Here is a 57,671-nt window from a genome sequence, read left to right on the forward strand (position 1 = left end):
GCCGAGTAGAGATCGATATTGCTGGAATCGACCAATCACAGATTCGTTTCCGTTCAGAAACGCGCCTAATCGAGAGCGTTGCCACTCAACGCGAAGCTTTCCCGGCTCGGCTGACAGTCGTCAGCCGGGCCGGATCGTCGCCAGTTCACCCGCGTTTTGCAGGTTCGGATCGACACTTCCGTGAGCCACTCGCTCCGTAAGCGCGTGGCGAGCCACGTTCGGATCGATTGCTCCTTCGATGATCACGATCCCGACGCCGTCCCACCCATACCCGAGCTGTTCAGCCAATATCCGCAGCAAATCACCGCTGAACAGCTGGATTCGCTTCGAAAAACGGATCGGCTCGATTCGGTCTTCTTCCTCGACTGATCGCTGTGAGGCGGGTCCGAGCCGTGCTCGTACCCGCCGCAGCAAGTACCGACTCACCAGCACCATCAACAGCGCCGCCATCATGAAACACTTCACCGCTGCCTCCCGCCGTACCGACATCTCGTCCAACTCGAACACCGACTTCAGTTCATCAATGACTGTTTCGACGCTCCAGCGGTTGCTGTACAGCGCCGCGAGTTCTCGCGGCGCGAACGCATCTGCCGGGAGATTCGTCGCATACAGGTGGTAATCGTGATCGGCTTCGACTTCCTCCGTTCGGTGATCATCCTCGTCGTCCTCATGGCGGACGCCGACGACTCGGACATCGTAAGGAAGGCGCGGATCGTTCTGATCCGCACCGACCGTCCCCGTCACATCGATGATCTGCCGATAAAGGTCGGGCAGCACCTCTTGGAGGTGCCTGCCCTCCAGATCGATCGTATCACCACACCAGGTTCGGAGTTCGTCGATGATCTCAGGGTTTGCGTCGACGTTAAGTCGGCTCACGAACCAGCCGCCATTGCGGTCGATCCGTGCTAACCTCGCGTAGTCGAGGTAGCCAAGATCGAACAGGACCAAGGAATCTTCGACCCAGTCACCGATCTGGAGCTGCGTGGTTTCTTGGGTACGAGCGTCGGTGATCGATGAGTAGATCGGAGCCCGCGAAGCAAGTGATTCGATCACGTGGAGCTTTGCTCCAGCGTGATCGTCGCTTAATCCGGGGAACTCATCGAATGATTCCGCCGAGAGCGTACAGATGGTCCCATCTGAGACGAAGACATCTCGGAAGCGCTCGAAGCGGCCTTCGAGCGCTGATTCTGTCCGTCCAAGCTCAACGCTGATGTAGCCGCAGATGTCGGTAAGTAGTTCGGTGAGATCAGGAGTGACCCACTGTTGGACGGATGAATACGCAACGGAATCGCTGGTGAACGCCTTGTAGAGGTCTTGAGCAGCAGCAAGAGACCCGTTGGATTGGGTAGTGCCAATCGTGAACGACCAGAAGAACGCGAACGCATCGATGTGCCGGTTGCGTTCAACGAGGTCGGTAGCGCGAGCGTGCTCGCGCACCGACCGTGGCGGGAGCAGATATCGAAGCTCTTGACCGAGAATATTGAGCCATCGATCCATGAGTCCCGACTGACGCGGGAGACAGTAGCGCCTGCTGATTCAGACAAATCCTAAAGCGATAACGAGTGCTCGGCGATACAATAGAACGCATGAGACCGAACACGAGCATCGGGACGATCTGCTCCGGGCGCTTCTCGGTTCGGCAGGCGACGAACTTCACGTCGAACCGCCCGTTCGGTGCGACTACGGCTCCAACATCCACGTCGGCGAGAACTTCTACGCGAATTTCGACTGTGTCATCCTCGACCCTTGTCACGTCGATATCGGCCACGATTGCCTGCTCGGCCCCGGCGTTCACATCTACACCGCGACACATCCGCTCGACCCGCCTCGACGACGCTCCGGGATCGAATACGGCAAACCGGTGTCGATCGGCGACGGGGTTTGGCTCGGCGGTCGGGCGGTCGTCAATCCGGGCGTCACGATCGGCGACGATGCGGTCGTGGCTTCGGGCGCGGTCGTCACCGAGGACGTTCCTGCCGGCGTCGTGGTACAGGGCAACCCGGCAACGGTCGTGCGAGAACTGGAGTGGTCGTGAACCGGTCGAACGGCGCTATTCGACGTAGCGGTAGGTCCGTTCGTCCATCGGGCCGGAGCCGTCGCGGACGAACTCCTCGCTCGGGGTGGTGAACGCGTCGATGTCGATCTCCTTGTCGTGGTTGTGGACGTCGTGGATCTCCTCGTACTCCTCGAAGGAGATGTCGCGGCGTGCGGCGAGCTGCTCGTCGATGTCGAGCGCGTCGATCTCCTCGGTCCAGTTCTCTTGGACGGTTTCGGCGTGGATCTCGGCCTGTGCGCCGCTGCCGTAGGAGCCAAGCAGCAGCGATTTACCGGTCATGTCGATACCCGCCTCGCGGGCACTGCGGAGCGCGCTCGCGCGGGCGATGTGGACCGAGCCGGTGTACCAGTTGCCGACGTGGCGGGCGATGTCGAGCGTCGGCTCGATCGTATCGTCGTACCACGCCGCGTACGCGTCGGTTTCCTTCAGCGCGTCCATGTAGTCACGGACGGCATCGTGGTACTGTGCTTCGTCGTCGAACCCGTCGGGCCGGGGCTGCTCGCCGATCGCCGACGCGAGATCCGCCTCGATCTCGGTGTCGCGGATCATGTGGCGGTAGCCGAGCAGTGCGGCCTTCCTGACCATGCCGGGGAACGGCGTGTGGAACGGGATATACTCGAACTGGTCGGGATGGGTCTCCTCGGCGACGCTCTCGTAGTCCTCCAGAGCTTCGCGCATCCGTGCGAGGTAGACCTGGACCGAGCGCTTACCGTCGACGCTCGGGAACTGCTGGTTCGGTTTGAGGAAGTCGGTTTCATCGGCGCTGCCGAACCCCTGTTCGACGCTCATTGTGACGAGATCCGGATCTTCGGCGATGAGCATCGCCACCGCGCCCGCGCCCTGGGTGGCCTCGCCGGCGTCGCCGCGCGCGTAGAGGGCGGTGTCGGTGGCGATCACGAGCGCTGCGCGGCCGCGATTGCGCCCGGCGCGGATCCAGTTGTAGGCGTCGTCGAGGCTCTGGGTGCCCGCGATGCAGGCGAACTTGCGCTCGCCCTTGTTCGCGTGGTGGAAGTCCTCGTCGTAGACCTGTTCGAGACAGCCCGCGACGTACGTCGAGACGGGTTTGGCGTTGTCGAAGGCGCTCTCGGTGGCGACGTCGATCCGACCGATGTCGTCGGGGGTGAGCCCCTTGCGCTCCATCAGTTTGTGCGCGGCGTTCGCGCCCATCGTCACGATGTCCTCCTCGACATCGGGGAACGAACTCGCGTGGAGGCCGAGGCCCTTCGTGAACTTCTCGGGCTCCTCGTCCAGCGCGGGCGCGAGCGTCTCCGCGAGGTCGAGCCTGAGCTTTCCGGCGTGGATGGCGACCGCGTCGATGCCGACGTTCATGCGTTCAGTAAGTGGCCACGAGATATATGATTCCGTCGACTCTGTTTTCGTCGATCGTCGATCATCAATCGTCGATTTCCCGCAATGACCTCCTGCCGATCGCTACGACGGATCAGGCGTTCTCGTGGCTGACCTCGTAGCCGCGATCGCGGATCGATCGGATGACGGTGCGCGCGTGGCCGGTGCCGCTGGTCTCGATCTCGAAGACGAGGTAGGCCTCGCCGACGTCGAGTTCGGGCACCGAGCGATCGTGGCGCACGTGCCGGATGTTCGCGCCGTGGTCAGCGATGATGCTCGACACCGTGCCCATCTCGCCGGGACGGTCGGTGATGCGCACGCGCAGGCGGAGGATCTGCTCGCGGTCGGTGAGCGCGTGGATCAACACCGTGCGCAGCATCGTCATGTCGAGGTTCCCCCCGCAAAGCAGCGCGAACACCGTCTCGCCCTCGACGTCGAGATCGTCGCTCAGGAGGGCGGCGACCGACGCCGCGCCGGCCCCCTCGACGACCTGTTTCGCACGCTCCATGAGCAGGAGAAGCGCGCGGGCGATCTCGCCGTCGGTTACCGTAATAATTTCGTCGACGTGTTCCTCGATGAGCGAGAGCGTGAGCTCCGAGATCCCGCCGGTGGCGATCCCGTCGGCGATGGTGTTGACCGAATCGAGCGTCACGGGGATCCCCTTGTCCAGGCTGTCGGGCACCGTCGCGGCCCCTTCGGCCTGGACGCCGACGACGCGCGTCCCCGGCGAGAGCTCGTTCATCGCGGTCGCGATGCCCGAGATCAATCCGCCGCCGCCGATCGGGACGATGACCGTATCGACGTTGCAGTCCTCGTACATCTCGATCCCCAGCGTCCCCTGTCCGGCGACGATTGCGGGGTCGTCGTAGGCATGGACGAACGCGGTCGCCTCGTCGTCGACGAGTCCCTGGGCGTGGTCCATTGCCGCCTGGAAGTCCTGGCCGACGAGTTCGACCCGCGCGCCGTAGCCACGCGTCGCGTCGACTTTCGCCTGCGGGGCGGCCTTCGGCATCACGATCGTGGCGTCGATGCCCAGCGTCGTCGCCGCGAGCGCGACCCCCTGGGCGTGGTTGCCGGCGCTCGCGGCGACCACGCGCTCGGTGCCCCCATCCTCGACGAGCTGTGCGATCTTGTTGTACGCACCCCGCGTCTTGAACGAGCCGGTCCACTGGAGATGTTCCATCTTGAGGTGGACCTCGCTGTCGGTCAGCTCGCCGAGTGACGTGCTCCGCTCGACGGGGGTTCGTTTGACGACCGACTCGTCGTCGAGACGCTCGCGGGCCGCCTCGATATCGGCGAAGGTGACTAACTCGTTCATCGAACTACCCGCGCATCCGTTCCATCTCGGGGTCGAACAGCGGTTCGTCGCGCACCGTCGCCGCGTAGCGCTCGCCCTCGTAGCGCACGTCGAGCGACGTGCCAGCGTCGGTGTACTCGGTCGGCAGATACGAGTAGACGATGCCCGCGTCGATGCTGTAGCCGTAGCCGGCGCGACAGCCGTAGCCGATCACGTCCTCGCCGTCGAGGATCGGATGACCCGAATCAACGACCATTCCCGATGCATCGAGCGTGAGCGGAGTAAGCTTTCGGTCGACGCCCGCCTCGCGCGCCGCGAGCAGCGCGTCCTTCCCGATGAACTCGGTATCGGTATCGACCGCGAAGCCGATACCCGCCTCGTCGGGCGTGTATTCGGGCGTGACGTCCGTACCCCAGAGCCGATAGCCCTTCTCCAGACTCGCCGAGGCGAGTGCTTCCCAGCCCATCGGCACGATCCCGTGCTCCTGGCCCGCCTCCCAGACGGTGTCCCAGAGCCGCGCACCGTACTCGGTCGGTGTGTAGATCTCCCAGCCAAGTTCGCCGGCGTACGAGAGTCTGAGCATCGTCACCGGCAGGCTCTCCAGGTAGGTTTCGCGCACCGCGTAGAACGGGAAGGCGTCGTTCGAGAGGTCCGCCTCGACGAGCGGCCCGAGCAGTTCCCGTGCTTCCGGTCCCCAGACCCCCACTCCGGAGCGGCTCGAATCGTGGACGGTGATCGAGAGCGATTCGGGCGCGTGCTCGCGGATCCACCGCGAGTGAAGCGTCGCGGAGTTGCCGCCGCCCGTGGTCAGCAGATACCGATCCCGATCGAGCCGCGCGACGGTCAGATCCGCGAGGATTCCGCCGTCCTCGTTCAACATCGCCGCGTACCGCATCCGCCCGATCGAACAGTCCATGTCGTTGGTCAAGAGCTCCTGGAGGAACTCCATCGTGCCCTCGCCGGCGATCTCGATGCCGGTGAAGGTGGTCATGTCGAACATCGCCACCCGATCGCGGACGGCCTGGTGTTCGACACCCTGTGCTTTCGACCAGTTTCGCGCGAGCCAGTCGGGTCTGTCGGGCACCTCGTACTCGCTCAGGAGGGACTCGTTCGTCTCGTACCACTGGGGCACCTCCCAGCCGTTGGTGTCGTAGAACTCCGCGCCGAGGTCGTCCTGCCGGTCGTAGAACGGGCTTCGGCGGAGCGCGCGCTGGTCTTCGGGCTGTTCGCGCGGATGGATCAGCTGATAGACCTCCTGATACTGCTGGGCACCCCGCCCGTAGGTAAACTCTCTACTGCCGGCATGGGGCTGGAACCGACTGATGTGAGCGGGGTCGGCGTTGACGCGCTCGCCGTCGAGCCGGGGCACGCCCTCGTCCATCCACTCGGCGATGACGCTGCCGACGCCGCCCGATTGGGTGACCCAGATGGCGAGCGACCACCAGAGTCCCTCGGTGTCTTCGTCCGGGCCGAGAATCGGCATTCCGTCGGGGGTGAAACAGAACATCCCGTTCATCTCGGTCTCCCACTCGACCCCGTCGAACGCCGGTACGAGTTCGCGTGCGGCGTCGTATGCCGATTTATCGTGGTCGGGATGAGTGTTCTCGTAGAAGTGTTCGGCAGCAAATTCCCGGAGCGAGGGATACTCCAGTCCGAGATCGTCGAGCTTCTCGGGCCCGTAGATGTCCTCGGGATCGACGAGCAACGGTTCGTGGTTGTACGACCCTACGCCATAGGAGTCGCCGTGCTGGCGGAAATACTCCGAGTAATCCTGATGGCGGAGGAGCGGCTGTTCGATCTCGCGCTCTGCTCCCACCAGCTCGTCGAGCGGTTCGCTCACGAGGTACTGATGTGAACACGGGACCAGCGGGATGTCCGTATCGACCATATCTCCAAAGAGTGGGCCCCAGATGTTCGTCGCCACCAGCAGCTCGTCGCATTCGATCCGACCGTTCTCGGTGACGACCGCCTGGACCGCCCCGTCACTCGTCTCGACGTCCGTGACGAGCGTGTTGCCGTAGAACTCGTGGCCTACCTCCTGAGCGCGTTCAGCCATTTTCCGCGAGGCATCGACCGCGTGGGCTTTGCCGTCCGTGGGGAGGTAGTAGCCACCGTGGATCACGGTCGAATCGATCTGTGGGACGCGCTCTTCGATCTCGGCCGGCGAGAGCAGTTCGCCGCCGTCGAGTCCGTAGGACTGGCCCCACTCGCGCTTTCGCTTGAGGAACTTCCAGCGATCCTCGGTATAGGCGACCTCGATGCCGCCCGACATCCGGTAGCTGTCGAGATCAGTGTAGAGCTCGCGCGTGTACGCGGCCAACTGCGTCATCAGTTTGCCGCCGTTGGTCTGATAGACGAGTCCGGGCGCGTGTGAGGTCGAGCCACCGGTCTCGAACAGTGGTCCCCGATCCAGGACGACGACGTCCTCGCGGCCCTGCTCGGCGAGATGGTAGGCCGCCGAACAGCCGACGCAGCCCGCCCCGACGACGACGGTCCCCGCGCTCTCCGGTGGTGTGGTCCCTGTGCTCATGCCGTGTGGCTTCCACCGTCGCGGGTTTAAAAGACGGGGTGGACTACCACAGCCGTTTAGTAGTCCGCTGTGTGGCGACGAATCGTTGGGGAATCGATAAACGCGGCTACAACAGTGGCTCGTCGCGCACCGTTGCGGCGTAGCGCTCGCCTTCATAGAGCACCTCGATATCGGTTCCAGGCTCGGCGAATGCGGGCGGGAGGTAGGTGTAGACGACGCAAGCTCCGACGGTGTAGCCGTACTCGGCTGCGTGGACGTAGCCGAGAACTTCGTCGCCATCGGATGTGAGAACGGGCCGGTCGGCGAGCACGACCTGTTCGGGATCGTCGAGCGTGAGACAGGCCACCTTCCGATCGACGTCGCCCTCGGCGGCCGCCGCGACCGCTTCCTTGCCGATGAACTCCGTGTCGAGATCGACGGCCCAGCCGAGGCCGGCCTCGTAGGGATCGTGCTCGGTGTGAAGGTCCTCGCCCCAAAGTCTCAGTCCTTTTTCGATGCGGAGCGAGTCGAGCGCGCCGTTGCCGTAGGGCCTGATGTCGTACTCCGCACCCGCGTCCATGACGTGCTCCCAGAGCGTCTCGCCGTACTCCGAGGGTGTGTACAGCTCCCAGCCGAGCTCGCCGGCATACGAGAGTCTGAGCGCCGTCACGGGGACGTTCTCCACGAACGTCTGCTGGCTCGTGTAGAACGGGAAGTTTTCATCCGAGAGGTCGGCGTCGATCACCTTCGAGAGCACGTTTCGGGCATCCGGCCCCGTACAGACCATCGCCGCCAGGCTGGAGGTGACGTCGTTGACGACTACGCTCTCGGGTGCCTGCTCGCGGACCCACGCGAGGTGGTTCTGTCCGACCTCGCGGCCGGTCGTGAGCAGCAGGTATCGGTGCTCGTCGACGCGGGTCACGGTGATGTCGGCACGGACGCCGCCGGCCTCGTTGCACATGAGGGTGTAGCGGATCTGCCCCACGGCGAGGTCCATGTCGTTCGTACAGAGGCGCTGGAGGAACTCGTGAGCCTGACTCCCGACGAGCTCCATCTTGTTGAACGAGGTCATGTCGTGGAGCCCGACGGCCTCGCGGACGTGGAGCGACTCCGCGCCTTCGAGCGGCGACCAGAACTTGCCCTCCCATCCCTCGCGATCGGGGATCTGCTCGCCGTAGCTCTCCAAGAGATCCTCGTTGGATTCGAACCACTGTGGGGCTTCCCAGCCGGCCTCGGCCCACAGCTCGGCGTCCAAATCCTGGTGACTGTGATAGATCGGCGTGCGCCTGATGTCGCGCTGGTACTCGGTTCGGACCCACTTCGGATGGACGATGCTGTAGAGATTGCGATACTCCTCGTCGGCGAGGTCACGCGTGAAATCCCAGCTCCCCGCGTGGGGCGCGAACCGGTTGACGTCGCAGTTCCGGAGGTCGATCGGGCCGTCGGGCAGTCGCGGTACTCCACGTTCCATCCACTCAGCGAGCGCCTTGCCGGCCCCGCCGGCGTGGGTGATCCACGTCGTGAGTCCCGTCCAGAGCCCCGGACACTCCTGGACTGGCCCCATCGTCGGCATTCCATTTGGCGACGCCGAGTACATCCCGTTGTACTTGTAGTCCAGATGTTTCCCGTCCGTCGCCGGCAGGAGTTCGTCGCTCGCGGTTCGGGGAGCCTTCTCCTGGCGATCGGGGTGGGTCGCGTTCTCGAAGAATTCCTCGGTGAACTCGTGGATCGACGCCTGATTGCCGCCTTCCTCGTTGCCACCCAAATCCTCCGGATCGGGTACGACCGGCTCGTGGTTGTACGAGCCGATCCCGTACCGATCCCCGTGCGTGCGGAAGTACATCGCGTTGTCCTGATCTCGTAGTATCGGCCGGTCGGGATCCTGGAGCAGCACCTCGCTTTTGTCGCCGGAGACCGACTTGTAGTTCTCGTAGACCGGATCGTCGGTGACGTCCTGTTCACGCCCGTCGAGTTCGGCGAGCGGCTCGGTCATCGTATACTGGTGTTCGACCGGCGCGACCGGGAGATGGACGTCGAGTTTCTCGCTCAGCTGGCGCGCCCAGATGTTGGTCGCCACCACGACCTCATCACACTCGACGCGACCGTTCTCGGTGACGATCCCCTGTACTCCGTCGCCGTCGGCCTCGATGTCCTCGACTTTCGTGTGGCCGACGAACTGCGCACCCATCTCCGCGGCCTCGACGGCGAGCGCCGCACACGCACGCACGCCCGATGCCTGTCCGTCCGTCGGCGAGTAGTATCCACCCTGGATGGCGTCGGGATCCACGAGCGGGAGCTTTTCGGCGACTTCTTCCGGACTCAGAAGTTGTGGATCGGGCACGCCCCACGACTTCGCCCACTCGACCCGCCGTTGGAGGTAGTCCATCCGCTCGTCGCTGCGTGCGACCTCGATCCCGCCGGTCTCGTTGTAGATCGCTTTCCCGTCGTCGCGTTCCAGACCGGAATACAGTTCTCGACTATAGGTGGCGAACTTCGAGAGTACCTTCGGCTCGTCGGTCTGGAACATGATTCCCGGTGCGTGCGTCGAGGAACCGCCGGTGGTCGGCAGCGGGCCCCGATCGAGAACTAAAACGTCCTCCCGACCCAGGTCGGCGAGATGGTAGGCCGTGCTACAGCCGACGATGCCCGCGCCGATGACGACGGTTCCGGCCGCGTCGGGCAGCCCGTTGGCATGACTCATGGCTGCCGTTTCGATCTCGGCCGTGGCTATTCATTCTTCGCCCTCACTGCTACTCCCGTTTATCCGGCTCGTCCGATCGACGACAAATTCCGGCGTTCGGCACGAATCGCGTGATTCGACTGCCAACCCCGACTTATACCGGTTCGGTTGTGCCGGCCAAGAGCTAAACGTCCGATACTGCTACTCTCTCACAATGTTCGCGTTCGAGGCGGTGCGAGACGCGTCCGAAACGCACTCCGTGGTTTCGGGAGGCACGGACGAGCCATGTCGGTGACGCGCCAGTCGGGAGAGACCGACGGCGTCGCGCAACTCCTCGACGATCCGCGCTTCGAGCTGATGCCGTTCGACAGCTTCGCCGATGAGATGGATGAGCTTCCTGCGGGCGCGACGATCGCCATCACGACCTCGCCACAGCTGGGGCTCGACGCGACCGTCGAGTGGGCCGAAACGGCCGCCGCCCGCGGGTTCGACGTCAGTCCACACATCGCCGCGCGCTACGTCCGCGACGTCGATCACCTGGACGAGATCGCTCGGCGGCTCGCCGAGGCTGGCGTCATCGATATCTTCGTTCCCGGCGGCGACCGTGAGGAGCCGATCGGCGAGTTCGATTCGGCGTATGCCCTTCTCGACGCGCTCGACGGACTCGATCACGGGTTCGAGGAGATCGGCATCACGGGCTATCCCGAGGGCCACGAGTTCCTCGACGACGACACGCTCGCCGACGCGATGGCGAAGAAAGCGCCCCACGCCACCTACATCGTGACGCAGCTCTGTTACGATCCCGAGGCCGTCGTCGAGTGGGTCGAGGACGTCAGAGAGAGGGGCGTCGAGCTCCCCGTCGAGGTCGGAATTCCGGGCGTGATGAAGTACGACAAACTGCTGAGCATCTCGCGGAAGGTCGGCGTCGGCGACTCGGTGAAGTTCCTCAAGAAAACCACGGGAGTGGTGGGGTTCGTCCGCGAACTCGTCGGCTCGCGCGGCAGATACACGCCCGACGATCTCGTCGAGGGGCTCGCGCCGTACGCCGACGATCCCGACTACGACGTTCAGGGATTGCACGTCTACACGTTCAACCGAACCGAGGACACCGAGTCGTGGCGCTACGGCGTCCTCGACGAATAACGCGATCGATCGCCTTTTTCAGAACAGTCCCGAGACCGTCCCGTCGGGATCGATATCCATGTCGGCAGCGGCGGGGTCGGACGGGAGCCCCGGCAGCGTCAGCACGTCGCTGGTGAGGGCGACGAGAAAGCCCGCGCCGGCGGAGGGGTAGACTTCTTGGATTTCGAGCTCCCAGCCGGTCGGGACGCCCTTCTTCTCGGCGTCGTCGCTGAGCGAGTGGAAGGTCTTCGAGATCACGATCGGGACGTCGTCGAAGCCGAGATCGTTCATTCGTTCGATATCGTCGCGGGCACCGCTCTGGAAGGACACCGACTCCGCGCCGTAGATCTCGGTGGCGATCGTCTCGATTTTCTCCTGGATCGGAGCCTCAGCCTCGTAGAGATAGTCGAACGACTCGTCGTTCGTTTCGATGGCGGTCATGAGCTTCTCGGCGAGATCGGTCCCGCCCGCACCGCCCTCCTCGAACACTGTCGATTCGGCCGCCTCGATCCCGAGCTCCTCCCGGCAGTGATCCAGCACGACGTCGACCTCCTCGTCGGTGTCGCCGGGGAAGCGGTTGAGCGCCACGACGACCGGGACGCCGAACCCACGGAGATTCTCGACGTGGGCGTCGAGGTTTTCGAGCCCGCCCTTGACCGCTTCGGGGTCGGGCTCGTCGAGTGCGTCGAGATCTGCGGGCCACATGTCCTTGCCGTGGTATTTGAGCGCGCGGACCGACGCGACGAGCGTCATCGCCGCCGGCTCCATATCACCCAGGCGGCAGACGACGTCCATGAACTTCTCGGCACCCAGATCGGAGCCGAAGCCCGCCTCGGTGATGAGGTAGTCCGAGAGCTTCCGGGCGGCGTCGTCGGCGATCAGCGAGTTCGTCCCGTGGGCGATGTTGGCGAACGGACCACCGTGAACGAACGCCGGCGTTCCCTCGACCGTTTGGACGATGTTGGGTTTGAGCGCGTCCTTCAGCAGGATGGTGACTGCACCCGTGGCTTCGATGTCGTCGGCGGTGACCGGGTCGCCGTCCTCGTCGTAGGCGACGATGATGCGGCCGACGCGTTCTTTGAGATCGGCGAGGTCGTCGGCGAGACAGAGTACGGCCATCATCTCGGAGGCCGCGGTGAGGATGAACCCGTCCTCGCGCGGGACGCCTGTGACCTCGCCGCCGAGGCCCACGACCGTCTCGCGGAGCACGCGGTCGTTCATGTCCATCGCACGGGGCCACTGGACCCGGTTGACGGCGATCCCCAGTTCGTTGCCCTGCTTGATGTGGTTGTCGAGCATCGTCGAGAGCAGGTTGTGCGCCGAGGTGAGCGCGTGGAGATCGCCGGTGAAGTGGAGGTTGATCTTCTCCATCGGCAGTACCTGGGAGTAGCCGCCGCCGGCCGCACCACCCTTGACGCCGAAGACCGGTCCGATCGAGGGTTCGCGGATGGCCGCCAGCGCGTTCTCGTCGAGCTGGTTGAACGCCTGGCTCAGTCCCACCGTGGTGACGGTTTTCCCCTCGCCCATCGGCGTCGGCGTCATCCCGGTGACGAGGATGATGTCACCGTCGTCGCGATCCGATTCCCGGAGTCTCTCGATGGCGTTGTAGGTGAGCTTTGCCGTGTCGTCGCCGTGGAGTTCGAGGTCGTCGGCGGCGAGCCCGAGCGGTTCGACGATCTCGGTGATGTGATCGGTGTCGACGTCCTGGGCGATCTCGTAGTCCGTCGGCAGGCCGTCCGCTTCGGATGGGGACATGTCGATTCGGGTTCGTCCGACCGTCGCTTCAAGGTTCGTGTTCCGTGCATGCTACTCTTTTAGGTCCCGATGGCGCGTGCGAGCCCGAAATCCCGGCCGGCGAGGCGGTGCGAATCGTTCACGAACATAAATGGGTGTCTCGTTTAACTGGTCGATTTAGGCACCCGTCGGTCGTAGCCAAAGGGGATGTCCGAGAACGAACCACCGAGAACGGACGGAGCGGAGCATCCGAATCACCCGAGCGTCGATCAGTCGGATCGAACGGTGCCACGAAACCTGCGCCAGTCGGGCGACCCCGGAATCGAGATGCTGGTCTCGACGCGAGTCCGCAAATCACCCTTCTTCCACAAGTCCTTCGACGAGGAGGGTGCGTGGCGCGCGACGGTCTACAACCGCCTCTACCATCCCCGGGGGCTGGTCGATCCCGAGGATGGCGGCACGATGGCCGAGTACGACGCCCTGGTCAATCGGGTCACGCTGTGGGACGTCGCCGTCGAGCGCCAGATCCGCGTCGCGGGGCCCGACGCCGAGGCGTTCGTCAACCGCGTCATCACCCGAGATGCGACCGAAATCGAGGCGATGCACGGCAAGTACGTCATCCTCTGTAACGAGGAGGGCGGCATCCTGAACGATCCGGTGTTGCTGCGCCCCGGTGACGACGAGTTCTGGTTCTCGATCTCCGACTCGACCCTCATGCAGTGGCTTCAGGGCGTGAACGTCGGCGAGAACTACGACGTCGCGATCGACGAGATCGACGTCGCGCCGATGCAGATCCAGGGGCCGCTCTCCGAGGACGTGATGGTCGAGGTCGTCGGCGAGGAAGTCTCTGAGATTCCCTACTACGGGCTGATGGAAGCCGAAGTCAACGGCTGTGACGTGCTCGTGAGCCAGACGGGTTTCTCCGGCGAGAAGGGCTTCGAGATCTACGTGAAGGACGCGATGGAGAACGCCGAGGCCGTCTGGGATCCGGTTCTCGAAACCGTGAAGGACCATGGCGGGATGCAGATCGCGCCGGGCCACCACCGGCGGATCGCGGCGGGCATCCTCTCGTGGGGTCAGGACATGGATCACGAGACCTCGCCGTTCCAGGTCAACCTCGGCTACCAGGTGCCCGACGACACCGACGTCGACTACATCGGGAAAGAAGCGCTCGAACGTCAGCAGGAACAGGTCGAGAACGGCGAGTACCCGTTCACCCACAAACTGGTCGGGCTGAAGATGGCCGGCGAGCCGATCCGGGACTACGCGCCCGACTTCTGGCTCGTCTCCGATCCCGAGACGGGCGAGGAGTGTGGCTACGTCACCTCGCCGTGGTACAGTCCCGAACTGGAGACCAACATCGCGCTCGCGCACGTCCCGGCCGAAAAACTGCGTGACCTTGACGCACCGCTCGACGACAGCATCTACGATGCCGATGCCGACATCGAGTTCCAAGTGCATCTCCCCGACGAGTACGCCGAGGAACCCGGCGAGCCGGTCTACGCGACCGTCTCCGAGGTGCCGTTCCAGGAGTCGGTGAACCCGAGCGCGCGCGAGCAGGCCAAGCTGAACGCCAGCCGGGCCGACGAGTAGCCGTTCGCGGCGCGATCGTCGTTTTTCGTCCACGTTTTCCTGCAGCCGACCCTCAGTGGATGGTGGATCACTTTCACCATGGCCTGAATACCTTTATTACGGACACCATTCAATGCTGGTCCATGCCGACTGGTGGCGGATCATGATTCGGAGATATCGATCGGGGGGATATGGGTGCGGTTGTTAGCCAGATTGCGCGTGCGCGCGGACGCTGCCTACGACAACGCCTACCATCACAAACTCCGGGGGCGGCTCTGGCGTGCGCTGGAGGGAACCGAGTTCGAGGAGCGCCACGACGGGAACGACCCGCCGGGGTTCACCTACTCGAACCCATTCCCGCCGGGCGATATGGAGGAAGGCGACGAGCGCACGCTGTTGGTCGCCTCGCCCCACGAGGAGCTGCTGACTCATGTCGCGCGTGATCTCCGGACGGAGCCGGAGCTGAACGTCGGCGAGATGCCCTACCACGTCGAGGACCTCTCGGCGCTCGCGCCCGACGTCGGCGAGCCGGGCTCTTCGGGCACCATCGAGACCGGGACAGGAGTGGTGGTGCGGATTCCGCCGTGGCGACGCGAGGAGTACGGGATCGAGGGCGACTACGGCGACAACGCGACGTTCTGGCGACCCGAGATGACGATGGAGCCGTTCCGCAATCAGATCGTGGCGAACCTCGACAAGAAACACGGGCGGTTCGCGCCCGATCATCTGCCCGGCCCGAGCGATCGCGACGGCGAACTGTTCGAGTCCTACGAACTCATCAAGACGTTCGCACTCCCGGTGACGGTGACGGAGGGCGAGGAGCTGACCTACGTCGTGAGCAAGTGGCGGCTGGGCTACCGGGTGCGCGATGACCATCATCGCCGGCATCTGAATCTCGCGCTGGATTGCGGGATCGGCGAGCGCAACTCGCTCGGGTTCGGATTCATGAACATCACTGATCGCACGCGACCGGGCGAGAGCGAACTGGAGGATCAGGATGCTTTCGCCTGAGGAATTCCGTGAGAAGTATCCCGAGGACGAGCTCGCCGAAGAGCTTCCGGACTCGCCAATTGGGTCGCTGCGGGACATCCAGTATCTCTACGGCAAGCTCTACACGCTCGCGACGACGGGTGGCGGTGAGTACGCACCGTATCTCACGCCGGATGCGGCCAGCGATCTCGAGGACACTGGAGACAGCCTCATCGTGGTTCGCGTCGACCTCTCTGAAGACGAACCGCGGCTGGCCGCGGACGAGCACGGTCCAATCTGGGTGACGGGGTACAGCGAGGACCAGGTTCAGGATGTCGCTCACTGCAAGTACCCAGCCGCACGCGGCATCGACCACAGCGTCACCCATCAATCCGGACAGAACAGCGACCCCGAGAAGCTCGCCCGCTACGCAAAGGAACGGCTGACGAAGTGGGCGACCGATGACGTGGTTCAGGAAGCAGCCGAAAACCACGACGAGGGCTCGATCATTGACGGACTCGTCGAACTGGGGGAAGACGAGGCGGTGCTCGACGAGATCGAGGATGCGCTAAAAACCGCGCTCGGTGGCGAGTCCACGACGGCGTTGCTCACCGTGCAGGTACAACTCGACGAGGACGAGGGCTATCGATGGCCGGGCGAGCTCGACGTGTTCATGGAAGCGATGCGCCAGCGCAAGCTCTCGAAGCTCGTCACGAAGAACAAGGCCGACGACTCCTCGGGGAACGCGACCGACCTCGTTACCGGCGAGCCGGCCCGAACGGTCGGCACCTCCGAGGACCCGCAGAACTACTTCCTCGGCAAGCAGCTGGAGAAATTCCCCGGCCTCGACATCGAGGAGGCGTGGCGCACCCATCCGATCGCCGAGGACGCCGCCGTGACAGTGATGAACGCCGATACGTTCGTCGAGGCGTGTACCTACCGAACGTTCGGTGCGAAGGTGTACTACCTGCCGTACGTGTGGGGACGGATTTCGGCGACCGACACCCGGGAACTCTACAAGCTCCTGTACGCCGCCGAGACGGAGGACGACGACATGACGCCGGTCGAGCGAGCGTATGGCATGATGGATTTGGACTTCCGAAACGCGAAACTCCGGTTCTACGTCTCGGCCGTGATGCCCCACCAGATGTCGCGGTACGACGTCTTCGGTGAGACATTGAACGGGCGATTGCTCTATCCAGCGGAACTCGCCCGCGTACACAACCATCTCGTCAGAGACACAGCTGCGTTCAACTCCACGACCGAGTGGACCGCACCGCTACCGACCCACGACAACTGGGGTCTGCTCACCGGTAACGACAAGCAACTTCATTCGGTCTCGACGGGCTGGTACTTCCACCAGACGTTCGCCGAGCGCGATGACGACGATGCGGACGCCGACGATCCACGTATCGAGGCGCTGGTCGCCGTGCTGAGCGGCGACGCGATCTCGGTCGAGACGCTGCTCTCGGAGTACGTCGATCGCATCGTGGCCGAGCAGACCGACGAGGAGATCGAGGGGTTTCCGTCCTTTCGCGTCGCCAGCCAGTTCGCCCAGTTGTGTGCACTTGCCACCGACGAACTCGACCTGTTGAGTACGACCGGTCCCCAAAAGAAGCCGATCACGAGAGAACCTACCTACGAGAAACACACGATGGAAACAGAGACAGAAATGTTCGCAACTGACGGTGGCTACCCACCCGCGACGAAGCTCGAATCGTTCATCGAAGACACGCCAGCGCTCGCCCATGATGAGGACGACTCGTCGCTCAACGACCAGCGGCGCGGTGCGTTCCTGCTCGGTGCGCTGGTGGGCGACATCGGAAGCTACCAGGAATACGATCAGGAACGCTCGACGACGCTTGTCGATCAGTTCCCGGTGAAGTCCATCACTGGCTCGCGGATCAAGAAAGTCACACAGGAGACCATCGGGAAGACACTCACCTACACCCGCCAAGAGAAGAAACAAGGGCCCGGCTATCCGGGCACGAAGGCCGAACACATCGTCGAGCGACTCCGTGAGACGATCCTCAATCCGGACCCGGACGACTGGAAGCTCGACACCGACGATCTCCGATTTTACTATGCGTTGGGCGTCACGTATGGCATGAACGATTACAAACCGAGCAGCGACGACGCTGACGAAACTGAGGAGGATTCCTGAAATGACAGACACCACCGAACCCGTCACGAACCGCTCCGAGATCGTGTTCCTCTACGACGCGGTCGACGCGAACCCGAACGGCAACCCGCTTTCGAGTGCGAACCGACCGCGTATCGATCCACAGACCCAGCAGGCCATCGTCACGGACGTACGGCTGAAACGCTATCTCCGCGATCAACTCGACGACGACGGCCACGGCGTCTATATCCGGAACGTCCAGGACGAAGGCGAGCAGTACACGCGCGAAAAATTGCTCGAAGATCGTCTGAAAGAGGTCGACCCCGACGAATACGATCTCGACGAAGATGACGAGGCCGAGCAGTTCCGCGAGGACGTCTTCGGTGAATATCTCGACAACAGCGCCGACGTGCGCTACTTCGGTTCGACGATGTCGCTCGACACGGACAACGAGTACGCGAACCACCTCCCCGATCACTTCACGGGTCCGGTGCAGTTCTCCCCCGGCAAGTCGATGCACGCCGTCTCCGAAAACGAAGAGTACGACAGTCTCACGAGCGTCATCGCCACCCAAGAGGGGAAGGAACAGGGCGGGTTCGATCTCGACGATCACCGCATCCAGTACGGCCTGATCCGATTCCACGGACTCGTCGACGAACACGGGGCTGCAGACACCAAACTCTCGACGGCGGACGTCGAACGACTCGACACGCTCTGCTGGCGGGCGCTCAAAAACCAGACGATCAGTCGCAGCAAGATCGGACAGGAGCCACGGCTGTACTGTCGCGTCGAGTACGGCGAGGAGAGTTTCCATCTCGGTGGGCTCGACAAGGATCTCACGCTCGATGCGGACGAATCGAAGCCGGACGAGGAGTTGCGCAACGTCCGCGATCTCGCCGTCGATATCGATGCGTTCGTCCAACGACTCTCGGGAGCGAGCGAACAGATCGAACGAGTTCGTGTCGTTGCAAGCGACGTGCTCCAGTTCACACACGAGGGCGAACTCGGTGGGCCGGGGCTGCTCGAAGGTGCACTCGATACCGCGATCGGGAGTGACGCCGTCGAGGTCATCGACGTGTACGACGAGTACCCCGACACTCTCCCCACGAGTAGTGACTCCGACGACGCGGCATGACGATGGGGCAGGAATCGTCCGGCGAACGGACTGACGACGGGTCGGAGTGGTCCCCCGAGCGGTGTCTCTCGCTCACCGTTCGTGGGCCGTGGGGACATTTCCGGCGCGTCGAGGGCAACGTCGTCAAACAGACGTACCGAATCATTCCCCGAACGACGGTCGCGGGGCTACTTGCTGCCGTGCTCGGCATCGGGCGCGACGAGTATTACGAGCTGTTCGCTCCCGATCGATCGGCGGTCGCTATTCAACCACTTCGGGAACTTAGGGCGCTCAACATGCCGATGAACACGCTTTCGACGGCGGCCGGCGATCTCCGCTCGCTCAACGCTCGCGGGAAGATCAGCGTGAAATTTCCCGATTCGACGAAACTCCGCCAACAGCACAACTACGAGGTGCTCGTCGAGCCTGCCTACCGAATCGATGTCGCACTCGCCGACGACGAACGGTACGACCGACTCCGAGAACAGCTCGCAGCCGGCAAATCCCATTATGTCCCGAGTCTCGGCCTCTCCGAACATCTCGCCGAGATCGAGTATCACGGCGAGTTCGCTATCGATACCGGGACGGACGAGGAGCAGACAGCGGTCGATTCGGCAGTCCCGAATGCGGTCGACGACATCGTGATCGATGCGGGATCACGATGTGGCGTCGAGGAATCGCCCGCGTTCATGCGGGCCGATTCGGGCGGCCGCACGACAACTGCGTTCACCACGTACGCGTACAGCCCGGACGCCGAATCGCTGGAGGTACGGGACATCGAAACGTCACAGGTCGATGATCGAACGGTGGTGTTCGTCTGAGATGGCGACGATATATTCACATCCGCCCGAGGACGGTCGTCCGGGCACCGAACTCCTCGATCATCTCGACGACGTGGCGGCACGCGTCGGCCACGTCGTGTCGGCGGATGCGACGACACCAGCCGGCGAATCGCTCCGTGCCGTCGCCGAAACGCTCGCGTACGTCCACGATTTCGGGAAAGCGACGACGTATTTTCAGGAGTATCTGCTCGACGATCGTAGTCCCGACCACGAGGAGTATCGTTATCACGCACCAATCGGTTCCTTCGCGGCATACTACGCGCTCGACGCACAGGGATTTGCCACCGAGACCTGTCTGGCGGGGTTCGTTGCGGTCGCCAAACACCACGGTCGTCTCTCGGATATCGCCGAGTACGTCCACACTCGTGCTCACCGTCGCGAGGGGATTTCGGGCGGGGAGATGAACTCGGCCGAGCGACAGCAGAACGCCGTCGCGAAACAGCTGCAGGACATCGACGAGCACGCGAACGACCTCGCAACGGAACTGTTCGAGCGGGCAACCGATGACCACGGTGACTGGGAATCGTTCTACGACGGCTTCGCGGAACTCCTCGGGGAGATCGCCGACACCGTTGCAACGAGCGGAACCGTCCCCGGTGTCGACCGCGACGCGCTCTCGCGGTCGTGCTACGCGCTCGTCATCCAATGCTGGAGTACGCTCGTGCTTGCGGACAAGACGAGCGCGGCCGGCGCGGAGAACAGCCCGAAGACGTACGCAGCGAGCGCACCGTCGGGGGACCGACTCGACAGTTACATCGAGACCATCGAGGATGACGTGAGCGCTGACCTCGACGGAGCGCGCTCGGAGCAGCTCAACTACCATCGATCGCGGGCTCGTGAATCGATTCTCGGCAATACCGCGGCGTTCGCCGACGAGGACGGCAGCGTGGCGACGCTCACGCTGCCGACCGGGATGGGGAAGACGCTCTCCGGACTCTCGGCAGCGTTCGATCTCCGAGACCGACTCGACGGCGAGCGCGTCGTCTACGCGCTCCCGTTCACCAGTATCATCGATCAGGTCGTGAGCGAGGTCGAGGAGATCTACGAGACGGACACGGCCGGTCGACTGCTCACCGCACACCACCATCTCGCGGAGACGACCATTCGGGATCGCGACGACGAGGAAGCCGACCGCAACGACGACGTCGCGGGGATGCTCGCCGAAAGCTGGCGCGCGGGGCTGACGGTGACGACGTTCGTCCAGCTGTTCGAGAGCCTCGCCGGCCCGGCCAACCGACAGTCGATGAAGCTCCCCGCGCTCAGAAACAGCGTCGTCGTCCTCGACGAGCCACAGAGCCTGCCGCTCGACTGGTGGCAGCTCGTTCCGCGGCTCGTCGCGATGTTGACCGAGCGCTACGACGCGACGGTGATCGCGATGACGGCGACCCAGCCGGAACTGTTCGAGCACTCGACCGAGCTCGTCGACGATCCGACTGAACTCGTCGACGACCGCGACAGCTACTTCGAGGCCGTCGAACGGGTGAGCTACGAACTCGACGCCTCGACCGAGCGGTACATCGACGATCAGACGGGACCGAAATCCTACGACGCTGCTGCCGACGCACTGGTCGACTCGCTCGACGCTGGCGAGTCGGCGCTCGCGGTCTGCAACACCATCGACAGCACGCGTGAACTCACCGAGCGCGTGAACGACGCTGCACAGGTCGACGTCGCCGAGGTGTACGCGGACGAACTCGACGCGGTCGGCGACGTGGATGCCGTCGATCCAGCGGCCGTCGTCGATTGTGTGGTCGAACGGGGTGACGATGCGCTGTTGCATCTCTCGACGCGGCTCCGACCGGCGGACCGGCTGACGCTGATCGAGGTGGCGAAAGCACTCACCGAGCGCGGCTATCCGCTCGTCACCGTGTCGACACAGCTCGTCGAGGCGGGGGTCGACATCAGTTTCGACCGCGTGTATCGCGACCTCGCACCGATCGACAGCATCGTCCAGGCAGCCGGACGGTGCAACCGTTCGTTCGAGCGCTCGCGCGGACGGGTCATTGTCTGGTGGCTCGACGCGCCCGGCGAGCAGGCCAAAACACCCGCCGAGGCCGTCTACAACCGCGGTACGTCACTGCTACCGGTCGCCGCCGACACGCTCGATTCGGTCCGTGGCGACGACGGAACGCTCTCCGAGACGGCCGTTGCTCGGGATGCGGTCGAGAAGTATTACGACCGGCTCCACGCGGAGAAAGACGTCGGCAAGCAAGCGTATGCGGAGTTCGTCGACGAGGCGCGCGCCGACGAACTGGGAAAGCTATCGCTCATCGATCAGCGACGGACGGCGGACGTGCTGGTGTCGCGGACCGATGCAGAGCGAGAACTCGCAGAACGGCTTCGAGAGGCGGACAGATCCTTCGATTTCGAGACGATGCGTCGGCTGCTCGACGAGTCGAAGTCGTTCCGGATCTCGGTGCCGTACTACCGAGAGGACAGCGCGACCGCGGACGCGATCAAGGACCTCCCAAAACTCGTCGAGGACGAGGGCCTCTACCAGCTCGACGTCCGTCGGTATGACTCGCATTTCGACAAGACGATCGGGTTCGTGGTACCTGAAAGCACCGTCGACCATCAGTTCCTATGAGTACCGACAGCTCCTCGATCGATCCCGTCGAGAAACTGCTTCGCTCGGCTCGTGACGAGGCGATCGACGACGAGTTCCACGTCACGGGCGTGATGATGCAGTATTACGAGGTCTGCGAGCGCGAACTCTGGTTCGTCTCCCGCCATATCGAGATCGACCGGGATAACGTGGCGGTCGTCCGCGGGACGCAGGTCGACGATTCCGCCTACGAGGGTAAGCGCCGCAACGTTTCGATCGACGGCACCATCGCCATCGACGTGCTCGATGACGGGCGTGTGATGGAAGTGAAACCCTCGTCGTCGCTGGTCGATCCCGCGAAACTCCAGCTCTGTTACTATCTCTGGTATCTCGATCGGATCGTCGGCGTCGAACGCGAGGGCGTGCTCGCCCATCCGACCGAGCGCCGGCGGGAGACGGTCGAACTCACCGACGAGCGCGTCGAGTGGGTCGAAGAGTCGATCCGTGGCGTCCATCGCGTCGTGACGAGTGACACGCCACCACCGGCCGAGGAGAAACCGTTCTGTGAATCGTGCGCCTACCACGACTTCTGTTGGAGCTGCTGATGAACGACAACTACCACGTGTTCTCCGACGGCCGACTCGAACGCCACAACGATACCGTCCGCCTCGTCACCGAAGACGATGAGAAGAAATATCTCCCGATCGAGAACGCGGAGGCACTCTTTCTCCACGGCCAGATCGACTACAACACGCGATTGATGTCCTTTCTCAACGACGAGGGCGTCGCTGCACACGTCTTCGGCTGGAAGGATTACTACGCGGGGTCGGTGATGCCTGAACGCGGCCAGACTTCCGGGCAAACACTGGTCGAGCAGGTCCGCAGCTACGACGATCCCGACGCACGGCTGTCGATCGCGCGGGCGTTCGTCGCCGGCAGCATCCACAACATGCGCGCGAACGTCTCGTACTACCACAACCGTGGTCACGACTTCCAGTCAGTGATCGACGAACTGGCGACGATCCGCGAGGGACTCGACGAGGCGGCGGGCATCTCGGAGCTGATGGGGATGGAGGCCGGCGCGCGCCGGGCGTACTACTCGACGTTCGATGCGATCCTCCCCGACGGGTTCGTCTTCGGTGGTCGTCGGTATAACCCGCCGTCGAACGAGGTGAACAGTCTGATCTCCTTCGGTAACTCACTGGTGTACGCGAACTGCGTGTCGGCGATCCGGGCGACGGCGCTCGATCCGGCGGTGAGCTACCTCCACGAACCCGGCGATCGGCGCTACTCGCTCGCGCTCGACATCGCCGAGCCGTTCAAGCCGGTGCTCGCCGATCGCGTCATCTTCCGGCTGCTCAACCGTGGGCAGCTCACGACGGACAGTTTCGAGACCGAACTGAACGCGTGTCTCCTGACCGATGCGGGGCGCAAAACGTTCTCGAAGGCCTTCGAGGAAACCCTCGACCGCACCGTCGAGCACCCCCATCTGAACCGGAAGGTGAGCTATCAGTATCTCCTCCGGATCGAGGCGTACAAGCTGAAAAAGCACATCCTCACCGGCGAACCCTACGAGCCGTTCGAGCGGTGGTGGTAGTCGTGGTCTACGTGATCGCGGTCTACGACGTGCAAGCCGACCGAACGCGACTGTTCCGTAACTACCTCCGGCGGTTCCTGATCCACGTCCAGAACTCGGTGTTCGAGGGCGAGGTCACCGAGGGCGAGCTCGAACGGATGCGCGATCATATCGAGAGCCTGCTCGAACCGGGCGAGTCGACGATCATCTACACGGTGTCGGCGGAGAGCTACGTCGACCGATCAGTCTTCGGCGAAGACCCCACCGAAGACAGCAAGTTCCTCTGACGGTCGTCGACCCACGGGGGTTCGGCGGCCATTGCTGGTCAACGAAAATTGTATGTGCCGAGCGGCCCGTAGCAGCTTCATGTCCACTAAACCGGGCATGGTTTCAGACGAACCCTCGTGGGGTTGAAGCCTCATCGATCTGCTCGACAACTTCATCAACCTCGTTTCAGACGAACCCTCGTGGGGTTGAAGCAAACTCACCTCTTCCTGATCGCTAACTACCTGCGAGTTTCAGACGAACCCTCGTGGGGTTGAAGCCTTTCAAGTGATAATGTCCTCTGTGAACGTAGGACAGTTTCAGACGAACCCTCGTGGGGTTGAAGCCGCGCACGCGCGCGGTGGTAATGATCCTTACGGTAGGGTTTCAGACGAACCCTCGTGGGGTTGAAGCCCCCTCCGAGGCTGACTTTCGGGATGTTGATCTTGGTTTCAGACGAACCCTCGTGGGGTTGAAGCTATCTCGACGACGCCCGCGCGGCGCTCGACGAGAAGTTTCAGACGAACCCTCGTGGGGTTGAAGCGTCGCGTCCCATCCCGCGAGCAGGAGGTCGCGGGTTTCAGACGAACCCTCGTGGGGTTGAAGCGTCGACTCGTCGGGCACGCCCATCGCGCCAGCGGGTTTCAGACGAACCCTCGTGGGGTTGAAGCGGATGACCCTCATACCGTTGTTGCGGAGCCAATTGTTTCAGACGAACCCTCGTGGGGTTGAAGCGAGGCGGGCAAGAAGCTCGCCCCAGTCGCCGGCTGGTTTCAGACGAACCCTCGTGGGGTTGAAGCGGACGACGAGAACACCCCTGCGGACGAGCCGGCCGGTTTCAGACGAACCCTCGTGGGGTTGAAGCTCGCTTCAGGAAAGCGGCCGGGGTGTCGCCCGACCGGTTTCAGACGAACCCTCGTGGGGTTGAAGCGATAGAATCCGTCCGCTCGCCATCGTCCAGAACGGTTTCAGACGAACCCTCGTGGGGTTGAAGCACTCTCGACAACCCGCTTCGCGCCTGTTATCGTCTGGTTTCAGACGAACCCTCGTGGGGTTGAAGCGTTGGTCAGTGTCTTGTGTCATGATTTGTCACCGTAGTTTCAGACGAACCCTCGTGGGGTTGAAGCACACGCAGGTCGAGATCGCGCCGTACGTGCTCTCGTTTCAGACGAACCCTCGTGGGGTTGAAGCAAGATGCAGATGGCGACGGACAACTATCTGCTCGTCGTTTCAGACGAACCCTCGTGGGGTTGAAGCCGCGGCGCGGCGAACGAGGTCGCGATCCGGAAGGGGTTTCAGACGAACCCTCGTGGGGTTGAAGCAAACGTATCCAATTGACGGTACGAAGAAAGCTCATGAGTTTCAGACGAACCCTCGTGGGGTTGAAGCCTCTCTAAAACTGTTAGAGATGGAGATGATAATACTGTTTCAGACGAACCCTCGTGGGGTTGAAGCGATCTCGACTTGGCAGGCTGTCGTTGTTGGCGCACTGGTTTCAGACGAACCCTCGTGGGGTTGAAGCCACCCCGACTAACAGAGTGACCCTACGAACTGTTGTTTCAGACGAACCCTCGTGGGGTTGAAGCGAGGACCACCCGAACGACACCGTCACGCTCGACGGCGTTTCAGACGAACCCTCGTGGGGTTGAAGCGGGCAGATCGGGCGCGATCTCGACAAGGAGGGCGTGTTTCAGACGAACCCTCGTGGGGTTGAAGCCCGCTCGCCAGCGTGAAGAACGGACTCATCAGTAGCGTTTCAGACGAACCCTCGTGGGGTTGAAGCTTGAGGCAGCAGGGCGTATCGTATCGCGTTCGGAAGGTTTCAGACGAACCCTCGTGGGGTTGAAGCGGGATATTGCTTAGGTCCGGCGGCGATCGAAGGTAGTTTCAGACGAACCCTCGTGGGGTTGAAGCTCACTCGGGCTGGAGGCGAGTGGGTATATCGTCGGGTTTCAGACGAACCCTCGTGGGGTTGAAGCCCGACTGGTCTTCGGTCGGCCGCCGGAGGAGCTGCTGTTTCAGACGAACCCTCGTGGGGTTGAAGCTACGTCCACGTGCTTTGGAAGATCTGGCGGGCGCGGGTTTCAGACGAACCCTCGTGGGGTTGAAGCAACCAGGAATTCATGTGCTCGCCGAAGTCGGACGAGTTTCAGACGAACCCTCGTGGGGTTGAAGCGAGTCGCTCGAAGAGCAGGGCAAACTCCCCCACGAGTTTCAGACGAACCCTCGTGGGGTTGAAGCAACAGTAGCCAGTAATCAACCGGGACAGAGAGATGGTTTCAGACGAACCCTCGTGGGGTTGAAGCCACAGCCGCAGGGCGTCGGCGACCTGCACGCCGAGTTTCAGACGAACCCTCGTGGGGTTGAAGCGAGCCGGGAGATCCGGTCGTCCTGTTTGTCGAGCATGTTTCAGACGAACCCTCGTGGGGTTGAAGCATCGCCACGGCCGTGTCGAAGGCCGGTGCCACGCTGGTTTCAGACGAACCCTCGTGGGGTTGAAGCATACGATTTGCCAACACCACCGCGCTCATCCATCGTTTCAGACGAACCCTCGTGGGGTTGAAGCCCTGCAACGGGTGACGACAGCGAGGACACGCTCCTGGTTTCAGACGAACCCTCGTGGGGTTGAAGCTCTCGCTGTGTGGTCGGCGTTCCAGGCAGCGCATCGTTTCAGACGAACCCTCGTGGGGTTGAAGCTTCCTCAAGCGCTACTCGACGCTCATGCTCGCCGCGTTTCAGACGAACCCTCGTGGGGTTGAAGCGTGAGCGAACCGTTGCGGGAGACTCAGTCGAACAGGTTTCAGACGAACCCTCGTGGGGTTGAAGCCGTGATCGAGCAGGTCCGCACCGCAGCGTGCACAGTTTCAGACGAACCCTCGTGGGGTTGAAGCACCCTGCTCGTACTGCTGGGTCTGGTCCTCGACGGTTTCAGACGAACCCTCGTGGGGTTGAAGCAGCGGCGAGCGATCGCGATGAGGAGCTGTACGACGTGTTTCAGACGAACCCTCGTGGGGTTGAAGCAAGCAGATCGGGCGCGATCTCGACAAGGAGGGCGGTTTCAGACGAACCCTCGTGGGGTTGAAGCGCGAACTCGTCTTGCGCGTCGTCCTCGAACTCGAGTTTCAGACGAACCCTCGTGGGGTTGAAGCCGCGAGTGGATCGTCTACTCGTGGGAACGAACCTGTTTCAGACGAACCCTCGTGGGGTTGAAGCGCCCAGCGGGATGCGGACGGCAACCCCTCGCCCGTGGTTTCAGACGAACCCTCGTGGGGTTGAAGCTCCGGGCCGATGTAGATGTCCGGCTCGCGATCGGCCGTTTCAGACGAACCCTCGTGGGGTTGAAGCGCGAGGCTGACACCGGGGCCCTTGATCCACGTGACCAGTTTCAGACGAACCCTCGTGGGGTTGAAGCAACGAGCAAACGAAGGGGCTGAAAAAGACACTCGCCGGTTTCAGACGAACCCTCGTGGGGTTGAAGCGCCACGAAGGCCGGCACGCTGAAGTCGAAGCTCTCGTTTCAGACGAACCCTCGTGGGGTTGAAGCACCCAGTTCCAAATCGCTCGCAGCCCTTGCTTCGCGAGTTTCAGACGAACCCTCGTGGGGTTGAAGCAGAAGGTAAGTTGCGGGTTGCCGTCCGGTATCGCGTTTCAGACGAACCCTCGTGGGGTTGAAGCTACGAAAAACCTGTCTCGAAAACCGAAGTCCGGCGGTTTCAGACGAACCCTCGTGGGGTTGAAGCGGGCGTGAACAGATCGTCCCGAAGATCAAGACCGGGTTTCAGACGAACCCTCGTGGGGTTGAAGCAGAAGGTAAGTTGCGGGTTGCCGTCCGGTATCGCGTTTCAGACGAACCCTCGTGGGGTTGAAGCTACGAAAAACCTGTCTCGAAAACCGAAGTCCGGCGGTTTCAGACGAACCCTCGTGGGGTTGAAGCGTCGACACGCGCGTCTGGATGCGCGTCGCCGACGCGTTTCAGACGAACCCTCGTGGGGTTGAAGCGCGACGATCTCGTCGACGCGCTGCGCGACGGCCGGGTTTCAGACGAACCCTCGTGGGGTTGAAGCAAAAACATGCGGAGCTCCTCGCCCCGCAAGCTGGTTTCAGACGAACCCTCGTGGGGTTGAAGCCTCCGGCGGGCCGAACGCGGCGACGGCACGCTGGTTTCAGACGAACCCTCGTGGGGTTGAAGCGGCTCGAACGGCCAGCTCACGCCAGTGAACTCGGGGTTTCAGACGAACCCTCGTGGGGTTGAAGCAGGCCGGGCCCCTTGATCCAGCTCCAGACCGCCCGGTTTCAGACGAACCCTCGTGGGGTTGAAGCCGTCACTCGGCCACGAATCCGCTAAACAGCGGGTTTCAGACGAACCCTCGTGGGGTTGAAGCATAGCCTGCGTGTGAAACACCGCCGTCAGACGGCGGTTTCAGACGAACCCTCGTGGGGTTGAAGCATCTCCCCGATGAGCCGACAGCGTGGGACCATATTGTTTCAGACGAACCCTCGTGGGGTTGAAGCGGCCGGGTCAGACCCAGCGCTCGCCGTGCTCGTAGGTTTCAGACGAACCCTCGTGGGGTTGAAGCCGAGGGATAGCCACCGACGCCCACGGTGTAGGTGCGGTTTCAGACGAACCCTCGTGGGGTTGAAGCGAGGTAGTGCGTGAGCTCCTCGCGAGCGAGCTGGTGTTTCAGACGAACCCTCGTGGGGTTGAAGCGACGAGTCGGCGATCTGGCCGGCCTCGCCCGCCACCGTTTCAGACGAACCCTCGTGGGGTTGAAGCTCGCTTTCGGTCTCGGTCTCGTCGGTCTCGTCCACGGTTTCAGACGAACCCTCGTGGGGTTGAAGCATCCTTGCGAGGCAGTCGCCGGCCTATCGGCTAAACGTTTCAGACGAACCCTCGTGGGGTTGAAGCACGATGCCCGTGTTCTCGGTGAAGCGCTCGGTCACGTTTCAGACGAACCCTCGTGGGGTTGAAGCAGGACTCGAAGATCAACCTCGTGGCTGTCAACCAGGTTTCAGACGAACCCTCGTGGGGTTGAAGCGGCTCTGGCGAGACGAGCGAATGGTTCAGCAGCGTTTCAGACGAACCCTCGTGGGGTTGAAGCGGGATGTTCGGCGACGGTGACGGCGATCACGGTTGTTTCAGACGAACCCTCGTGGGGTTGAAGCGCACGCTTTGAACCGAAGGCGAGGATGCCGGTGCCGAGTTTCAGACGAACCCTCGTGGGGTTGAAGCGGCTCGAACGGCCAGCTCACGCCAGTGAACTCGGTTTCAGACGAACCCTCGTGGGGTTGAAGCACCTCGGATATTGTGAGTAACGAGCCGTTTCGGATGTTTCAGACGAACCCTCGTGGGGTTGAAGCGGCGGGTGGACGGGCACACTCGCTGAGATCGGACACGGTTTCAGACGAACCCTCGTGGGGTTGAAGCGATTCGAGCAGCTCCACCATCGCGTCGAACAGGACGGTTTCAGACGAACCCTCGTGGGGTTGAAGCGTGATCCGTCACGAGCCCGTCGCCACGCAGCACGGTTTCAGACGAACCCTCGTGGGGTTGAAGCACGAGGCCACAGTCCACTGTGCGAGCTGTCGGTGGTTTCAGACGAACCCTCGTGGGGTTGAAGCGGACTGTGGGCCTACCGACCATGCCCGCGCCCACGCGTTTCAGACGAACCCTCGTGGGGTTGAAGCACTCATCGGCACACCCGTCCAGCTCGTACAGCCCGGGTTTCAGACGAACCCTCGTGGGGTTGAAGCGCGCGCCCTCTCCGATGTCGATGTTGATGGGGTACTGGTTTCAGACGAACCCTCGTGGGGTTGAAGCGGCATGGACGACAGCGAATGGTCGTCTGTCCTTACGGTTTCAGACGAACCCTCGTGGGGTTGAAGCAACCGACGAGAACGCCCCTGCGGACGAACCCGCCGACGTTTCAGACGAACCCTCGTGGGGTTGAAGCATCGCGCAGAATCTAGTCCCGACGCTGCGATCGCGTTTCAGACGAACCCTCGTGGGGTTGAAGCTTCTTGGATCTCGCCGGCGCGGACGAAGAGGACCTGGTTTCAGACGAACCCTCGTGGGGTTGAAGCGCGAAGGAGAACATCGTCCCGAAAATCAAGACGGGGCTCGTTTCAGACGAACCCTCGTGGGGTTGAAGCAAAAATCACCGGGACGCAGAAGAACCCGGGAATCCGAGTTTCAGACGAACCCTCGTGGGGTTGAAGCCCTCACAGAACAACCCACGCCAGAAAACGTCGCATGGTTTCAGACGAACCCTCGTGGGGTTGAAGCCGCTTGAAGTTGTACTCGAAGTCCTCCGCGCTCGTTTCAGACGAACCCTCGTGGGGTTGAAGCACGTCCCCGGGGATACCTCCGACGGTTATCTCAGGTTTCAGACGAACCCTCGTGGGGTTGAAGCCCGAGGCTATGGCTCCATTGAAAAAGCCAAAATTGTTTCAGACGAACCCTCGTGGGGTTGAAGCCGTGGTATCTTGTGGTGTCAAGGCGAACGGGACGCGTTTCAGACGAACCCTCGTGGGGTTGAAGCATCGCCGGAGACGCCGTTATCGAAGTGAAAGGCTAGTTTCAGACGAACCCTCGTGGGGTTGAAGCTTTGAGTGTGTCCCCGCGGCGGTTCGCGGCCCCGAGTTTCAGACGAACCCTCGTGGGGTTGAAGCATCCCAATCGTATTCGCCCCGGTCGCTCGTCGACAGGTTTCAGACGAACCCTCGTGGGGTTGAAGCAGAGGCCGCGGAGGGTGATGGAATCACCTGAAGGGGTTTCAGACGAACCCTCGTGGGGTTGAAGCGTCCCGCTGCCGGACGATGAGAGCGGGCCGGACGAGTTTCAGACGAACCCTCGTGGGGTTGAAGCGATGGGCAATTTGCTGACCCGTGGAGTTTTTGTCTGGTTTCAGACGAACCCTCGTGGGGTTGAAGCGAGCTGGAAGGGCCGCGGATATCTCCGTCAGCACGTGTTTCAGACGAACCCTCGTGGGGTTGAAGCTGTAACTGATCCGAGCAGTCTCCCAATCGTGGCGAGTTTCAGACGAACCCTCGTGGGGTTGAAGCATGTGGCAAATCTCCGCTCCTCGGAGACCGAGGCGTGTTTCAGACGAACCCTCGTGGGGTTGAAGCTCGGGGTCAGGATCACCACCGCGACTGTTCGAGTGTTTCAGACGAACCCTCGTGGGGTTGAAGCTGCCTCAGCTCCAATCCCCTGTTTTTCGGGATCGTGTTTCAGACGAACCCTCGTGGGGTTGAAGCTCGAAATAGATCGGGAACGACACCGTGTACGGGTTTCAGACGAACCCTCGTGGGGTTGAAGCATAGGGATTTGACGCCCTTAGAACCGAATAAATAGAGGTTTCAGACGAACCCTCGTGGGGTTGAAGCATGGCAGGTGCTTCGGGAACGACGTTCAATGAAGTGTTTCAGACGAACCCTCGTGGGGTTGAAGCTCATCATCCTGATGTAGCTGACAGTAGAGTGCGATAGTTTCAGACGAACCCTCGTGGGGTTGAAGCGGCGGTGGCACCTCGCTCACCGTCACGATCGAGAGCGTTTCAGACGAACCCTCGTGGGGTTGAAGCGCCACTGTCGGGACACTCTCGAACAACCCGCAGGTTTCAGACGAACCCTCGTGGGGTTGAAGCATGGACTGGACGTTGACACCCGCAAAGCGCGAGAGTTTCAGACGAACCCTCGTGGGGTTGAAGCGAGACCCTCACCAATCTGTTCGAACCGGGGAGCCACGGTTTCAGACGAACCATCGTGGGGCCGAAAACGACTGAAACGCGATACAACAGACGTCATTTCTCGCGCCGGAGCACTTCGCTCGGTCCATCGATCCCGTGATCGCCGACGGCCGAGCGGATCTTGTCGAGCAGCGACGGGTGACCGCTCTCGTCGCGGCGGAAGGCGACGGTCAGCCCGATCAGTGCGACCACCGACAACACGGCGAACGGGCCGCCGGTCAGCACCGCGACGGTCTTGAGTGCGTTGCCGCCACCGACGAGCAGTACGGCCACGGCGACGATCCCCTGGAGAACGCCCCAGAAGACGATCGAGCCGGTCGTGGGAGCGACGTCGGGTTTTGTCGCGAGAATCGAGACGACGAGCGTCGAGGTGTCCGCGGAGGTGACGATGAAGACGATGATGAGCGCGAGAAAGAGAAAGAGCAGCAGTTGGCCAAGCGGGAGCGCCGCAAGCAGCGGGAAGCCGGCGACGGCCTCGGAGCCGCCCGCACGCTCGATGGCGGCGAGGATGTCGGTGGTTCCCGATCGCTGGAGCGACAGCGACGTACTGCCGAGCACGACGAACCAGACGACCGTCGCGAGCGAGGTGGCGACGCCGCCCGTGAGGACCACCGTTCGGACTCGCCGGCCCTTCGAGAGCGCCGCGAGGAACAGTCCGGCGAAGGGTGCCCACGAGAACCACCACGACCAGTTCCAGACCGTCCACTCGGCGACCCAATCGGCGGCGATAAACCCATTACCGAGATAGAGACTCATCGGGACGAACTCGGCGACGTACGTTCCGACGGCGGCGAGCCCGGTGTCGACCATCGCCGCTCGCGGGCCGACGCCGACCAGCAGCGCCGCGAAGACCGCAAAGAGCACGACGGTGACGCCCGCGAGCCGCCGAATGCCGCGCTCGACGCCGCTCTCGGCCGAGACGACGGTGACGATCGTCAGTCCGGTGACGAACAGGACGGGGCCGAGCGCGCCGTAGGTGACGCCCCACTGGTAGTTGCTGCCCGCGAGGAACTGCTGGCCGACGAGCGCGACGGAGGTGGCGACGCCGCCGATGGTGGCGAACACCGCGAGAACGTCGACGAGTTTGGCCCAGTAGCCGTCGAGCCCGTCGATACCGAGAAACGGCGTCAGGATCGTCGAGACGCGCAGCGGTGCGCCCCGTTGGTAGGCGAAGTAGGCGATCGGTACGCCGATGACGAGGTAGGCGCTCCAGGCCGAGAAGCCGTAGTGAAAGAGTGCGTAGGCGAGTCCACCGACTGCAGCGCCGCCGGATCGCGCCGGCACGTCGAAAAACGGCGGCGGTGCCCGGTAGTGAAAGAGCGCCTCGGCGGGCCCCCAGAAGACGATGCCAGCGGCGATGCCGGCGGTGAAGAACATGGCGAAGTACGTCGGGTAGGTGTACGTCGGGCTCGCGTCCGGGCCGCCGAGCCTGATCTCGCCCCAGGGGCCGACGAGCAGGGAGAGGCAGTAGCAGACCGCGAGGAACATCGCCCCGAGGAACAGCGCGCCGAACTCGTGGAGCAGCACGCCCTCGACGGCACCGACGACGGCTTGCATCCCCGTCGGGACGGCGAACCAGGCCGCGAAGAAGAGCACGAACGCCGCCACCGGAACCCCGAACGTGATCGGGTCCTGCTGGGAGAGAAATCCTCGGATCCGTGTGAGGAACCCCCTCGCCGTGTCGGTCCAGCCGGATCGACGGACGCGGAGCAGGTACGGCGTTCGCGATCGCGCGTCGCCGTCGGTCCCGTCGTCGAGCGGGAGCAGGGCGAGGTAGGTCAGTCCGGAGCCGAAAAACAGCAGCGAGACGACGAGCCAGCTCTCGCCGGCGACGACCGAGCCGACGAACGACGGGAAGAAAAAGCCCGCAGCGACGACCGCACCCGAGAGCACACACAGCGGGACCAGCAGCCGCCTGGCGGCCGTTTCCACCGCCTCGTTTCCATGCGTTCCCATATCTTGCACGTCAGTAACAAACATGCATAATCCTATCGCCATATCGAACGATGGACGGCCACTTGCGTTACGGTGGAGGGGGGGGGGGGAAGACGGGGATTTCGACGAAACGGTGCCGATGGCGCGTGAGTTTTTACGTATCGCCGACCATTCGTCTGCGGAATGGCGAGTGATTCCCCCGAAACGGAGCTCGATTCAGCGCTCCGCGAGCTGTTCTATCGGAGCGAGCGGGTGCCGTTCGTCCACTGGCGGCGGTTCTCGGGGGCCAAAACCGCGGTGTTGCTGGTCGGCACCGTCGCCGTTCTCGCGTTCGTCACCGGCCTCTCGCATCTCAGCCAGGGAGCAGCGGCGTTCGACGGACCGCTCGCGCCGCTGTTCCCCGCCGGAGTGGCCGAGGTGGTGTTGCTCTCGGGGCTGCTCCTCGCGTTCGTCCTCGGTGGCGTTGCCGTCGGGTTGCAGCGTCGCAAGCGCCTCGCGTGGTACGGCTCCCTGGTCGTACTGCCGCTGTCGTCGTCGCTGGCGCTGGTGACGGCCGAGCCGACCGACGCGCTCCTGTTCGCGTTGCCGCTCGTCACGCTCCCGGTCGTCGTTCGCAACCGCCACGCGTTCGACCGGCGGATCGAGCTCTCGGCGTTTCAGACCGCCGCCATCGTCGCGTTCGTCGCGGGGCAGCTGTACGGCACGCTCGGTGCGTTCGCGCTCCGTCGGCAGTTCGACGGCATCGAGACGGTGACCGACGCGCTCTACTACGTCGTCGTGACCGGCACGACGGTCGGCTACGGCGACGCGACGCCGGCGACGCAGGGGGCGAAACTGTTTACGGTCTCGGCGATCATCATCGGCGCGGGCACGTTCGCCGTCGCGTCGGGCTCGCTCGTCGTCCCGGCGCTCGAATCACGGTTGAGTGCCGCGTTCGGAACCATGACCGAAACGGAGCTCTCGCTGCTCGACGACCACGTGCTGGTTCTCGGCTACGGCGACCTCACCGAACCGCTGCTCGACGAGCTGGTGGCGACGAGCGACGTCGTCGTGGTGACGTCGGCAACGGAGACGGCCGCCGAACTCGACGACAGGGAGATCAACGTGCTGACGGCCGATCCAACCGACGAGCAGTCGCTGCTCGACGCCGGCATCGAGGCGGCCAGCGGCGTCGTCGCCGCGACGAACGACGACGCACAGGACACGCTCGCAGTGCTCGCCGCCCGCCAGGCGAACCCCGATATCCGCGTCGTCGCGGTCGCGAGCGATCATCGCCACGCCGACAAGCTCGAACGCGTCGGTGCCGACGACGTGATCAGTCCCTCGATCATCGTCGGCCGGCGGCTCGGGCGCTCGGTCCGCGGCGAGAGCGCGGATGGCGACGAGGCGATCGCCACGGACAACGAGGCCGGGTCGTGATCGTCGATACGATCGGTGCCGGATCGAGTTCCGACGTATCGTATCGGCAGCTATTTCATGCAAAACGCTATGTGCTCGGCCGCTGAAGGCTCGCGGAGAGGTGACAAAGGGATGTACGACCGGATCCTCGTCCCGACGGACGGAAGCGACGAGGCCAGGAAGGCTGCCGAACACGGTATCGAACTCGCGACCGCGCTCGGGGCGACGGTCCATACGCTGTACGTCATGGATCTGCCGGGTGTACCACGGACCCTTTCGCTCAGGGACGACGAGGAGGAGATCCGCGAGGAGTACGAACAGTACGGCGAACGCGTTACGGGCGAGGTCAGCGACATGGCGAGCGAGGCCGGCGTCGAGTGCGTCGCCGAGCTCAGAAGCGGCACGCCACACGAGGAGATCGTCAAATACGCCGCCGACGAGGGGATCGACGCCATCGTAATGGGTACGGGCTATCAGGGTCAGCTCGGTGCGCTGCTCGGCACCATCGTCGAGAAGGTCGTCCGGACGGCGACCGTGCCGGTGATCTCGACGAAGATGACCGAGACCGAATCACGGCCGTAGCGTCCGCACGGGCCGTCAACCCTGGCCGTTTCGAACCGTTCGTCTCAGGAAAGCGCCACGTCGACCGCGTCCCTGTTGTAGCCGAGCCACACGCTGAGGAGACACGAGACGATCACGAGCAGCGTCGGCAGCCCCAACAGGAGCGCGGCGACCGCGCCGATCACCGTCATCATGCCGGTCCAGACGAGAACGCCGATCCCGGCGAGCGTCGTGAGCGTCGTGATCGCGATACCGAAGGTGAACGCCTCCGCCGCAGCGGGGCCCGGTGTATGACGTATGGCGGTCATTGCTCGGAACTACGAACAAGGGTAGTATGAATGGCGCGGTCGCGATCGCCATCGTGCGGTGACAGCTACACCCACTGCTCTCTGAAGTAGATGATGATGCTCGCGCTCAGAAACAGTCCACCGGCCAGTCCGAGCTTCCCCGCAGTCATGAGGACTACTGCACCCAGCATCGCCACGACCACCGCGACCGCCAACACCGCCGCGAGTACGTTCATCGTCGCTGATCATCGATGTTCGTCCAGGTAAACCTTCCCGAATGCCGCTCCGTTCGCATCGTTTCGCGGGCCATCAAAAATGCTCGAACTCCCAGTGGTACCGACAGCGCTCGCACGTCGCCCATTCGGGTACGTCGATCGTGTTCGGATGGCGGTTGCCGTGTTCCATTCGCGTGCCACAGACGGGACACTGGAGATAGAGCAGTTCCAGGGCGGCGAACTCCTCGGCATCGAACTCGCCGACACACCGTGGGCAGTCGATCGTCTCGATCGAACGGGACTGCTGGATCTCGCTGTCACATCGCGGGCAGTTCACCACGGCGGGCGGTCGGTTCGCCCAGCCGATGTCGCCGTCGACCGTCGTGGTCTGGGTTTCGGGGATCGACAGCGTGAAGTTCTTCAGCTCGTCGTCGGCCCGAAGCGGCTCGATCAGCTGATGGCCGACCCATCTGACCGTATCGACGGCGGTTCGCGCGATGTTCCTGGCCATTGTCGTCGATGATCATATGGTAGCACGAACCAATAGGTTGACGTTCGAGGCGAATCGTGTGAATCGGTTGGCCCCGCGAAACGGAACGAATCGGTGGTGTTCAGTCGTCCGTCGTCGTGTCACTGCCGTCCGAGACACCCGTCACGACGTCGCCACCGGCGGAGTCCACCGCGACGTCCTCGCGGTCGCTGATCTCCTCGATGTGGTCCCTGAACTCCTCCGATTCCAGGATCTCGTACTCGTTTTGGAGCCCGAGATAGACGGTGTAGCACATCAACAGCAGGATGACCGCGAAGGGGAGCCCCGTCGAGACGGAGGCGGTCCGCAACGCGTCGAGACCGCCGCCGATGAGCAGCAGTGCCGCGACGCCACCCTCGGTGAGCGCCCAGAAGATGCGCTGGGTTCGCGGTACGTCGTGCTTGCCACCCGAGGTCAGGTGATCGATGACCAGCGACCCCGAGTCGGAGGACGTGACGAAGAACGTGATCACGAGCAGTGTGGCGAGGATCGACGCGATCGCACCGAGGGGGTATTGCGACAGCATCGAGAACATGGCGATCGTCTGTCCCTGGCTGTTGAGCGCGCCGACGATGCCGGCACCGCCGAGCTGGGCCGAGAGCGCACTCCCGCCGAACGACGAGAGCCAGACGAACGAGAACAGCGCCGGCAGGATGAGCACGCCGAGGACGAACTGTCTGATCGTCCGCCCCTTCGAGATGCGTGCGATGAACATCCCGACGAACGGCGACCACGAGATCCACCAGCCCCAGTAGAAGATCGTCCACGTCCCGAGGAACTCCTTTGCACCCCCGCCGGCGAACGCGGCCGAGAAGAAGCTCAACCCGGGGAAGTTGACGAGATACGTACCGAGCCCGCTGACGAGGCCGTCGAAGATGTACAGCGTCGGGCCGACGATGATCAGGAAGCCAAGCATGATGAACATGAGATAGAGATTGAGCGTACTCAGCCGCTTGACGCCGCCGTCGAGGCCCGCGGCCACCGACGCGGTGGCGATGAGCGTGATGCCGACGATGAGCGCGACCTGGGGCCATACCCCGACCGGCACGCCCGCGCCGAGCAGTTCACCCGCCACGACGTCGAGACCCTGGTTCACCTGCGCGACGCCGAGACCGAGCGAGGTCGACAGGCCGAACAGCGTCGCGAACACCGTCACGAGGTCGATGACGTGCCCCGGCCAGCCGTAGATGCGCTCGCCGAGCAGCGGCCAGAAGATCGACCGGAACGTGAGCGGCAGTCCGCGGTTGAACGAGAAGAAGGCGAGTCCGAGCCCGACGAGTGCGTAGACCGCCCACGGGTGGACGCCCCAGTGGAAGAACGTCTGTGCGAGCGCCGGGCCGGCCGCGGCGGCCGTGTTCGCCTGTGCGTCACCAGCGAAGAAGGGGGGAACGCCGTCGAAGAACGTCATCGGCTCGGCGACGCTGAAGAACATGAGTCCGATGCCCATGCCTGCGCTGAACAGCATCGCCATCCACGAGAAGGTGCTGAACTCCGTTTCGGCCTCGACGCCGCCGATCCTGATCTTGCCGTACTTACCGATCGCGAAATAGAGGACGGTAACGATGAAGACGTTCATCGCGAGGATGTAAAACCAGCCGAAGTAGGTGTTGATGGCGTTGAAGATGTCCGTATAGATGACGGCAGCTTGATCGCCGAGGAGGATCGTCGCCGCGACGAACAGGACGATCAGCGCCAGCGCGACCGGGAAGACGATCGGATGGACGTCGAATCGACCACCCAGTAGCTGCTTGTTGGTGTCGCCCGGCTCCCGTTCGGAGTCGGGGTGGAACAGTTCGACCTGCAACCCCTCCGACATCTCGCCCGTCGCTTCGTCGTGTTCGGCGTCAGCCATCTTCGGTCTCCGGACGATGCTCGTAGTCGGTTCGGTTCGATTCGCATCCGTGTACTGTCATCATGTTGTTGTGATCCGCTCGTCGGTGGCTGTGTTCGGTTCGTCCGGCGTGCGCCCCGCCGGGCGGTCGAGCGGTCCGCCGACGCGGCCCGCTTCCGTGACTGCCGACTACACTGTGCTATCGGATCGCATAGCTGTTCTTCGCAAGCTACCGTATAAACCTTTCCTCCCATAGTCGGCCATTATTATAACGAACGTTCGTATCAGAGCCTGTCGCCTGCATCGAAGCCGGGGCGGCCGACGACGAATGCGCCCGTTGCGCACTCTCTCCGAGTCTCCCCCAAGAGCTATGTTATCACGAGCCCATGGCGACTTCGTTTCGTTCCTTGGTAGCTGTATCGATCGATGAACGATCGGTTTCGCTCCCGGTGCGAATCGGGTCGATCACTCCTCGGCGAGTGTGGTTTCGATGAGTGCGGCCGTCCCACGGCGGATGCGACCGCCGACGGCCGTCGGCGAGATGCCGAGCCGGTCGGCCAACTCTTCGAGCGAACTCGTGCGCGGTTCCTCGAAGTAGCCCTCCTCGTAGGCCGTCACCAGCGCGTCGAGCTGTGGGTCGGTCAGCGCCGTCAGCTCCGCATCGACCCAGGACTGGTCGCGGAACAGTCGTTGGAGCTCGAACGTGATCCCTGCCTCCTGACAGTACTCCCAGAGCTGCGAGAGCGCCTCGCGATCCTCGAACTGGAGACGGACGGTCCAGCCGGTGCCGTCGCTGGTCGCATCGCGCATCAGCCCGCCGAGTTCGATCGTCTTCGGCGACAGCAGTAGCGTCTCCGGGGTGTGCTCCAGCCGATAGACGGTCCCGGAATCGGCGTCGTTCACCTGCATCCACTCGACGACGGTGTGGTCGCGTTCGATGGCCGCCTCGAACGCTTGCCCGCCGTTCTCGACGTAGAAGAAGAACAGTCCCGTGTCGGGATCCGTCACTGACTGTGACATGACCCGGATCCCCACGTCGGGGCACTCGCGGATCGTCGGCGACAGCGCGAGATCCTCGTGGGCGATGTGGACGATGGCGATGAGACTCATCGGTTCACATCCGGTGAGTCGGGTCGGCCTCGGCGTACCATTCGTGTACGTGGATAGCGGTCACACGGAAGTTAAATATGTGGGTCGATAACACCCAAACCGATCGTCGAGATCGCCCGGCCAGCGGTGGCCGTCCGTTCGCTCGTCGGCTCGCTCTCGGCGAATGAGGGAAACGAGAGAACAGCGAGAAGACGGCCATCGATGGCCTTTCGACGACGCAGCGGATCGAGACAACAGTCTTATGCGAACTGAACGGTCAGTTAATGGCGATCGATGGATGCAATACGAGTCGAGGGGTTGACGAAGGAGTTCGACGCGGTCACGGCGGTCGACGGGCTGTCGTTCGCCGTCGAGCAGGGCGAGATATTCGGACTGCTCGGCCCGAACGGCGCGGGCAAGTCGACGCTGATCAACATGCTCGTGACGCTGCTCGATTCGACGTCGGGTACCGCGCGCGTCAACGGGTACGATATCAACGACGAGACCGGTAACGTGCGCGACAGCCTCGGGATCGTCTTCCAGGAGCCGGCGGTCGACGAGGAACTGACTGGTGCCGAGAACCTCGCCTTTCACGCGCGGATGTACGGCAAGCGAAAGGCCGAGCGCGAGCAACGCATTCCCGAGGTGCTCGAACTCGTCGGTCTCGCCGACGAAGCGGACCAGTCCGTCGAGAGCTACTCGGGCGGGATGCAGCGTCGCCTCGAAATCGGTCGGGGGCTGATGCACGAACCCGCGGTGCTCTTCCTCGACGAACCCACGACCGGGCTGGACGCGCGCACCCGCCGGGACACGTGGGAGTACATCCAGCGGCTCAACGAGCAATCGGACGTAACGATCGTCATCACGACGCACTACATGGACGAGGCGGATTTCCTCTGCGAGCGCGTCGCGATCATGGACCACGGCGAGATCGTCGCGGTCGATAGCCCCGAGAGCCTCAAGGACTCGCTCGGCGGCGACGTCGTCACGCTCGGCCTGGAGAACTCCTCCCGGGAACTGTTCGCCCGCCTCGACGAGCAGCCCTGGGTGCGCGAGCACACCGAGACCGACGAGGGTGTCGCGGTCACGATGGCCCACGGCGATACGCGGGTCGCCGATCTCGTTCGTCTCGCCGACGAGGCGGGAGCGAGTATCGCCTCGGTCGATCTCCGGAAGCCGACCCTCGAAAACGTCTTCCTCTCGCTGACCGGCAGCACCATCAGCGAGCGCGAGGCGAGCGTTGCCGACCGGCGTGAGGACGACGAGGACCGTACGACGGCCGAGGCCGCGGAGGTCGCCGAATGAGCCTCGTCGATCCGCTCGGCATCTACGGGCTCTGGCTCCGCGACGTCAAGCGATTCCTGCGGACACCCTCACAGATCATCGGCTCGCTGACGTTCCCGCTGATGTTCCTGCTCTTTCTGGGCTTCGGCTTCAGCGGCGCGGCCATCCCCGGTCTCCCCGAGGGCGTCGACTATCTCCAGTATCTCGTCCCCGGCATCATGGGCTTCACCATGCTTCTGGGGGCTTCGTTCGCGGGCCTGGCGATCCTCTCGGACCAGGACGTCGGCTTCCTCAAGGAGATCCTCGTCGCGCCGGTGAGTCGCACCTCGATCGTGCTCGGTCGGATCGCCGGCGGCTCGACGACCGCGATCGTCCAGGCCGTCCTGATCCTCGTGCTCTCGATCCCGCTCGGCTTCGAGCTCGCGGGCTGGCTGTCGATCCCGCTGGCGGCGGTCTTCCTGCTCCTCATCGCGATCACCTTCGTCGGCTTCGGCATCGCGCTGGCCTCGCAGTTCTCCGACAGCGAGGGGTTCGGCCTGATCGTCCAGTTCATCGTCTTTCCCCTCTTCTTCCTCTCGGGCGCGATCTACCCCATCGAGGGGTTGCCCGGCCCGGTGCAGTATCTCGCGCTGATCAACCCGCTGACCTACGGCGTCGACGGGCTCCGGGCCGCGCTGGTCGGTGCCTCGACGTACTCGCCGCTGCTCGATTTCGGCGCACTCGTGATCTCCTCGATCGTGATGGTCTCGGTCGGTGCGTATCTCTTCGAGCGCGTCGAGACCGTCTGAACCGGCTGAACGATACTCCCTCCCCTCTTCACGCTCTCAGTCATCGTCCGCTTCGATGACCCGCTCGGGCGTCTGCTCGGACTGTGCCTGCCAAAGCTCGGTGTACGCGCTGTCGGCCGCGAGCAGTTCCTCGTGGCTCCCGCGTTCGGTGATGGCCCCGTCCTCGATCACGACGATGCGATCGGCGTCCCGGATCGTCGAGAGTCGGTGGGCGATGACGAACGCCGTCCGGTCGGCGGTGAGCCGCGCGAGGCTCTCTTGGATCCGCTCTTCGGTCTCGGTGTCGACATCGGAGGTGGCCTCGTCGAGAACGATGATCGCGGGGTCGTTGAGCAACGCGCGAGCGATGGCGAGGCGCTGGCGCTGGCCGCCCGAGAGTTTGACGCCGCGCTCGCCGATCTGCGTGTCGTAGCCCTCGGGGAGATCGCTGACGAACTCGTGGGCCTCGGCGGCTCTCGCGGCCGCACGCACGCGCTCGTCGAGCCCCGCACCGTCCATCGTCCGTTCGAGCGCCTCGTCGGTGCCGTACGCGATGTTCTCGGCGACCGTCCCCGAGAACAGATACGGGTTCTGCTCGACGATGCCGACCGCCTCGCGCAGCGCTTCGAGGTCGTACTCGCGGACGTCGGTGTCGTCGACACGCACTGCGCCCCCGTCGACGTCGTAGAACCGTGGGATGAGCTTCAGCAGCGTCGATTTCCCTGCACCGGTGGCACCGACGAGCCCGATCGTCTCGCCGGGGTCGACGTCGAGCGAGAGCCCGTCGATGACCGGTTCGCCGTCGTCGTAGCCGAAGGTGACATCGTCGAAATTCACCATGCCGTCGACGTGCTCGGGGACGTGGCCGTCCTCGGGCGAGGTGATCGCCGGCTCGTGGCTCAACACGCCGAAGACACGCTCGGCGCTCGATTTGGCGAGCTGGTACTTGTTGGCCGTCTTGCCGATCCGACGCATTGGCGAGTAGAGCCGCCTGATGTAGAGGAAGACGCCGGCGAACGCGCCGACCGAGACCGCGCCGGGTGCACCCACGATGACGTCGCGGCCGCCGACGTAGAGCACGGCGACGAACACGACGCCGGTGAGCACGCGGAGCGCGGAGAAGAACGCCCGGCGGATCTTGATCGCGCCCACCTGCTCGTCGTGGTAGCGCTCGCTCTGTGCGGCGACGCGCCCACGCTCGAACTCGTAGCGGTTGAACGACTTGATCACCGGTGCGCCGCCCAGGTTGTTCTCCAGGCGGGTGTTGAGCCGCGCGACCGTCTCGCGGATCGCACGGTAGCGCGGTTCGACCCAGCGGAGGAAGGCACCGCTCGCGATCCCGATGAGGGGGACGGGCGCGAGCGCGATGAGCGCCAGCGTCGGCGACTGGATGAACAGGATGATCCCGATGCCGCCGACGACCGCGATCACGCGGATGATCTGACGGATTTCGGTGTTGAGAAACCGTTCCAACCTGTTGATGTCGCTGTTGAGGATCGACAGCATCCCGCCCGTCTGATGGTTGGCGAAAAACCCCATCGAGAGGTGTTGCATGTGGTCGTAGGCGTCGTTGCGGAGGTCGCGCTGGATCTTCTGTGCCACCGACTGGAGCAGATAGCGCGAGACGAACCGCGTCACCGACCGGATTAGATAGGCGAGCGCCGCGATGGCGACCAGCCGTTCGAGGAGCGCGAGCCGGGGTGCCTGCCCGGCGATGGTCCCGCCCGGCAGTAGCCCAGCCTGTACCAAGAGTCCCGATCCACCGGTCGAACTGTCGATGAGGTCGATCGCAGCGGCGACGATCAGCGGCGGGACGAGCCGTGCGAACCGTGTCAGTAGCGAGGCACCCACGCCGACGCTCAGGCGCTTCCAGTAGGGGATCGCATACCGAAGGAGACCGACCATCGGATTGCCCGTGACCTCGTCACGGATCTCCTCGAACCCCCCGAGTTCCTCCTCCGACGACATTGTCGACACCAGCGGATGAACGCTCAAGAGGCCGTTCATTCGACACGACCTCGGTCCCCTCATCGGTGCTCGTTCCGTCGCCAGATAGCAGCGAGCGCTCACGATCCTCCCTGCTCGCTCACCGCCGATTCGCATCAGTAGAAATAATAGAAACACGAAACTTTCCGCGTGACACCAGAAATGAACAGAAGTACATAGATTTTTGTCGCCCGAGGATTCATCGACCACATGGACAAGCTCGCCGACGTCGACACCGAGGCATTGCAGGCCGCTCTCGGAGACGCTTCGGAATCGAAGGCCGTGAAACGGCTGATGGTCGCACTCGCGTACGCCGACGGCGTCAGCGTCGAAACCGTGAGCGCGCGCTACGATATCCCGCGCGCGACCATCTACTCCTGGCTCGACCGGTTCGAACAGCAGTCGATCGCGGAGGCGATCACGGACGACTCCCGACCGGGACGCCCGGCAAAACTCGACCCCTCACAACGACGGCAGCTGGCGGCCGATTTGGCCCGATCACCCGCCGAACTGGGCTACGATTCGGCCGAATGGACGCCCGAACGGGCACGGGAGCATATCGAACGGATGTACGATATCAGCTACTCGCTGGGTCACGTCCGTCGATTGTTGCAAGAATCCTCGGCTGGTACGTGAACAGCCGGTCGTCTCGATACCGTTCTTTTCTACTCTTCTTGTTTGTCGGGTTGGATCGAACGGTATTATAATTACTTCTATTTCATCATTGGCGAGATATGTCGGTTTTCGAATGTGTTCGGTACCGTTCGCTCCATCTTCGTCGATCGTCAGCAGTGATCCATCACAATTTCCGACGGCATGCATGATCGTACGAGCGTTTTTCTCGATTCGAGAATCGACGATCGACGGTCAGATTTCGGTCACGCGCTCGTAGTCGTCGTCGAGGGCGGCGGCGTCGTCGGGCAGGAGCGCGACGACGAGATAGTCGGGATACTCGGCGAAGTAGTCGACGAGCCGGGCGATACGGTCCGAATCCACCGCTTCGAGCGAGTCGAGCAGCATCACCGGCACGGTCTCGTGGAGATCGTGGACGAGATAGCCCGCAAGCGCGAACACTAACCCCGTGACTTCGCGCTCGCTCTCCGAGAGGTGGTCGATCGTGTCCTCGTAGGCGGTTCCCGACTGTGTGGTGCGCACGACGTGGAGCTCGAAGACGCTCTTGTCGACCTTTCGACGGCCTTCGCGGACGGTCTGTTCCACGCGCTCGATCCAGATGCGCTCGATGTTCTCGTAGTCGAGCAGGTCGAGCACGGTCGCCATGTGGTCGTTGAACCCCTCGACGGCCTCGGTCTCGATGCGCTCGATGCGCGTGCGCAGCTCTTCGAGTTCGTCCTGCACGTCTGCGCGCCGCTCTTCGAGCCGATCGCGCTCGTCGAGGCGCTCCTCGATGTCGGCGATCTCCGCGACGACCTCCTCGCGGTCGCCCTCAACTCTACCGAGCTCGAATTCGAGCTGGTTGGCCTCCTTGTGGAGGTCGAGCAGTTCGGTGTACTCCTCGTTTTCGAGCTGTTCGACCTCGGCTTCGAGGGTTTCGATCTCGTCGGTCAGCGCGTCGCGTTCGGCAGCGAGATCGTCGAGGGTGGTCTCGTGGTCGTCGAGTTCACCCTCGATCCGGTCGAGACGGCGTTCGAGCCGGTCGCGCTGCTGTTGTTTCTCGTCGAGCGCGCTCCGTTCGGTGACGAGCTCGTCGAGCTCCTCGCGGACGTCGTTGACGTCGGCGAGGGTCTCTTGGCGGAGGCTGCGCAGGCGATCGAGCGTGGCCTCGATCTGGTCGGTGTCGACGTCGCTGCCGCAGGTCCAGCAGGTGACGGTCTCGTCGGCAACCAGCTGATCGGTGACGGCGTCGTCCCCGTCGGACGACCCCTCGTTGAGGGAATCGAGGCGACCGACGTCGTCGCCGTCGAGCATGTCCTCGTTGAACTGGACGATGCTCTGGAGCTCGGAGAGTTCGCTTTCGAGGCTGCTCTCGCGCTCGCGGAGCCGTTCGATCTCGGCGTCGAGTTCGCTGCGCTCGCCGGCGGGCGCGTCGGGGAGCTCGTCGTAGTCGGCTTCGAGCTCGGCGCGTTCGTCGTGGAGGGCGTCGACGCTCTCCTCGTGGGTATCGATGTCGTAGCGGACGTTTTCGAGCTCCGAGCGCGTCCGGCGGAGCTCGTCGAGCGTATCTTCGAGTTCGGCCTTCTCCTCGCGGGTTTCGTCGACGTCGCGGTCGGCGTCGTCGAGCTCGGCCTCTTTGGCTTCGAGCGCGTCGCGTTTGTCCTCGATCTTCTCGTCGAGGCGGCGACGCTTCGCTTCGAGATCGGGGAGACCGTCCTGGAGGGCGTCGAGCTCCTCCAACTGGTCGTCGAGCTCGCGGCGGCGATCCTCCAGATCGCTGATCTCGGCGCGGATGACGTCGGTGTCGATCGGGCGCATGATCAGATCGCGGAGGTCGTCGCTGCGGGCGACCGCCCGGCGGGCTTCGTTCGATTCGAGGAGGAAGGCGAACAGGTCGGCGACGGTCGGATCGTCGAGGTATGGCTCGCCGTCGGTGGCGACGACGCCGTTCTCACGCGTGAGCGTGCGCGTGTACGTGTCGTCGCCGATGGAGAGTTCGACGGTCCCCTCGTCGGCGTCACCTTTGAGCGAGACGCTATCGCTGCCGAGGCCGGCCATCACCGCCTGGAGCAGCGACGTGCGATTCGTGGCGTTGCGTCCGGTGAGAACGGTCACGCCCGCGGCGGTCTCGACGTCGGTACGGTCGATACCGCCGACGTTCTCGACGTGTATATGAATGTCCCGTTCGGCGAGTTCCTCGGCACTCATTGATCGAGTTCGCAACGCCATGTATAAAAAAGTGACTGCCGACGACCGCGACCGTGAGGTCGCAATCGTGGCAGCACGCGTCGTGCCGGCCTTTTGTCCGTCCGACGATTCGAAACGTGGAGAAAGGGATCGGCGGACGATAGCCCGATTTGCTATGACAAAGTGACTGCTGTCATGGCTACCTGTCGGACGAGTCGGTCGTGCATTCGCAGCCCCCGCGATCGAACAGCTCCGTCACCTGGTACTGCGCGCCGCAATCCTCACAGAGCACGCGCACGTCGATGAGGACGTTGAACGCGCCGAGCGTGATGTGGCCGGTGTTGCGCAGTCGCTCGATCTTGCTCTCGACGATCGTCGTCATGCGACGCCTGAGCCGCCGGACGTTCGTGGTTTCGGTCTCGACCGGGTCGTCGTCGCTCGACGAATAGCTCACGTCACGATAGCTCGTCAGATAGGTGTGGATGGCCTGCCGCGAGACGAAATCCGCCGTCAGCCGATCGACGTCGATCCCCTGCTGTTCGAGTCGATTGGTGGCTTGGACGGCGGCCCCGCTGCTCACGCTCTCGTCGGTCAACAGTCGATAGAGATTCGCCTGCTCGCCGTCGAGCGTGTCCACCGAGGCGTCCCGGAGGACACGAGCGAGCAGCTCCCGATTGAAGTAGTCCGCCAGTTCGCGCAGGCTCTTGCGCTCGGTCGCCTCGTCCGTCCAATATTCGACGAGCTCGTCGCCCAGTCCCACGAGCTCGTACCGTTGCAGCACCCGTACGATCTTGCTGTTCGAATCGCCGGTCGTATCGTCGCTACTGTCCGGTTCGTTCGCGTCGGTCATTGACCCTGCTACAGCGGCGATCGATAAAAACTCCCTGCTCGTCCGCCGCATATCGTCCCGATTCCCCTGCGGTGTTGTCCAACATCCGAAACCATCCCGGTTGCTCGGTCGGCGACCGACGCTCGATTCCACATTTCGAAAGGATATTGATTGGACGCTGAACCGGACGAACCGCTGGCATCGATCACGCTGCATCGATATCGACGGAAACAGCGCTCTCAACGCCCATAGTGCGACGATCCGTTCTCACGACCGTCTCGATTCGGCCACCGCTGCACGCTCATCGAAAGAACAATCGTTTTACGTTGTGATCGATGCGTTCTCATGTGATGAACGCATGAAGCTGGAGGACGAAACGACCGTGAAGACGACGACGAAATCGCTCCGGATCGTCGAGTTCCTTCACGAGCACAACGGGGCAGGGATCACCGAGATCGCCACCCAGCTGGAGCTCTCGAAGAGCACGGTGTACAAACACCTCAGAACCCTCGAACAGGAGCGCTACGTCTACAAGGGCGACGGCGATGTCTACTACGTCGGGCTGCGATTCCTGAGCCTCGGGGTCGGTGCGCGCCGACGGCGACGGATCTACGAGACGGCGAAGCCGGAGATCCAGCGGCTGGCCGAGGAATCCGGCGAGATGGCGAACCTGCTGGTCGAGGAGCACGGCCGCGGCATCTTCCTCTACCGGGCCGACAGCAGCCGTGCGGTCAACCTCGATACGCACGCCGGTCGCGAGGTCTATCTCCATACCACGGCGATGGGCAAGGCGATCCTCGCCTGTCTCCCCGAACGCCGCGTGAACGAGATCATCGATCGTCACGGGCTCCCGGAGATGACCGAGCACACGATCACCGACCGCGAACTCCTGTTCGAGGACCTCGACACGATCGCCGAGCAGGGCTGGGCGGTCGATCGCGAGGAACGGCTGAAGGGGCTCTGCTGTGTCGCCACGGCGATCACCGATCCCGACGACACGCCACTCGGTGCGATCAGTGTCTCCGGACCGCGCAGCCGGCTGAAGGACGGAAAACTCGTCGACGAACTGCCGGAGCTGATCCTCAACATCAAGAACGTCATCGAACTCAACGTCGCCTACGAGTGACGCTTCTCCTCCGTCACCTGCAGCCCTGATTTCCCAGCGAACTAGCACCCGAGCGCAGCAGCTGTTCGCACAAACGAAACAGCTGTTGAGTATAGAGCAACGCCATTCCAACGGATTGGACAAATATCGAGAACGGAGACGAATGAGAACGACGAAGAGAGAGTCCCGATTTCTCAGCGCGTGTCGTCGCTCTCGCCGACCACCAACACCCGGAGGTCGTTGACGTTGGTACCCGTCTTGCCGGTGTCGACGACCAGCCCGCGCTCGGCGAGATACGGGTAGACGTCGTTGGCCGCCAGCGCTGCCCGTGCCCGCCGTTCGTCGTCGAGCGCGTCACGATCGGCGATCGCGCCGGCGACGTCGCTCGCGCCGTCCTTGCCATCCGTGTCGACGCTGGCGACCACTACGTCCGCCGACGTGCTGGTGAGTGCGCCGCTGAGGACGAACTCCTGGTTGGGGCCGCCCGAGCCGTCGCCGTCTAGAGTTACGGTCGTCTCGCCGCCCGAGAGCAACACCGCCGGCGGCGAGACGGGGTTTTCGGTCGCGAGCGCCTCGTCGGCGATCGCGGCGTGGGTTTTCGCCGCCTCGCGTGCCTCGCCCTCGACCTGCGAGGAGAGGATCACCGGCGTGTAGCCGTGCTCCTCGGCGACCGACCGTGCCGCCGCCAGCGCGGTGAACCCGTTGGCGAGCATGTGGAGTTCGGTCCGCTCGAACGCCGGATCGTTGGCGGTCGGGGTCTCCGATCGTTCGCCATCGTCGCCGTTTTCGAGTCGTTCCTCGATCGCCGCCGAGGGCTGGATGTCGTACCGATCGAGTACGTCACGCGCGTCGGCGTACGTCGACTCGTCCGGGACGGTCGGCCCGCTGGCGATGATGCTCGGATCGTCGCCGACGACGTCGCTGAGCACGAGACTGTGGACAGTCGCCGGTGCCGCCGCGGCGGCGAGCTGTCCGCCCTTGATCGCCGAGAGATGTTTCCGCACGGCGTTGATCTCGTGGATCGTCACGCCGCTCGACAGCAGGTCGTCGGTCAGCGACTGGAGTTCGGCGAGCGAGACATCGTCGACGGGTGCCGGCAACAGCGCGCTGCCGCCCCCGGAGATCAGGCAGAGTACGAGCGTCTCCGCGGTCGCATCGTCGGCGAGCGAGAGCACGCGTCGCGCACCCTCCTCGCCGGCCTCGTTCGGCGTCGGATGCGAGCCCTCGACGACCGCGATCCGATCGGTTTCTTGAGGATCGTTCGTGACGACGACACCGTCGGTGAGCCGGTCGCCGAGCACGTCTTCGATGACGTTCGCCATCTGTGCGGCGGCCTTCCCGCCGCCGACGACCACGACCTCTCGATAGTCGTCGAGATCGACGGTCGCATCGCCGATCGTCAGCGCCGTTCCGTCGCGTTCGAGCGCCTCGCTCATCACGCGCGTCGGCTGTGTCGCCTCGATACCCGCCGCGATGCAGTCGAGAGCCGTCTCGTGGGCGGGCGTTTTCGCGAGCTCCTCCCGGTTTCGTATCATCGGTGTTCCTCCCCGCTCTTCTGATCTATGCGATCCATTCTCCCTCCCGCTCGCCCGGAGTGCTGTCTCGGCGACTGGCTGCCATGCGATGGCGTTTCGCCCCCGCGTATAAAAATCGTCGGTAGCCGACGCGATGCAGCCATCGACGGCTGTCGCTCTCCTCGTCGTGAGCGCTGTGAATAATTGAAACCGCTCGAAAGGTGGTTCGACCCGTTTAGAAGATCGACTTGTCGGTCTCTTTGGCGGTGAGGAACTCGAGGAGGACGGGCGTGCCTTCCTCGGTCTTCTGGACACCGCGCTCGATCGCGTCGCTGATCTCGTCGGGATCCTCGATGCGCTCGCCGTAGCCGCCGAGCGACTCGGCGAAGTCGGCGTAGTGACCCGAGAACTCGGTGTCGTAGGAGGCCATCTCGAAGTTGTTGAGCACGACCTCCATGATCGGGATGTCCTCGCGAGCAGCGGTCTCGAAGTCCATGCCGGTCATGCCGATCGCACCGTCGCCCATGATGTGGACGCAGGTCTTCTCCGGGCGGATGAGCTTCGCGCCCATCATGAGGCCGAGCCCGTAGCCGAGCTGCGTCGTCTTCCCCCAGCCGACGTAGGAGAGCGGCTCCGTGACCTCGAAGAACGGGGCCATGAAGTCGCGTGCGTTGCCGGCGTCGTGGGTGACGATCGAGCCCTCCTTGTCGAGCGCCTTGTCGAACTCGTGGACCACTCTATAAGGATTGATCGGCGTCTCGTCGGAGGTGAGTTTCGGCCGCCAGTCTTCGAGCCACTCCTCACGAACCGATTCGATCTCCTGGACGATGTCGTCACGGCGACCGCGCGATCCGTCGACGCGACCGTTGACGACGTCGTTGAGTGCTTCGAGCGTCAGCTTCGCGTCGCCGACGAGCGAGTACTCCGAGGAGACGTCCTTGTCGATGTCGCCCGCGTCGAGCGTCGAGTGGATGACCGTCTTGTCGTCGGGAACGGTGATGCCGTAGGCGGTGTCGGTGAAACTGCAGCCGACGCCGAAGACGACGTCACACTCCTGTAGGAAGTGGTGGAGCTGACCGGGCTCGCTCTTGCTGCCGGCACCGATCGAGAGCGGGTGGTCCTCCGGGAACGCGCTCTTGCCGTTGAGGCTCGTTGCGACCGGCACTTCGAGCGTCTCCGCGAGCTCCTTGAGCGGCTCCCAGGCTTTCGCGTAGTGGACACCCTGACCGGCGTAGAGGATCGGGTTCTCCGCTTCGAGCAGCACGTCGGCGACCTCATCGACGCCGCTGGGGTCGGGCCCCGAGCGGGTCGTACTCGTCGGCGTGTAGTCGAACTCCTCGACGTCCTCGGAGAAGACGTCTTTCGGGACCTCGACGACGGCCGGCCGCGGGCGGCCGTTCCGTGCCGTGTTGAACGCGCGCCGCATCGTGTCGTCGACGGCGTCGGGGTCGGTGAGCTGCTCGCAGGTCTTGCTCACAGGCTGGTAGGTGAGGAACGAGTTGAACCGGGGATCGACGTCGGTGTCGGCCAGGTCGTAGCCCGCCGGGATCGCGACGAGCGGTGCCGATTCGGTGTATGCCTGCGCGACGCCCCCGACGGAGTTCTCCGTGCCGGGACCGTGCTGGCAGGCGAACGCCGCGATGTTCTCGCCCGAGGAGACGCGCCCGATGCCGTCGGCCATGTGCAGCGCGGTGCGCTCCTGTCGTGTGATGATTGTGCGGACGCCCGCGTCCTCCGCCGAGCCGGTGTCGAACAGGGGGTTACTCGGGAATCCGAACAGATACTCTACGCCCTCCGCTTTCAGCACTTCCGCAATAGATTCGTTAACGTTCATGCTAGTACTCCATCGGTCGATGGACATCTACGAAACAACCCGGGGTGCTCATAAGTTTGTCGCATAGTGGGGTTGTTCGGCCGTCCTGTCAGCGATCGTTCCAACAGAGTCAAATGACGTGCTCGCCTTCGGACGCCTGTTCAGCGATGACCGACGACACCGACCTGCAACGGCTCTGCGTTCACGAATCGATCGGCAACAAGATCCCGAAGGAGGGGTTCGTCGAGGCGTTCGACGACCTCTCGATCCCCGTCGAACTCGTCGGCGACGACGAGAGCTACGACGAGGGCGACGCGGTCGCCTCGTTCAAACCTCGTCCCGAGTTCCTGGACGCCGGCTGGGTACACGTTATCCGCGCGGGCTACGACGCGTTCGACACCGACGAGTACGAGGCGAACGGCACGCCGCTGACCAACAGTACGGGCATCCACGGAACGACCGTCGGCGAGATCGCCGTCGGCTACATGCTCTCGCTCGCCCGGATGCTCCACGTCTACCGCGACCACCAGAACGACAGCGACTGGTACGAACCCGAGTACCAGCGCCCGTTCACCGTCGAAAACGAGCGTCTGTGCGTTATCGGTCTCGGCACGCTCGGTCAGGGGATCGCCACGCGCGCGGACGCGCTCGGGATGGACGTCGTCGGCGTCCGTCGCTCCCAGGAGTCGGTCCCGGGTGTCTCCGAGGTGTACCACCCGGACGACCTCCACGAGGCCATCGCCGACGCCCGGTTCGTCGCGGTCGCCGTCCCGCACACGCCGTCGACGGAGGGGATGATCAGCACCGACGAACTGGCAACGATGCGCGACGACGCCTACCTCGTCAACGTCGCCCGCGGCCCGATCGTCGATCAGGACGCGCTGGTCGACGCGCTCGACGCCGGCACGATCGCCGGCGCGGGCCTCGACGTCTTCGAGACCGAACCCTTGCCTGAAGAATCGCCGCTGTGGGACTTCGAGGAGGTCATCATCTCGCCCCACCGCGGATCGGCGACGAACCGCTACCACCTCGACATCGCCGAACTGGTCGCCGAGAACGTCCGCCGATACCAGGACGGCGAGTCGCTGAAAAACCGCGTCGCCTGATCGACGGCGCTCCATCGGAACACGCTGCATCTTTTTCGAAAACCGTCACACCAATAGCCGCGTGAAATCCGCACGAACCGGTCGTCAGTCGCGACTCACCGATGACCGATCGTCGAAAAATCGTGGTTGGGAGCTCTACAGCCGGTCGCTGAGATCGGAGACGACGTCGACGGTCTTCGCGTCGCCGCCGAGGTCGGGCGTGCGCGGTGCCGACTCGTCGGCGAGCTGTGCCTCGACGGCGTTCCAGATGTCGTCGGCGGCGGCTTCCTTGCCGTCGCCGAGATACTCGAACATCATCGCGCCGGTGAGAACCGACGCGAGCGGGTTGGCGATCCCCTGGCCGACGATGTCGGGTGCGCTGCCGTGGACCGGCTCGAACATGTCGGGATAGTCGTTCTCCTCGTTGATGTTGCCCGAGGGTGCGAGCCCGAGACTGCCGGTGATGATCGCCGCGATGTCCGTGGAGATGTCGCCGAACAGGTTCGAGGCGACGACGACGTCGAACTCCTCGGGGCGGCGGACGAGATCCATCGAGGCGCGATCGACGAGCAGGCTGCTGACCTCAACCTCGGGGAAATCCTCCGAGACTTCTTTGACGATGTCGTCCCAGAAGACCATCGAGTGGGCCTGTGCGTTCGATTTGGTGATCGAGGTGAGATGGCCCTCGCGCTCGGTCGCCGCCTCGAAGGCGCTGCGGACGATGCGCTCGGTACCTTTCCGAGTGAACAGGCCGGACTGGACGGCGACCTCGTTGCTGAAGCCGCGGTGTTCGCGACCGCCGACGTTCGCGTACTCGCCTTCAGTGTTCTCGCGGTAGACGACGAGGTCGATGTCGCCGGCCCCGTAGCCCCGAAGCGGGCTCTCGATGCCCTCGAACAGTTTGTTCGGGCGCTTGCAGATGTACTGGTCGAAGCCCTTCCGGATCGGGAGGAGGAGACCGTTGAGCGTGACGTGGTCGGGGACCTCGGGATGGCCGACGGCACCGAGGAAGATCGAATCGGCCGACTCGATTCGATCGAGCCCGTCGTCGGGCATCATCGCACCTTCGTCCAGATAGCGCTCGGTGCCCCAGTCGTAGGTCGATCGTTCGAGCTGGAAGTCGTGGTTCTCCGCGACGGTGTCGAGCACTTCCATCGCGGCGCTCGTGACTTCGGTGCCGATACCGTCGCCCGGAATGACGGCGATGTCGTACGTCTCCATGCACGCCCGTATCGCGCTCGATTGTAAATAACTGGCGATGTCGGCGACCACCGCGACGACGCCGACGGCGGGTGTTCAGCCGTCCGTCGACGCACCGTCAGCCGGTCCCGAATCAATCCCCCTCAGTTCACTCGCCGATGCCGTTCTCTTGGGCGTCAACCACAGCGACGCTGGCGAGATTGACGATGTCCTTGACTTCGTCGCCTCGCTGGAGGACGTGAACGGGTTTGTCCATGCCGACGAGCATGGGGCCGATGGCCTCGGCACCACCCAACCGTTGGAGCAGTTTGTAGCCGATGTTGCCAGCCTCCAGATTCGGGAAGACGAGGACGTTGGCGGGTTCGTCGAGTTCGGAGAAGTCGTAGGTTCCTTCGAGCATCTCCTCGACGACGGCGGTATCGGCCTGCATCTCACCGTCGACGGGGAACTCCACAGCCGAGTCTTCACGAAGTTTCTGTGCGGCCTCACGCGGTTTGCGCGTACCCTCGTTGTCGACGCTGCCGAAGTCCGAATAGGACAGCAGGGCCGCCCGTGGTTCGACGTTGAACCGCCGGGCGAGGTCGGCCGTGTGCTCGGTGACTTCGGCCAAGACATCGGCATCCGGCTCTTGATTGACGGTCGCATCGGCGCAGAAGACGACGCGGTTCTTGAACGCGAGCAGGTAGACGCCGGCCGCGTAGTTCGCGTCGTCGGCGGTACCGACGATCTGGAGCGGCGGGCGGAGCGCGGAGGGGTAGTCGTGCGTCAGCCCGGTGAGCATGGCGTCGGCGTCATCCATCTCGACCATCACGCTGCCGAGATGGTTTTCGTCACGCAGGAGATCTTCGGCCTCGGTGCGGGTGACGCCCTTGCGCTGGCGCAGTTCGGTCAGTCGCTCGGCATAGGGATCGAGGTTTGCCTCGTCGGGATCGACGATCTCGGGGTCGAACGCCAGCCCGAGCGAGTCCATCGTATCGGTGATGACTCCCTGATCTCCGATGAGAACGGGGTGAGCGATGCCCTGGTCGTCGATCTGGTGGGCGGCACGGATCATCTTCTCGTCGTCGCCTTCGGCGAGGACGAGTCGTTTGGGCTCGGATTTCGCTTTGTTCAACACAACGCGCATCATCTCGCGGGACTTGCCGAGACGGGCTTCGAGCTCCTCGGTGTAGTCGTCGATATCGACGTCGCTACGGGCGGCCCCGCTATCGATGGCGGCCTGGGCCACTGCCGGAGTAACCTCGAAGAGCACGCGCGGATCGACGGGTTTGGGGATGATGTACTCGGGACCGTACTGGAGGGGTTGGTCGCCGTAGGCTTTCACGACGGCATCGGGAACGTCCTTGCGAGCGAGCTCGGCGATCGCACGGGCGGCGGCGACTTTCATCTCCTCGTTGATCTCGCTGGCGCGGACGTCGAGTGCACCCCTGAAAATGAATGGGAAGCCCAGCACGTTGTTGACCATGTTCGGATAGTCGGACCGACCAGTAGCCATAATGACGGTGTCGTCGCGAGCTTCTTTGGCGTCCTCGTAGTTGATCTCGGGGTCGGGGTTGGCCATCGAGAAGATGATGGGATTATCGCCCATCGAGCGGACCATCTCCTGGGAGACGATCCCACCGACCGACAAGCCGACGAAGACGTCTGCACCGGACAGGGCATCCCCGAGACTGCCCTCGGGGACGTCACGAGCGAATTCGGTTTTGAACTCGTTGACGTCACCACGAGAAGCGCGCTCCTCGGTGATGATGCCCGTGGAGTCGCACATCGTGATGTTCTCCTTTCGTGCACCGAGCGAGAGATAGAAGCGTGCGGTGGCGATCGCGCTCGCACCCGCACCCGAGAAGACGATCTCCAACTCGTCGAGCTCTTTTTCGGCGATATCGCTGGCGTTCAGGAGTGCAGCACCACTGATGATCGCGGTCCCATGTTGATCGTCGTGAAAGACGGGGATCGACATCGACTCGCGGAGCTGTTCCTCGATCTCGAAACACTCGGGGGCTTTGATGTCCTCGAGATTGATGCCGCCGAAGGTCGGTTCCATCGCCTCGACGGTCCGGATGATCTCCTGAGGGTCGTCCTCGTCGAGTTCGATGTCGAAGACGTCGATGTCGGCGAAACGCTTGAACAGGACGCCCTTACCCTCCATGACGGGTTTCGAGGCCTGTGCACCGATATCACCCAATCCGAGAACGGCCGATCCGTTGGAGACGACACCGACCATGTTGCCCTTCGCGGTGTAGGTGTAGGCGTCGTCGGGATCGTCGTGGATGTGATTGCAGGGCGTGGCGACACCTGGCGAGTAGGCCAGCGAGAGATCGCGCTGGGTGCTGGTGGGTTTGGTCGTCGAGATCTCGATCTTGCCGGGCGGGTCCTCGCGGTGGTAGTCGAGTGCGTCCTCGTCCAGTCCCATGTCTGACGAACTCGTCTGAACAGTAAAAAGATACTCATTGCGGCGGCAATTCGCCCGAATCGCCCTCTCGCCCGAGGTCCCGAATCGGCGACTGTCATCATCAACATATGACAACAGATGACAACGCTTTAGTTTCGTTGCTCGGGAGATAGCAGCAGTTGAACCACTCTGGTGGAATCAAATGACAGGAGATGAACTCATCTGGCGGATCGCGGGCGGTTCCGGGGACGGGATCGACTCGACGAGCCAGAACTTCACGAAGGCGCTGATGCGCACGGGGCTGGACGTATTCACACACAGACACTACCCATCGCGGATCCGCGGCGGCCACACGTACGTGGAGGTGCGGGCGGCCGACCACGCAGTGAAATCGCGCGGCGACGGCTACGATTTCCTGCTGGCGCTGGGCGATAGTTTCGCCCGGAACCCCCAGGACGGCGAGGCCTACTACGGCAACGAAGAGGTCAAACCGCTCACGGAGAACCTCGACGAGCTGCGCGAGGGCGGGGTGATCGTCTACGACGAGGGGCTGCTCGACACCGACGAGGTCGAGAACTTCGACGAGCGCGTCGAGGAAAACGACTGGCACGTCTACCCGCTCGATCTCCGAAGCCTCGCGCGCGAGCACGGCCGCGAGATCATGCGTAACACGGCTGGTGTTGCAGCAACGGCCGCGCTGATCGACATGGATACGGGGATCTTCGAGGAGCTGATGGCCGACACGATGAGCGGCGAGATGCTCGAAACCAACGTCGAGGTGCTCGAAGAGGCCCACGCAGAGGTCAGCGAGATGGAGTTCACCCACGATCTCGAAGTCCCGACGGGCAGCCACGACGAAGAGCAGGTGCTCCTGAACGGGAGTCACGCGGTCGCATACGGTGCGATCGACGAGGGCTGTCGGTTCATCGCGGGCTACCCGATGACGCCGTGGACGGACGTGTTCACGATCATGACTCAGCACCTGCCCTCGATCGGGGGCATATCCGAGCAGGTCGAAGACGAGATCGCGGCGGCGTCGCTGGCGATCGGTGCTTCTCATGCGGGAGTCAAGGCCATGTCCGGTTCGTCCGGTGGTGGCTTTGCATTGATGAGCGAGCCGCTGGGGCTCGCAGAGATGACCGAAACGCCGCTCGTGCTCGTGGAGGCGATGCGTGCGGGTCCCTCGACGGGGATGCCGACCAAACCCGAGCAGGGCGATCTCGAACATATCCTCTACACGAGTCAGGGCGACTCCAATCGTGTGGTCTTCGCACCCGGTACGGTTGCGGAGGCCTACGAGCAGTCCAGAGAAGCGTTCAGAGTCGCCTACGAGTACCAGATTCCGGTGGTGATCGTGATCGATCAGAAGCTCTCCGGCGAGTTGGCAAGCGTGCCGGCGAGCCACTTCGATCGCGAGCCCAATCCGGATCTCGGTAGTGTGCTTTCCGAAGAGGAGATCCAAGAGGCACCCCATCACGCATCGGGGACGTTCAATCGGTTCCGTCACGACCCCGAAAACGGCGTGAGCCCGCGGAGCATCCCGGGCCAGAAGGAC

General features: G+C 63.4%; 37 protein-coding genes, 1 pseudogene and 1 CRISPR repeat array (1 of these 39 only partly in view). Of the genes and pseudogenes, 19 read left to right on the top strand and 19 right to left on the bottom strand.

Translation table 11 applies throughout. From position 1 onward, the window contains the following. Positions 1-120: 120 nt before the first annotated feature. Positions 121-1,497 (bottom strand): IS4 family transposase, encoded by a 1,377-nt coding sequence (locus tag MUK72_RS06270; protein ID WP_244698251.1) that lies wholly within the window; start codon positions 1,495-1,497, stop codon positions 121-123. Positions 1,498-1,567: 70 nt separating this feature from the next. Between MUK72_RS06270 and MUK72_RS06275 the strand changes: the two are divergent. Then, positions 1,568-2,035: pseudogene (locus tag MUK72_RS06275) on the top strand (sugar O-acetyltransferase); the annotation flags it as partial. 15 nt (positions 2,036-2,050) lie between these two features. On the opposite strand, the gene hmgB reads toward MUK72_RS06275, so the two are convergent. The 4 genes from hmgB to MUK72_RS06295 all read right to left on the bottom strand — a co-directional run bounded on the left by hmgB (position 2,051) and on the right by MUK72_RS06295 (position 9,910). Then, positions 2,051-3,385 (bottom strand): hydroxymethylglutaryl-CoA synthase, encoded by a 1,335-nt coding sequence (gene hmgB / locus MUK72_RS06280; RefSeq protein WP_244704903.1) that lies wholly within the window; start codon positions 3,383-3,385, stop codon positions 2,051-2,053. 112 nt (positions 3,386-3,497) lie between these two features. Further along, positions 3,498-4,721, bottom strand: coding sequence for a threonine ammonia-lyase (gene ilvA / locus MUK72_RS06285; RefSeq protein WP_244704905.1), 1,224 nt, complete (start codon positions 4,719-4,721; stop codon positions 3,498-3,500). Positions 4,722-4,725: 4 nt separating this feature from the next. Beyond that, the gene (locus MUK72_RS06290) at positions 4,726-7,230 is read right to left on the bottom strand and encodes a GcvT family protein (RefSeq protein ID WP_244704908.1); all 2,505 of its coding nucleotides are present in this window, start codon (positions 7,228-7,230) and stop codon (positions 4,726-4,728) included. Between the two features lie 106 nt (positions 7,231-7,336). Next, a complete protein-coding gene (locus MUK72_RS06295; RefSeq protein ID WP_244704911.1) occupies positions 7,337-9,910 on the bottom strand; it encodes a GcvT family protein in 2,574 nt (857 codons plus the stop codon). Positions 9,911-10,174: 264 nt separating this feature from the next. Between MUK72_RS06295 and MUK72_RS06300 the strand changes: the two genes are divergently transcribed. Then, positions 10,175-11,032, top strand: a complete 858-nt coding sequence (locus tag MUK72_RS06300; RefSeq protein WP_244704914.1) for a methylenetetrahydrofolate reductase — start codon at positions 10,175-10,177, stop codon at positions 11,030-11,032. Positions 11,033-11,050: 18 nt separating this feature from the next. Here the strand turns inward: MUK72_RS06300 and MUK72_RS06305 are convergent, their stop codons facing one another. Next, positions 11,051-12,766: a formate--tetrahydrofolate ligase gene (locus tag MUK72_RS06305; protein WP_244704916.1), complete on the bottom strand. Its 1,716-nt coding sequence runs from the start codon at positions 12,764-12,766 to the stop codon at positions 11,051-11,053. 186 nt (positions 12,767-12,952) lie between these two features. On the opposite strand from MUK72_RS06305, the gene MUK72_RS06310 reads away from it, so the two are divergent. The 9 genes from MUK72_RS06310 (at position 12,953) to cas2 (ending at position 23,772) form a co-directional block, all read left to right on the top strand. After that, entirely contained in the window at positions 12,953-14,338 is a 1,386-nt protein-coding gene (locus tag MUK72_RS06310; protein ID WP_244704918.1) for a glycine cleavage T C-terminal barrel domain-containing protein, read from the top strand. A gap of 174 nt (positions 14,339-14,512) precedes the next feature. Further along, entirely contained in the window at positions 14,513-15,328 is an 816-nt protein-coding gene (cas6, locus tag MUK72_RS06315) for a CRISPR-associated endoribonuclease Cas6 (RefSeq protein ID WP_244704920.1), read from the top strand. Continuing rightward, positions 15,315-17,450 (top strand): type I-B CRISPR-associated protein Cas8b/Csh1, encoded by a 2,136-nt coding sequence (cas8b, locus tag MUK72_RS06320; RefSeq protein WP_244704922.1) that lies wholly within the window; start codon positions 15,315-15,317, stop codon positions 17,448-17,450. Before cas6 ends, cas8b begins: the two co-directional genes overlap by 14 nt. Position 17,451: 1 nt before the next feature. Next, positions 17,452-18,543, top strand: a complete 1,092-nt coding sequence (gene cas7b / locus MUK72_RS06325; protein WP_244704924.1) for a type I-B CRISPR-associated protein Cas7/Csh2 — start codon at positions 17,452-17,454, stop codon at positions 18,541-18,543. A 2-nt stretch (positions 18,544-18,545) separates the two neighbouring features. Beyond that, positions 18,546-19,343: a type I-B CRISPR-associated protein Cas5b gene (gene cas5b / locus MUK72_RS06330; protein ID WP_244705286.1), complete on the top strand. Its 798-nt coding sequence runs from the start codon at positions 18,546-18,548 to the stop codon at positions 19,341-19,343. Between the two features lies 1 nt (position 19,344). Next, on the top strand, positions 19,345-21,951 hold the full coding sequence (locus tag MUK72_RS06335) for a CRISPR-associated endonuclease Cas3'' (protein ID WP_244704927.1): 2,607 nt from the start codon (positions 19,345-19,347) through the stop codon (positions 21,949-21,951). Beyond that, positions 21,948-22,514 carry a CRISPR-associated protein Cas4 gene (gene cas4, locus MUK72_RS06340; RefSeq protein WP_244704929.1) on the top strand — a complete coding sequence of 189 codons (567 nt, stop codon included), beginning with the start codon at positions 21,948-21,950 and terminating at the stop codon, positions 22,512-22,514. The genes MUK72_RS06335 and cas4 overlap by 4 nt, the downstream gene beginning before the upstream one ends. Continuing rightward, positions 22,514-23,506, top strand: a complete 993-nt coding sequence (cas1b, locus tag MUK72_RS06345) for a type I-B CRISPR-associated endonuclease Cas1b (RefSeq protein WP_244704931.1) — start codon at positions 22,514-22,516, stop codon at positions 23,504-23,506. Before cas4 ends, cas1b begins: the two co-directional genes overlap by 1 nt. Before the next feature lie 2 nt (positions 23,507-23,508). Beyond that, positions 23,509-23,772: a CRISPR-associated endonuclease Cas2 gene (gene cas2, locus MUK72_RS06350; RefSeq protein ID WP_244704932.1), complete on the top strand. Its 264-nt coding sequence runs from the start codon at positions 23,509-23,511 to the stop codon at positions 23,770-23,772. Between the two features lie 100 nt (positions 23,773-23,872). Continuing rightward, positions 23,873-31,526: direct repeats of the CRISPR family, unit length 30 nt; unit sequence GTTTCAGACGAACCCTCGTGGGGTTGAAGC. Between the two features lie 25 nt (positions 31,527-31,551). On the opposite strand, the gene MUK72_RS06355 is transcribed toward cas2, so the two are convergent. After that, positions 31,552-33,453: a BCCT family transporter gene (locus MUK72_RS06355; protein WP_244704934.1), complete on the bottom strand. Its 1,902-nt coding sequence runs from the start codon at positions 33,451-33,453 to the stop codon at positions 31,552-31,554. A 162-nt stretch (positions 33,454-33,615) separates the two neighbouring features. Between MUK72_RS06355 and MUK72_RS06360 the strand changes: the two genes are divergently transcribed. Both MUK72_RS06360 and MUK72_RS06365 read left to right on the top strand, forming a co-directional pair. Beyond that, positions 33,616-34,851 carry an NAD-binding protein gene (locus MUK72_RS06360; protein ID WP_244704936.1) on the top strand — a complete coding sequence of 412 codons (1,236 nt, stop codon included), beginning with the start codon at positions 33,616-33,618 and terminating at the stop codon, positions 34,849-34,851. Positions 34,852-34,962: 111 nt separating this feature from the next. Then, positions 34,963-35,412, top strand: coding sequence for a universal stress protein (locus MUK72_RS06365; RefSeq protein WP_244704938.1), 450 nt, complete (start codon positions 34,963-34,965; stop codon positions 35,410-35,412). Between the two features lie 44 nt (positions 35,413-35,456). Here MUK72_RS06365 and MUK72_RS06370 read toward each other — a convergent pair whose 3' ends face one another. From MUK72_RS06370 to MUK72_RS06390, 5 genes are all read right to left on the bottom strand, one after another. Beyond that, positions 35,457-35,699 (bottom strand): hypothetical protein, encoded by a 243-nt coding sequence (locus tag MUK72_RS06370; protein WP_244704940.1) that lies wholly within the window; start codon positions 35,697-35,699, stop codon positions 35,457-35,459. A 65-nt stretch (positions 35,700-35,764) separates the two neighbouring features. Beyond that, complete coding sequence (locus MUK72_RS06375; RefSeq protein WP_244704942.1) at positions 35,765-35,914, bottom strand: hypothetical protein; 150 nt, start codon at positions 35,912-35,914, stop codon at positions 35,765-35,767. A gap of 73 nt (positions 35,915-35,987) precedes the next feature. After that, complete coding sequence (locus MUK72_RS06380) at positions 35,988-36,404, bottom strand: TFIIB-type zinc ribbon-containing protein (protein WP_244704944.1); 417 nt, start codon at positions 36,402-36,404, stop codon at positions 35,988-35,990. Positions 36,405-36,504: 100 nt separating this feature from the next. After that, a complete protein-coding gene (locus MUK72_RS06385; RefSeq protein ID WP_004055376.1) occupies positions 36,505-38,274 on the bottom strand; it encodes a BCCT family transporter in 1,770 nt (589 codons plus the stop codon). Positions 38,275-38,718: 444 nt separating this feature from the next. After that, positions 38,719-39,363 carry a helix-turn-helix domain-containing protein gene (locus MUK72_RS06390; protein ID WP_244704946.1) on the bottom strand — a complete coding sequence of 215 codons (645 nt, stop codon included), beginning with the start codon at positions 39,361-39,363 and terminating at the stop codon, positions 38,719-38,721. Positions 39,364-39,636: 273 nt separating this feature from the next. Between MUK72_RS06390 and MUK72_RS06395 the strand changes: the two genes are divergently transcribed. Both MUK72_RS06395 and MUK72_RS06400 read left to right on the top strand, forming a co-directional pair. Next, positions 39,637-40,647, top strand: coding sequence for an ATP-binding cassette domain-containing protein (locus MUK72_RS06395; protein WP_244704948.1), 1,011 nt, complete (start codon positions 39,637-39,639; stop codon positions 40,645-40,647). Continuing rightward, positions 40,644-41,414 carry an ABC transporter permease gene (locus MUK72_RS06400; RefSeq protein ID WP_244704950.1) on the top strand — a complete coding sequence of 257 codons (771 nt, stop codon included), beginning with the start codon at positions 40,644-40,646 and terminating at the stop codon, positions 41,412-41,414. The genes MUK72_RS06395 and MUK72_RS06400 overlap by 4 nt, the downstream gene beginning before the upstream one ends. A gap of 36 nt (positions 41,415-41,450) precedes the next feature. Here MUK72_RS06400 and MUK72_RS06405 read toward each other — a convergent pair whose 3' ends face one another. Continuing rightward, positions 41,451-43,361, bottom strand: coding sequence for an ABC transporter ATP-binding protein (locus tag MUK72_RS06405; RefSeq protein WP_244705288.1), 1,911 nt, complete (start codon positions 43,359-43,361; stop codon positions 41,451-41,453). A gap of 228 nt (positions 43,362-43,589) precedes the next feature. On the opposite strand from MUK72_RS06405, the gene MUK72_RS06410 reads away from it, so the two are divergent. After that, positions 43,590-44,015: a helix-turn-helix domain-containing protein gene (locus tag MUK72_RS06410; protein WP_244704952.1), complete on the top strand. Its 426-nt coding sequence runs from the start codon at positions 43,590-43,592 to the stop codon at positions 44,013-44,015. Between the two features lie 231 nt (positions 44,016-44,246). Here MUK72_RS06410 and MUK72_RS06415 read toward each other — a convergent pair whose 3' ends face one another. Continuing rightward, positions 44,247-46,199: an archaea-specific SMC-related protein gene (locus MUK72_RS06415; RefSeq protein ID WP_244704954.1), complete on the bottom strand. Its 1,953-nt coding sequence runs from the start codon at positions 46,197-46,199 to the stop codon at positions 44,247-44,249. A gap of 178 nt (positions 46,200-46,377) precedes the next feature. Further along, complete coding sequence (gene rdfA, locus MUK72_RS06420) at positions 46,378-47,028, bottom strand: rod-determining factor RdfA (RefSeq protein ID WP_244704955.1); 651 nt, start codon at positions 47,026-47,028, stop codon at positions 46,378-46,380. Positions 47,029-47,365: 337 nt separating this feature from the next. Here rdfA and MUK72_RS06425 point away from each other — a divergent pair, with 337 nt between their 5' ends. After that, positions 47,366-48,133, top strand: a complete 768-nt coding sequence (locus MUK72_RS06425) for an IclR family transcriptional regulator (protein ID WP_244704957.1) — start codon at positions 47,366-47,368, stop codon at positions 48,131-48,133. A 173-nt stretch (positions 48,134-48,306) separates the two neighbouring features. On the opposite strand, the gene MUK72_RS06430 is transcribed toward MUK72_RS06425, so the two are convergent. Further along, positions 48,307-49,647 (bottom strand): glycerate kinase type-2 family protein, encoded by a 1,341-nt coding sequence (locus tag MUK72_RS06430; protein WP_244704959.1) that lies wholly within the window; start codon positions 49,645-49,647, stop codon positions 48,307-48,309. Between the two features lie 214 nt (positions 49,648-49,861). After that, positions 49,862-51,460, bottom strand: a complete 1,599-nt coding sequence (locus MUK72_RS06435) for a thiamine pyrophosphate-requiring protein (RefSeq protein ID WP_049916325.1) — start codon at positions 51,458-51,460, stop codon at positions 49,862-49,864. Positions 51,461-51,606: 146 nt separating this feature from the next. Between MUK72_RS06435 and ddh the strand changes: the two genes are divergently transcribed. Further along, positions 51,607-52,545 carry a D-2-hydroxyacid dehydrogenase gene (gene ddh / locus MUK72_RS06440; protein WP_244704961.1) on the top strand — a complete coding sequence of 313 codons (939 nt, stop codon included), beginning with the start codon at positions 51,607-51,609 and terminating at the stop codon, positions 52,543-52,545. Positions 52,546-52,680: 135 nt separating this feature from the next. On the opposite strand, the gene MUK72_RS06445 is transcribed toward ddh, so the two are convergent. Further along, complete coding sequence (locus MUK72_RS06445) at positions 52,681-53,745, bottom strand: isocitrate/isopropylmalate dehydrogenase family protein (RefSeq protein WP_004055358.1); 1,065 nt, start codon at positions 53,743-53,745, stop codon at positions 52,681-52,683. Between the two features lie 127 nt (positions 53,746-53,872). Next, entirely contained in the window at positions 53,873-56,137 is a 2,265-nt protein-coding gene (locus MUK72_RS06450) for an NADP-dependent malic enzyme (protein WP_244704964.1), read from the bottom strand. 181 nt (positions 56,138-56,318) lie between these two features. On the opposite strand from MUK72_RS06450, the gene MUK72_RS06455 reads away from it, so the two are divergent. Further along, positions 56,319-57,671, top strand: partial view of a 2-oxoacid:acceptor oxidoreductase subunit alpha gene (locus MUK72_RS06455; RefSeq protein WP_244704966.1) — the 5' portion only. It continues 543 nt past the right edge of the window; only the first 1,353 of its 1,896 coding nucleotides appear in the window; it begins with the start codon at positions 56,319-56,321; the stop codon falls past the right edge of the window.

Source organism: Halococcus dombrowskii, from assembly GCF_022870485.1.
GTDB classification, from domain to species: Archaea; Halobacteriota; Halobacteria; order Halobacteriales; family Halococcaceae; genus Halococcus; species Halococcus morrhuae.

Excerpts from the sequence above, each read along its gene's own strand:
- MUK72_RS06270 (WP_244698251.1), bottom strand. The coding sequence starts at position 1,497 with ATGGATCGATGGCTCAATATTCTCGGTCAAGAGCTTCGATATCTGCTC.
- hmgB (WP_244704903.1), bottom strand. The coding sequence starts at position 3,385 with ATGAACGTCGGCATCGACGCGGTCGCCATCCACGCCGGAAAGCTCAGG.
- ilvA (WP_244704905.1), bottom strand. The coding sequence starts at position 4,721 with ATGAACGAGTTAGTCACCTTCGCCGATATCGAGGCGGCCCGCGAGCGT.
- MUK72_RS06290 (WP_244704908.1), bottom strand. The coding sequence starts at position 7,230 with ATGAGCACAGGGACCACACCACCGGAGAGCGCGGGGACCGTCGTCGTC.
- MUK72_RS06295 (WP_244704911.1), bottom strand. The coding sequence starts at position 9,910 with ATGAGTCATGCCAACGGGCTGCCCGACGCGGCCGGAACCGTCGTCATC.
- MUK72_RS06300 (WP_244704914.1), top strand. The coding sequence starts at position 10,175 with ATGTCGGTGACGCGCCAGTCGGGAGAGACCGACGGCGTCGCGCAACTC.
- MUK72_RS06305 (WP_244704916.1), bottom strand. The coding sequence starts at position 12,766 with ATGTCCCCATCCGAAGCGGACGGCCTGCCGACGGACTACGAGATCGCC.
- MUK72_RS06310 (WP_244704918.1), top strand. The coding sequence starts at position 12,953 with ATGTCCGAGAACGAACCACCGAGAACGGACGGAGCGGAGCATCCGAAT.
- cas8b (WP_244704922.1), top strand. The coding sequence starts at position 15,315 with ATGCTTTCGCCTGAGGAATTCCGTGAGAAGTATCCCGAGGACGAGCTC.
- cas7b (WP_244704924.1), top strand. The coding sequence starts at position 17,452 with ATGACAGACACCACCGAACCCGTCACGAACCGCTCCGAGATCGTGTTC.
- cas5b (WP_244705286.1), top strand. The coding sequence starts at position 18,546 with ATGGGGCAGGAATCGTCCGGCGAACGGACTGACGACGGGTCGGAGTGG.
- MUK72_RS06335 (WP_244704927.1), top strand. The coding sequence starts at position 19,345 with ATGGCGACGATATATTCACATCCGCCCGAGGACGGTCGTCCGGGCACC.
- cas4 (WP_244704929.1), top strand. The coding sequence starts at position 21,948 with ATGAGTACCGACAGCTCCTCGATCGATCCCGTCGAGAAACTGCTTCGC.
- cas1b (WP_244704931.1), top strand. The coding sequence starts at position 22,514 with ATGAACGACAACTACCACGTGTTCTCCGACGGCCGACTCGAACGCCAC.
- MUK72_RS06355 (WP_244704934.1), bottom strand. The coding sequence starts at position 33,453 with ATGGGAACGCATGGAAACGAGGCGGTGGAAACGGCCGCCAGGCGGCTG.
- MUK72_RS06360 (WP_244704936.1), top strand. The coding sequence starts at position 33,616 with ATGGCGAGTGATTCCCCCGAAACGGAGCTCGATTCAGCGCTCCGCGAG.
- MUK72_RS06365 (WP_244704938.1), top strand. The coding sequence starts at position 34,963 with ATGTACGACCGGATCCTCGTCCCGACGGACGGAAGCGACGAGGCCAGG.
- MUK72_RS06370 (WP_244704940.1), bottom strand. The coding sequence starts at position 35,699 with ATGACCGCCATACGTCATACACCGGGCCCCGCTGCGGCGGAGGCGTTC.
- MUK72_RS06375 (WP_244704942.1), bottom strand. The coding sequence starts at position 35,914 with ATGAACGTACTCGCGGCGGTGTTGGCGGTCGCGGTGGTCGTGGCGATG.
- MUK72_RS06380 (WP_244704944.1), bottom strand. The coding sequence starts at position 36,404 with ATGGCCAGGAACATCGCGCGAACCGCCGTCGATACGGTCAGATGGGTC.
- MUK72_RS06385 (WP_004055376.1), bottom strand. The coding sequence starts at position 38,274 with ATGGCTGACGCCGAACACGACGAAGCGACGGGCGAGATGTCGGAGGGG.
- MUK72_RS06390 (WP_244704946.1), bottom strand. The coding sequence starts at position 39,363 with ATGAGTCTCATCGCCATCGTCCACATCGCCCACGAGGATCTCGCGCTG.
- MUK72_RS06395 (WP_244704948.1), top strand. The coding sequence starts at position 39,637 with ATGGATGCAATACGAGTCGAGGGGTTGACGAAGGAGTTCGACGCGGTC.
- MUK72_RS06400 (WP_244704950.1), top strand. The coding sequence starts at position 40,644 with ATGAGCCTCGTCGATCCGCTCGGCATCTACGGGCTCTGGCTCCGCGAC.
- MUK72_RS06405 (WP_244705288.1), bottom strand. The coding sequence starts at position 43,361 with ATGTCGTCGGAGGAGGAACTCGGGGGGTTCGAGGAGATCCGTGACGAG.
- MUK72_RS06410 (WP_244704952.1), top strand. The coding sequence starts at position 43,590 with ATGGACAAGCTCGCCGACGTCGACACCGAGGCATTGCAGGCCGCTCTC.
- MUK72_RS06415 (WP_244704954.1), bottom strand. The coding sequence starts at position 46,199 with ATGAGTGCCGAGGAACTCGCCGAACGGGACATTCATATACACGTCGAG.
- rdfA (WP_244704955.1), bottom strand. The coding sequence starts at position 47,028 with ATGACCGACGCGAACGAACCGGACAGTAGCGACGATACGACCGGCGAT.
- MUK72_RS06425 (WP_244704957.1), top strand. The coding sequence starts at position 47,366 with ATGAAGCTGGAGGACGAAACGACCGTGAAGACGACGACGAAATCGCTC.
- MUK72_RS06430 (WP_244704959.1), bottom strand. The coding sequence starts at position 49,647 with ATGATACGAAACCGGGAGGAGCTCGCGAAAACGCCCGCCCACGAGACG.
- MUK72_RS06435 (WP_049916325.1), bottom strand. The coding sequence starts at position 51,460 with ATGAACGTTAACGAATCTATTGCGGAAGTGCTGAAAGCGGAGGGCGTA.
- ddh (WP_244704961.1), top strand. The coding sequence starts at position 51,607 with ATGACCGACGACACCGACCTGCAACGGCTCTGCGTTCACGAATCGATC.
- MUK72_RS06445 (WP_004055358.1), bottom strand. The coding sequence starts at position 53,745 with ATGGAGACGTACGACATCGCCGTCATTCCGGGCGACGGTATCGGCACC.
- MUK72_RS06450 (WP_244704964.1), bottom strand. The coding sequence starts at position 56,137 with ATGGGACTGGACGAGGACGCACTCGACTACCACCGCGAGGACCCGCCC.